General features: G+C 35.5%; 54 protein-coding genes (1 of these 54 cut by a window edge). 33 read left to right on the forward strand and 21 right to left on the reverse strand.

Features of this window, described 5'->3' with window-relative positions; all coding sequences use genetic code 11:
* The 5 genes from M2373_RS04315 to M2373_RS04335 all read left to right on the forward strand — a co-directional run.
* Positions 1-451, forward strand: the final stretch of a protein-coding gene (locus M2373_RS04315) for a DUF5686 family protein (RefSeq protein ID WP_259107922.1). Its footprint begins 2,006 nt before the window's first position; 451 of the gene's 2,457 nt are visible here — the last part of the coding sequence; the start codon falls outside the window, past its left edge; the stop codon is at positions 449-451.
* A gap of 145 nt (positions 452-596) precedes the next feature.
* A complete protein-coding gene (locus M2373_RS04320; RefSeq protein WP_259107925.1) occupies positions 597-2,801 on the forward strand; it encodes a hypothetical protein in 2,205 nt (734 codons plus the stop codon).
* A gap of 25 nt (positions 2,802-2,826) precedes the next feature.
* Positions 2,827-3,063, forward strand: coding sequence for a hypothetical protein (locus M2373_RS04325; protein WP_259107933.1), 237 nt, complete (start codon positions 2,827-2,829; stop codon positions 3,061-3,063).
* Positions 3,064-3,069: 6 nt separating this feature from the next.
* The gene (locus M2373_RS04330; RefSeq protein ID WP_259107936.1) at positions 3,070-4,539 is read left to right on the forward strand and encodes a M20/M25/M40 family metallo-hydrolase; all 1,470 of its coding nucleotides are present in this window, start codon (positions 3,070-3,072) and stop codon (positions 4,537-4,539) included.
* Positions 4,540-5,260: 721 nt separating this feature from the next.
* The gene (locus tag M2373_RS04335) at positions 5,261-5,569 is read left to right on the forward strand and encodes a GIY-YIG nuclease family protein (protein WP_259107938.1); all 309 of its coding nucleotides are present in this window, start codon (positions 5,261-5,263) and stop codon (positions 5,567-5,569) included.
* 432 nt (positions 5,570-6,001) lie between these two features.
* Here M2373_RS04335 and M2373_RS04340 read toward each other — a convergent pair whose 3' ends face one another.
* From M2373_RS04340 to folP, 3 genes are all read right to left on the reverse strand, one after another.
* Complete coding sequence (locus M2373_RS04340) at positions 6,002-7,903, reverse strand: hypothetical protein (protein ID WP_259107940.1); 1,902 nt, start codon at positions 7,901-7,903, stop codon at positions 6,002-6,004.
* 10 nt (positions 7,904-7,913) lie between these two features.
* Positions 7,914-9,269, reverse strand: a complete 1,356-nt coding sequence (locus M2373_RS04345; protein WP_259107942.1) for a glycerophosphodiester phosphodiesterase family protein — start codon at positions 9,267-9,269, stop codon at positions 7,914-7,916.
* 407 nt (positions 9,270-9,676) lie between these two features.
* Positions 9,677-10,444, reverse strand: coding sequence for a dihydropteroate synthase (gene folP / locus M2373_RS04350; RefSeq protein ID WP_259108890.1), 768 nt, complete (start codon positions 10,442-10,444; stop codon positions 9,677-9,679).
* Positions 10,445-10,766: 322 nt separating this feature from the next.
* On the opposite strand from folP, the gene M2373_RS04355 reads away from it, so the two are divergent.
* The 6 genes from M2373_RS04355 (at position 10,767) to M2373_RS04380 (ending at position 14,760) form a co-directional block, all read left to right on the forward strand.
* Positions 10,767-11,333 carry a DUF1599 domain-containing protein gene (locus M2373_RS04355; protein WP_259107944.1) on the forward strand — a complete coding sequence of 189 codons (567 nt, stop codon included), beginning with the start codon at positions 10,767-10,769 and terminating at the stop codon, positions 11,331-11,333.
* A gap of 1 nt (position 11,334) precedes the next feature.
* The gene (locus tag M2373_RS04360) at positions 11,335-12,447 is read left to right on the forward strand and encodes a BT_3928 family protein (protein ID WP_259107946.1); all 1,113 of its coding nucleotides are present in this window, start codon (positions 11,335-11,337) and stop codon (positions 12,445-12,447) included.
* A gap of 60 nt (positions 12,448-12,507) precedes the next feature.
* Complete coding sequence (locus M2373_RS04365) at positions 12,508-12,858, forward strand: TerB family tellurite resistance protein (RefSeq protein ID WP_259107948.1); 351 nt, start codon at positions 12,508-12,510, stop codon at positions 12,856-12,858.
* Between the two features lie 58 nt (positions 12,859-12,916).
* The gene (locus M2373_RS04370; protein WP_259107950.1) at positions 12,917-13,321 is read left to right on the forward strand and encodes a hypothetical protein; all 405 of its coding nucleotides are present in this window, start codon (positions 12,917-12,919) and stop codon (positions 13,319-13,321) included.
* Positions 13,322-13,336: 15 nt separating this feature from the next.
* Positions 13,337-14,095 carry a triose-phosphate isomerase gene (gene tpiA / locus M2373_RS04375; RefSeq protein WP_259107953.1) on the forward strand — a complete coding sequence of 253 codons (759 nt, stop codon included), beginning with the start codon at positions 13,337-13,339 and terminating at the stop codon, positions 14,093-14,095.
* Positions 14,096-14,175: 80 nt separating this feature from the next.
* Positions 14,176-14,760: a hypothetical protein gene (locus M2373_RS04380; RefSeq protein WP_259107956.1), complete on the forward strand. Its 585-nt coding sequence runs from the start codon at positions 14,176-14,178 to the stop codon at positions 14,758-14,760.
* A gap of 54 nt (positions 14,761-14,814) precedes the next feature.
* Here the strand turns inward: M2373_RS04380 and M2373_RS04385 are convergent, their stop codons facing one another.
* From M2373_RS04385 to dnaG, 3 genes are all read right to left on the reverse strand, one after another.
* The gene (locus M2373_RS04385; RefSeq protein ID WP_259107959.1) at positions 14,815-16,077 is read right to left on the reverse strand and encodes an esterase-like activity of phytase family protein; all 1,263 of its coding nucleotides are present in this window, start codon (positions 16,075-16,077) and stop codon (positions 14,815-14,817) included.
* Between the two features lie 250 nt (positions 16,078-16,327).
* Positions 16,328-17,017: an ATP-dependent Clp endopeptidase proteolytic subunit ClpP gene (gene clpP / locus M2373_RS04390; protein ID WP_259107961.1), complete on the reverse strand. Its 690-nt coding sequence runs from the start codon at positions 17,015-17,017 to the stop codon at positions 16,328-16,330.
* 54 nt (positions 17,018-17,071) lie between these two features.
* Positions 17,072-19,054 carry a DNA primase gene (dnaG, locus tag M2373_RS04395; RefSeq protein ID WP_259107964.1) on the reverse strand — a complete coding sequence of 661 codons (1,983 nt, stop codon included), beginning with the start codon at positions 19,052-19,054 and terminating at the stop codon, positions 17,072-17,074.
* A gap of 324 nt (positions 19,055-19,378) precedes the next feature.
* Between dnaG and M2373_RS04400 the strand changes: the two genes are divergently transcribed.
* The 10 genes from M2373_RS04400 (at position 19,379) to M2373_RS04445 (ending at position 29,337) form a co-directional block, all read left to right on the forward strand.
* Positions 19,379-21,139: a T9SS type A sorting domain-containing protein gene (locus M2373_RS04400; protein WP_259107965.1), complete on the forward strand. Its 1,761-nt coding sequence runs from the start codon at positions 19,379-19,381 to the stop codon at positions 21,137-21,139.
* Between the two features lie 159 nt (positions 21,140-21,298).
* Positions 21,299-21,706, forward strand: a complete 408-nt coding sequence (gene tsaE / locus M2373_RS04405; RefSeq protein WP_259107968.1) for a tRNA (adenosine(37)-N6)-threonylcarbamoyltransferase complex ATPase subunit type 1 TsaE — start codon at positions 21,299-21,301, stop codon at positions 21,704-21,706.
* Positions 21,707-21,774: 68 nt separating this feature from the next.
* A complete protein-coding gene (locus M2373_RS04410; RefSeq protein WP_259107971.1) occupies positions 21,775-22,968 on the forward strand; it encodes an alanine dehydrogenase in 1,194 nt (397 codons plus the stop codon).
* The gene (locus tag M2373_RS04415) at positions 22,968-23,339 is read left to right on the forward strand and encodes a hypothetical protein (RefSeq protein ID WP_259107973.1); all 372 of its coding nucleotides are present in this window, start codon (positions 22,968-22,970) and stop codon (positions 23,337-23,339) included. Before M2373_RS04410 ends, M2373_RS04415 begins: the two co-directional genes overlap by 1 nt.
* A gap of 171 nt (positions 23,340-23,510) precedes the next feature.
* Positions 23,511-24,281, forward strand: a complete 771-nt coding sequence (locus M2373_RS04420) for a sensor histidine kinase (RefSeq protein WP_259107975.1) — start codon at positions 23,511-23,513, stop codon at positions 24,279-24,281.
* On the forward strand, positions 24,259-24,969 hold the full coding sequence (locus M2373_RS04425; RefSeq protein WP_259107978.1) for a LytTR family DNA-binding domain-containing protein: 711 nt from the start codon (positions 24,259-24,261) through the stop codon (positions 24,967-24,969). Before M2373_RS04420 ends, M2373_RS04425 begins: the two co-directional genes overlap by 23 nt.
* A gap of 110 nt (positions 24,970-25,079) precedes the next feature.
* Positions 25,080-25,469, forward strand: coding sequence for a hypothetical protein (locus tag M2373_RS04430; protein ID WP_259107980.1), 390 nt, complete (start codon positions 25,080-25,082; stop codon positions 25,467-25,469).
* Between the two features lie 96 nt (positions 25,470-25,565).
* The gene (locus tag M2373_RS04435) at positions 25,566-27,854 is read left to right on the forward strand and encodes a cation:proton antiporter (protein WP_259107982.1); all 2,289 of its coding nucleotides are present in this window, start codon (positions 25,566-25,568) and stop codon (positions 27,852-27,854) included.
* 270 nt (positions 27,855-28,124) lie between these two features.
* Positions 28,125-28,970 (forward strand): prephenate dehydrogenase, encoded by an 846-nt coding sequence (locus tag M2373_RS04440; protein ID WP_259107986.1) that lies wholly within the window; start codon positions 28,125-28,127, stop codon positions 28,968-28,970.
* A gap of 46 nt (positions 28,971-29,016) precedes the next feature.
* A complete protein-coding gene (locus M2373_RS04445) occupies positions 29,017-29,337 on the forward strand; it encodes a hypothetical protein (RefSeq protein WP_259107988.1) in 321 nt (106 codons plus the stop codon).
* Between the two features lie 143 nt (positions 29,338-29,480).
* On the opposite strand, the gene M2373_RS04450 is transcribed toward M2373_RS04445, so the two are convergent.
* The 9 genes from M2373_RS04450 to M2373_RS04490 form a co-directional block, all read right to left on the reverse strand.
* A complete protein-coding gene (locus M2373_RS04450; RefSeq protein ID WP_259107990.1) occupies positions 29,481-30,899 on the reverse strand; it encodes an L-serine ammonia-lyase in 1,419 nt (472 codons plus the stop codon).
* A gap of 156 nt (positions 30,900-31,055) precedes the next feature.
* Positions 31,056-32,402: an ammonium transporter gene (locus tag M2373_RS04455; RefSeq protein ID WP_259107993.1), complete on the reverse strand. Its 1,347-nt coding sequence runs from the start codon at positions 32,400-32,402 to the stop codon at positions 31,056-31,058.
* A gap of 108 nt (positions 32,403-32,510) precedes the next feature.
* The gene (locus M2373_RS04460; protein WP_259107995.1) at positions 32,511-33,152 is read right to left on the reverse strand and encodes an alpha/beta hydrolase; all 642 of its coding nucleotides are present in this window, start codon (positions 33,150-33,152) and stop codon (positions 32,511-32,513) included.
* A 78-nt stretch (positions 33,153-33,230) separates the two neighbouring features.
* Positions 33,231-33,935, reverse strand: coding sequence for a hypothetical protein (locus M2373_RS04465; RefSeq protein WP_259107997.1), 705 nt, complete (start codon positions 33,933-33,935; stop codon positions 33,231-33,233).
* A gap of 376 nt (positions 33,936-34,311) precedes the next feature.
* Positions 34,312-35,091 carry a hypothetical protein gene (locus M2373_RS04470; protein WP_259107999.1) on the reverse strand — a complete coding sequence of 260 codons (780 nt, stop codon included), beginning with the start codon at positions 35,089-35,091 and terminating at the stop codon, positions 34,312-34,314.
* A 269-nt stretch (positions 35,092-35,360) separates the two neighbouring features.
* Positions 35,361-35,987, reverse strand: a complete 627-nt coding sequence (locus tag M2373_RS04475; RefSeq protein WP_259108001.1) for a YceI family protein — start codon at positions 35,985-35,987, stop codon at positions 35,361-35,363.
* Positions 35,988-36,065: 78 nt separating this feature from the next.
* Positions 36,066-36,632: a YceI family protein gene (locus tag M2373_RS04480; protein WP_259108002.1), complete on the reverse strand. Its 567-nt coding sequence runs from the start codon at positions 36,630-36,632 to the stop codon at positions 36,066-36,068.
* Positions 36,633-36,779: 147 nt separating this feature from the next.
* Positions 36,780-37,829 (reverse strand): glucokinase, encoded by a 1,050-nt coding sequence (locus M2373_RS04485; RefSeq protein WP_259108003.1) that lies wholly within the window; start codon positions 37,827-37,829, stop codon positions 36,780-36,782.
* A 114-nt stretch (positions 37,830-37,943) separates the two neighbouring features.
* Positions 37,944-38,507: a hypothetical protein gene (locus M2373_RS04490; protein WP_259108004.1), complete on the reverse strand. Its 564-nt coding sequence runs from the start codon at positions 38,505-38,507 to the stop codon at positions 37,944-37,946.
* Between the two features lie 288 nt (positions 38,508-38,795).
* Here M2373_RS04490 and M2373_RS04495 point away from each other — a divergent pair, with 288 nt between their 5' ends.
* Positions 38,796-40,175, forward strand: coding sequence for a DUF1800 family protein (locus M2373_RS04495; RefSeq protein WP_259108005.1), 1,380 nt, complete (start codon positions 38,796-38,798; stop codon positions 40,173-40,175).
* Between the two features lie 80 nt (positions 40,176-40,255).
* Complete coding sequence (locus tag M2373_RS04500; RefSeq protein ID WP_259108007.1) at positions 40,256-41,440, forward strand: DUF1501 domain-containing protein; 1,185 nt, start codon at positions 40,256-40,258, stop codon at positions 41,438-41,440.
* 98 nt (positions 41,441-41,538) lie between these two features.
* Here M2373_RS04500 and M2373_RS04505 read toward each other — a convergent pair whose 3' ends face one another.
* From M2373_RS04505 to M2373_RS04515, 3 genes are all read right to left on the reverse strand, one after another.
* Entirely contained in the window at positions 41,539-41,670 is a 132-nt protein-coding gene (locus tag M2373_RS04505; RefSeq protein WP_259108009.1) for a hypothetical protein, read from the reverse strand.
* Positions 41,671-41,868: 198 nt separating this feature from the next.
* Positions 41,869-42,888, reverse strand: coding sequence for a YafY family protein (locus M2373_RS04510; RefSeq protein ID WP_259108011.1), 1,020 nt, complete (start codon positions 42,886-42,888; stop codon positions 41,869-41,871).
* 252 nt (positions 42,889-43,140) lie between these two features.
* Entirely contained in the window at positions 43,141-43,473 is a 333-nt protein-coding gene (locus tag M2373_RS04515) for a HopJ type III effector protein (protein ID WP_259108016.1), read from the reverse strand.
* A gap of 99 nt (positions 43,474-43,572) precedes the next feature.
* Here M2373_RS04515 and M2373_RS04520 point away from each other — a divergent pair, with 99 nt between their 5' ends.
* Together M2373_RS04520 and M2373_RS04525 are read left to right on the forward strand one after the other, a co-directional pair.
* The gene (locus M2373_RS04520; RefSeq protein WP_259108019.1) at positions 43,573-44,955 is read left to right on the forward strand and encodes an RtcB family protein; all 1,383 of its coding nucleotides are present in this window, start codon (positions 43,573-43,575) and stop codon (positions 44,953-44,955) included.
* 342 nt (positions 44,956-45,297) lie between these two features.
* Positions 45,298-46,506: a hypothetical protein gene (locus M2373_RS04525; protein WP_259108022.1), complete on the forward strand. Its 1,209-nt coding sequence runs from the start codon at positions 45,298-45,300 to the stop codon at positions 46,504-46,506.
* 229 nt (positions 46,507-46,735) lie between these two features.
* Here the strand turns inward: M2373_RS04525 and cobC are convergent, their stop codons facing one another.
* The 3 genes from cobC to cobT are packed head-to-tail and all read right to left on the reverse strand — an operon-like array spanning position 46,736 to position 49,061.
* A complete protein-coding gene (cobC, locus tag M2373_RS04530; protein ID WP_259108025.1) occupies positions 46,736-47,290 on the reverse strand; it encodes an alpha-ribazole phosphatase family protein in 555 nt (184 codons plus the stop codon).
* Entirely contained in the window at positions 47,275-48,057 is a 783-nt protein-coding gene (locus tag M2373_RS04535; protein ID WP_259108028.1) for an adenosylcobinamide-GDP ribazoletransferase, read from the reverse strand. Before M2373_RS04535 ends, cobC begins: the two co-directional genes overlap by 16 nt.
* Positions 48,057-49,061, reverse strand: coding sequence for a nicotinate-nucleotide--dimethylbenzimidazole phosphoribosyltransferase (gene cobT / locus M2373_RS04540; protein ID WP_259108030.1), 1,005 nt, complete (start codon positions 49,059-49,061; stop codon positions 48,057-48,059). The genes M2373_RS04535 and cobT overlap by 1 nt, the downstream gene beginning before the upstream one ends.
* Positions 49,062-49,320: 259 nt before the next feature.
* On the opposite strand from cobT, the gene M2373_RS04545 reads away from it, so the two are divergent.
* From M2373_RS04545 to M2373_RS04580, 8 genes are all read left to right on the forward strand, one after another.
* Positions 49,321-50,070, forward strand: coding sequence for a nucleotidyltransferase domain-containing protein (locus M2373_RS04545; RefSeq protein ID WP_259108032.1), 750 nt, complete (start codon positions 49,321-49,323; stop codon positions 50,068-50,070).
* A 1-nt stretch (position 50,071) separates the two neighbouring features.
* Complete coding sequence (locus tag M2373_RS04550) at positions 50,072-50,716, forward strand: hypothetical protein (RefSeq protein ID WP_259108034.1); 645 nt, start codon at positions 50,072-50,074, stop codon at positions 50,714-50,716.
* On the forward strand, positions 50,713-51,444 hold the full coding sequence (locus tag M2373_RS04555) for an ATP-grasp domain-containing protein (protein WP_259108036.1): 732 nt from the start codon (positions 50,713-50,715) through the stop codon (positions 51,442-51,444). The genes M2373_RS04550 and M2373_RS04555 overlap by 4 nt, the downstream gene beginning before the upstream one ends.
* 43 nt (positions 51,445-51,487) lie before the next feature.
* Positions 51,488-52,198 (forward strand): hypothetical protein, encoded by a 711-nt coding sequence (locus M2373_RS04560; protein WP_259108038.1) that lies wholly within the window; start codon positions 51,488-51,490, stop codon positions 52,196-52,198.
* A 66-nt stretch (positions 52,199-52,264) separates the two neighbouring features.
* Positions 52,265-53,116, forward strand: a complete 852-nt coding sequence (locus tag M2373_RS04565) for a hypothetical protein (protein WP_259108040.1) — start codon at positions 52,265-52,267, stop codon at positions 53,114-53,116.
* A 2-nt stretch (positions 53,117-53,118) separates the two neighbouring features.
* Entirely contained in the window at positions 53,119-54,174 is a 1,056-nt protein-coding gene (locus M2373_RS04570; RefSeq protein ID WP_259108042.1) for a nucleotidyltransferase domain-containing protein, read from the forward strand.
* A gap of 174 nt (positions 54,175-54,348) precedes the next feature.
* Complete coding sequence (locus M2373_RS04575) at positions 54,349-56,064, forward strand: WG repeat-containing protein (RefSeq protein WP_259108045.1); 1,716 nt, start codon at positions 54,349-54,351, stop codon at positions 56,062-56,064.
* A 3-nt stretch (positions 56,065-56,067) separates the two neighbouring features.
* Positions 56,068-57,612: a toxin-antitoxin system YwqK family antitoxin gene (locus M2373_RS04580; RefSeq protein WP_259108049.1), complete on the forward strand. Its 1,545-nt coding sequence runs from the start codon at positions 56,068-56,070 to the stop codon at positions 57,610-57,612.
* Positions 57,613-57,671: the final 59 nt, after the last annotated feature.

The raw sequence follows: 57,671 nt of genomic DNA on the forward strand, positions 1-57,671 counted from the left end.
TTTTGGTGGAATTTCTTCCGGAAACGCTCCGATTTGGAAGAATTTTGAAATTGCAGGGCAAAGTGATGCGAATGTAGATAAATGGTATTCTAATATCACCACGCCTTCCAATTTAGGATTTACAACGATGCCTTCGGGAACTTTCTTCGTTGATAAATTTGTGGCATTTAAGGTTTCGCAATCGCTTCCTTTCAGATTTAAATTTTTAGGTGATCGATATTCCAGCATCGAACTCGAATATCAATCTGCAATCGGAAATATGAAAAACAGGACAGATCATCAATTCCAATTTCAGGTTTTGGATCATTATTATCAGGAAGCAGGATTTATTTGGAACAGATTTTTGGGAACAAGTTTAGGAGTCGGATTTTCTTACAGATTAGGCTATTATCAAACTTCGCAGTTTAAAGATAATTTCGGAATAAAATTCAGGTTAAATCTTTTAAATTAAAATAAATGTTTTCTAAAGCTCTCAATTTTTTTTGGAGCTTTTCCTTTATATTGAAAGATAATTCCAATTAATCTCCTTCATTAATATCAATTAACAAAACTTTTCTGTACCGATAAATATTACTAATTTTGGCGTAGTTTTTTAAATGAAAAAGGCCTTATTATTTTTATTTTTCTTGATGTATGTTTTTGGTTTCTCACAATCGAAAGTTACAAGCATTGAGGCTGTTGTCATAGAAGATAAAAGTGATCCAAGAGCCCTTGAAATCTTGAAAAAAGTCAATCAGTTATTCCGAGAAAATTCGCCTAAAACCCTCCACTCCTATTCCTATAAATCATACGAAAAAATATCTTTAGACATTGATGAAGACAGCATTTCGCAGTTCAATCAGTTTTTTGAAGACAAAACTATTTTTAAAAAAAAGAGAGAAAAAGATTCTTTAAATAATATCTCGGCGCGACAAATTTTTTCCAAAAGCAAACTGTTCCTGTGGGAAAGAGCTCAGGAGTTTTTATACTCAAAAAAATATGGCGAAAAGATCAATATTCTCGACAACAGAATTTCCGGTCTCAAGCAGCCTATTTATGAGATGATCGCCATGCAGCAAAGCAACAGAGACAAGCTTCCCAACCAACTCAAGCAGGAAAACAGAGGATTGTACCGTTTTTTCCTGACCGACACAATTGAACTGGACGGAAGAAAAAATTTCGTCATCCGTTTCCGTGAAGTTAATTACCGAAAACAGGATAAAAAAAGAAAATACAACGGTGCCATTTATATTGATACCGAAACCTACGGAATCAAGAAAATCGAAAACTTCAGCAAAGTAAAAAACGACGGTATCATCACCAGTACCTGGATATTTTACAATAACAAATGGTTTCTTTCCAATGAAACTGTAAAACTGAGAATGAGCAGAATGGCAATGGAGGAAGATCCGAAAGAAAATCCGGAAACCGAAGGTCATAAAAAAGATAAAAAGAGCTTCGGAACCTACGCTTTCCTGACTTCAAAATACTTCGATTTTCAGTCACCCATTGAAGAAGGCCGTGATTCCTTTAAAGGCTATACTTTTTCTGTAAAAAATGCTGACGGAAAAACACTTGATCAGTACAGAACCGATCCCCTCACAGAAAGAGAAAGAAATACATATACCACAATAGACAGCCTTGGAAAAATCTATAATATCGATAATAAAGCCCGTGTTTTAACAGGATTAATCAACGGACAGATCCGGACGGGAATTGTTGATTTTGCCGTAGATGAAATTGTAAACTTCAACTCGTACGAAGGCTTCAGAGTCGGTTTAAAGGCTAAGCTGAATGAAACATTCAATCCTTATTTTTCTCCGGATTATTACTTCGCATACGGATTTAAGGATGATAAATGGAAATACGGAATCGGACTGGATATAAAAACCACTCTCGATAAAAACTCTTTTTTCAGAGTTGACTACTATAATGATGTAATGGCTTCCGGAGAGTTCTACCGAAGACTCTGGAACTTCAAAATGAGAATGTCAAATTATGGGAATAACATTAATAACGACAGATATTATCACATCCGGGGTGCCTCCGTATCATATCTGAATGATGTCACAAACGGATTGACACTGGTATTCGCAGCCAGAAGAAATTTTGAAGAAGCGATGTTCGATTATCAGTTCAGGGAGAGAGGTGCTGCGTTTGAAAATTTCAATACCCTTTTCACCTTAAAATATTCTCCAAATTCCACGAATATTATGACTCCTCAGGGAAAATCTCTGATCGATCAGAAATACCCGGAGCTTTATTTTAACTATGAACAGAGTTATAAAGTTTTTGGCGGTGATTTCAATTATACGCGTTTTGATGCTCTATTTGTTCACAATTTCAAGACCATGCTGGGAACTACAGGATTCAGATTATACGGAGGAATGGTTTTCGGTGACGCTCCTATATGGAAAAATTTCACCATGAACGGGCTTGCTTCACCAAGTAAAGATTTTAATTTCAACCTTACTTCATTCCTTGGTTTTGCAACCCTGGAAGGTGGTAAATACTATAATGATAAGTTTGTAGCCTATTATTTCACCCATAAGCTTCCTTTCTATTTTAAGAGTTTCGGAAAAAATGTTTCAAGCTTTGATTTTGTACTGAGAGGAACGATAGGTGATATGAAGCATCCGGAATACCATCAGTTCAGATACCGCAAACTCGATCATCTTTATCAGGAAGTAGGTCTGGAGTGGAATAATTTCCTTTCGACTTATTTTAATTTAGGGTTATTTTACAGGGTCGGATACTATACCACTCCGAATTTTAAGCAGAACTTTGCCATTCAGTTTAAGCTGAAGCTGCTGGAGTTTTAATATGAGTAATTAAAAATAATAAATAATGAAATCGATACAAATACAGGCAGATCAGTTTTTTGAGCTTTTAAAACTAAAAGACACTTCGATGTGGGAGATTTTTGCTCAGATGATTGACGGCGAAGAGAAAGAAATTATCTTTTTAGATAAAGAAGACAAGATTCTTTTCAATTATATCTTACCTTCAAATCCTGAAAAACTGGAAGAAGACCGAAAAGAGTTTTCAAAACAGTTTGCGGATAAATTGACTAACCCTAATTAAATTTTCATGAAAAAGAAATATATCGCAGCTCTCATCGGAATATTTATTTTTGCGGTCGGAAATGCACAGTCGTACAAAAAACCACTGGTTTCCGCGATCAAAGAAACAGATCTCAGAAAGGACATGTACGAAATGGCGGCTGACCAGTTTTGGGGTCGTGAAGCCGGAACACTGGATGAGCTTAAAGTATCCATGTGGCTTGCCGATAAAGCCAAGGAAGCAGGAATGACACCTGCCGGAGATAACGGAACTTTCTTTCAGTATTTTGATATGTACAGACATCAGGTGATTCCCCAGAGTACGTTGAAAATCGGAAATCAGCAGCTTAAAATATGGAAAGACTTTCTGGTAGCCGAGCCTGTAAATGCCAATCTGGAGGCTGATATTATCTACGCAGGAAACGCAGAACCTGATGAACTGTCCAAATTAAATATTAAAGGAAAAATACTTGCCATAAACGCTTCCGATAAGAATATCGACAGAGAGATGACGCTCTTTGTAAGGAGATATCCCGGATTTGTAAGAACAAAATATTATAACAAAGCTTTGGAACTCGGAGCCAAAGGTATTATTTTTATTACCGATGATACTTCCGATAAAAGCTGGGTTGAGGTACTTCCGCAAATGACAAGAGGAAGCTATGGTGTAGAAGGCTTAAGAGAAAAGGTAACGGATAATATTCCTGTTTTGTGGATCAAGAGAGAAAATGCAGCCTGGGTAAAAAACAATCCTGCCGCTTCCCTTCACCTCATCACAGAGACCTATAAATACCCGTCCGTAAATGTAATCGGAAAAATAGAAGGTACAGATCCCAAGCTCAGGAATGAATATGTATTATTAAGCGGACATCAGGATCACGACGGTATCAGACATCCTGTAAAAAATGATACCATTTACAACGGAGCGGATGATAATACAAGCACCTGTGTAGCAATGCTGGCTATGGCAAGAGCTTACAAAAAACAACCCGGCAAGAGAAGCATCCTGTTTGTTTTTCATGGTGCTGAAGAAAGAGGTTTGTTAGGTTCGAGATGGCATGCTGCTCACCCTGTAGTTCCGAAAGAAAATATTGTTGCCGTTTTAAACGGAGATATGATCGGAAGAAATGATAATAATGAAGCCGCTCTTTTAGGAGGAAATGCGCCCCATAAAAACTCTGAAGAACTGGTAAAAATGGCTGAAGATGCCAATAATGAGAGTACTAAATTCACGTATCTTAAAGATTGGGACTCTCCGAACCATGCTGAATACTTCTACTTCCGAAGTGACCATCTTCCGTATGCAAAAGCCGGAATTCCTGCGATATTTTTCACCAGCGTACTACACGATCAATACCACACGCCACAGGATGAGTCTGAAAACATCAATTATAAAAAGCTCTATAAAATGACCGAATGGATGTACAGAACTTCATGGAAAGTAGCCAACGAAACTGCACGTCCGAAAGTCATTTCTAATTTTACTCTGGAAAGATAGATAGGTTGGCTTTATCGTGATAATGTGTATTACGATTAACTTTCTAATTTACAATCCACCATCACAACTCTGTCATGCTGAGGCTCTCGAAACATTCATGAGAAAAAGGACTGATGATAAATCTATTCCGTAAGCTCAACAACCCTTCGAGTGCCTCAGGGTGACAACGCGAATTATGACCGTTATTGTGATAATGTGAATTATGACTATCCTTTTTAATTTACAAACCATCATCGAAACTCTGTCATGCTGAGGCTCTCGAAGCATTCATGAGAAAAAAAGTGATGATAAATCTACTCCGTAAGCTCAACAACCCTTCGAGTACCTCAGGGTGACAGCGCGAATACTAGCTGTTATAATGATAATGCGAATTATGACTACCCTTTTTAATTTACAACTCGTCATTATAACTCTGTCATGCTGAGGCTCTCGAAGCATCCGTAAAAAAAGAACTGATGATTAATCTATTCCGTAAGCTCAACAACCCTTCGAGTACCTCAGGGTGACAGCGCGAATACTAGCTGTTATAATGATAATGTGAATTATGACTATCCTTTTTAATTTACAAACTACCATCACAACTCTGTCATGCTGAGGCTCTCGAAGCATCCGTGAGAAAAAGAAGTGACGATAAATCTATTCCGTAAGCTCAACGACCCTTCGAGAGCCTCAGGGTGACAGTTTTAATTAATTTTAATAGATTTGTGAAAACTCACAAATAATGAATCAATATTATGTTTACATATTGAAATGTTCCGATAATTCCTATTATACCGGCGTTACAAATCATCTTAATCTAAGATTTCAACAACATCAGCAAGGCTCTGAACCGTCATCATACACTTTCCAGCGCAGACCCGTGGAATTGGTTTTCCATACTGAATTCAATGAGATTGAACAGGCTATCGCTTTTGAAAAGCAAGTGAAAGGATGGAGCAGGAAGAAGAAAGAAGCCATCATCAATGATCAATGGGAAAAACTACCTGATCTTTCTAAAAGGAAAAAGGACTCTTCGGCAGGCTCAGAGTAATTGCTATATTTCAATTTACAAACCATCATCGAAACTCTGTCATGCTGAGGCTCTAGAAGCATCCGTGAGGAAAAGGACTGATGATAAATCCTTTTCGTAAGCTCAACAACCCTTCGAGTGCCTCAGGGTGACAGCGCGAATACTAGCTGTTATAATGATAATGTGAATTATGACTATCCTTTTTAATTTACAAACCATCATCGAAACTCTGTCATGCTGAGGCTCTCGAAGCATCCGTGAGAAAAAAAACTGATGATAAATCCTTTTCGTAAGCTCAACAACCCTTCGAGTGCCTCAGGGTGACAATTCTAATTTAAGAATAAAAAGGGTAAGAAAGGGCAGCAACCAATCGCTTAATTCCTTTCTTATGTACACAAATTCAGTCTGTCGGAAATTCCAACAGACTGATAATAAGGTTAAGATTAAAAAAAATTATTCTACTTTATGAATACTCCAAAGAAGTTTATCGGGTATAGAACCATCTGCATTTAATGCATTATTTTGGTAATTTTGTTCTATATCCGGTTGCCCATTTGCTCTGGCTCCTATAAACAATCCGTTAAAAATATTGTTGTTCCTAAAACTAGTATTTTGGTGCATAATGTACAAAGGCTTTCCGTTGACATCATCCTTTACATACATCCAATGAAATCCACAACCATAAGTAATATCTTTTTTCATTAGAGCATTTCCCTCATAAGCATTTCCACAGTTGTTATAAAAGCTCAATGCCCCACTGTCTCCTGGTTCATTAAACTCATAAGAATACACTCTAAAACCTGTAAAGGCTGCCTGAGAAGTTTGAGTCATTATCCTGCCATAGTAATCACTCCATCCAACACCCATAAACTCAGGAAGAGCACTTGACTTTGCGCTGATGTATTCACCCTCCGGTTTAAAAGCATGATTACGGAGATTTACGAGACCGGCATGTTTTCTTCCCGATCCTCTGTCAATCTTAAAAGCAGCAGTAACAGTAAAAAGCTCAAAAACATGATCTGCTTCATTATAGAATGCTAAATACGGAATTCCTCCACTCATATAAGTAGCAAGGTACTTTTGAGAATAATCATTAAATAATCTGAATTGTCCAGATTTATTCTCATTAGAAAACACATTAAACATTACGGAAGGATCACTGACATCCCTTTTATACTGAAGAGGATCATAAGTATCATCCACAGAACCAGTTCTCATATAAGCATATGAGCTACTGCTAGGATGCATAACTCCTCCCATTTTAGCATTGATAAATTTGTAATTCTGAAAGGAAGAACTAGATCTCTTAATAACCATAAAACGATCTGTCGAAAAAGGATAACTTTTACTAAGATAATCCAGGACAATAAATTCCTCATTAATAGGTACACCTGTATCCTGCTTAGACTGTAATGTCCAATAATAATTAGAATAATTATTTTGGCCAACATCTCTTTTCCCACTAATTGCATAAGAGACTCCTTCATATAAAGGAGATTGTAAGTAATAGTTGTTCAATACTTCCTGGGGAGATAGCACTTTAGCAGCATAATTACCTTTTTGAAAAAACATCAGATCATCCACTCCACTTGCTTTAACATCATTACTCCCCGGCCATCCGCCCCATAAAACCAGGGCATTTCCGTTAGGACTTATTTTTTCAAAAGGATAAGCATAAAATGAACGGCAGTACAATCTTCCACCCGGTCTCGAGAAATATATTTTTGTTCGTTTTCCATTAGCCGTATCTTCTGAAGTAATACAGAAGAACAGGTATCCTGCAGTTTCAACTCCCGGATTCGAACCATCACCCGAACCATAATTTATCGGGTAATCCACTTTAATAACAGGAACCAATCGATTCCCACCATCTTTATGAGGGCGATTGGCATAGATCACTATTTGCTTATTTTCGATCTTCGCTATCATCTGAATACCACCGTGTTCTGTTTCCCGTATCGAAAAAAGAATTCCGTTTTTAGTTCCATTATATACTTCTTCTGAATATCGGGCCCAGAATGACATATTAACGACTTTGTTAGAGATCATTTCATGAAACTGCCCAAAAGGTGTTTCCACATACCCATTATCTCCGTTCATAGCAAGTGCTTCGCCGTTGTTTTCAAACCGATCCGGAGCCGAAGCTTCATAGGCAGAAATCATTTTTAATTTGTCAGAAGGACTTTTATTGATAAACTCATTCAAGAGATCCCCACTTCTCATAGGGTAATAATGACTTGGAATAACAGATATTAATTTCTGATCCAAATTATCAAAAAAAACTTCCTGCGCGTGATAAAGACTGTTACTTATTGCAAACAGGATGAGTAATATTGTTTTTATATATGTTTTCATAATTTTGTTATTAGTTGGTAGATCTTTTTCCAATTAAGCTTAAATAGGTTGCCAATGTTTCGGGATCATCTGTAATAATATATCCGTTGGCACCTCTTGTATAATTATTAAAACCTCGTGGATCCAGAAGGTAATTCCAGTCACCCCGCGAGTCATCACCGTCGTTACAGCATTGGTTGACATTGACATTCCCCATATAGCGTCCTTTATAATTATCCGGGTAGGTATTGAAAACATGTACCCTTACCGTCCCTTTGATTCTTATCTGGGTAACAACATCCAAAAGTTTTGGCGCATCGGCATTTTTACGATATCCCAGTTCATAACCTTTTGCTAAAGGCGGACTGCTGTTTTCCCATTCGTTATATGCACCCATAGGATCGCCAGTATGTCCGGGATTGGCCATTCCGATCATGGGAAAGAAAATAACTTTAGATTTCATTTCAGCCGGCAATGGATTATAATACTGGTTGCTATAATCAAGAGGGTTAATACTGGCTGTTTTAAAAATAACACAGTCAAACGCATCTTCCTCCTTCACAATGTCCCAGGTTGCTCTGAAAACATTCATGTCCCCAATGTCAAGATTGATTAAAGAACTGGTGGAATTTTTAAAATACCTGAGAACATCTCTGAATTTAGGCACTTTTCTGTCGGTATATTCAAAATCAGCATTTCTCAATGTAAGGGTACTTACCTGATCCCATGTATAATAGTCATAATTGCCATATTTTTTCTGATCAGCAGACGATCCGCCGACTCCCGGAAATTTATCCAGAAAATCAGTTGTTCTCTGCAGATAATCATCATGCATCACATATACCTCTCCATCAGAAGATTTTTTTATATCTAACTCGACAATATCCGCTCTGTTTCCCGACACAACAGCCTCAATCCCATCCTGGGAGTTTTCAGGCTCCAGACCACCGTTATATTGCGCACGGTGTGAGGCAGTAATGATAAAATCAGGCATATACTTAGCCTCAGTAAGTGCTCTGATAAGCTGAGGTCTCGTTAATGCAGCGGTTGTCATTTTAGAATTTGAAGCTGAGGTCTGAGCATTACCAATCTGTAGCTGGTCATTACTCTGATTGGAAGTCGGTTTTGATACCGCTTGTTCTTTAGGGTTTTCTTTTAAGTCTGAATGGTTCTGAGTACTTATCCCTGAAGCACTTTCCATAGGTTTCGGCCGTTCATCCGGCTTCCCCAGCGGCTCTGATTTTGGGAGATTATCCGTTTTTTCAGGATGCTCTTTAGCCGGCGGAGACAGCGTGTCCTGTGCAGACTGTGGTCTTTCCTTTACCTGACCGTGTATATGCGAAATACACGTTACAAAAAGGATTGAAACTAAAAGTAGTTTTTTCATAATTGTACATATTTGATGATTAATACATCTCAAATATATATAAATTAAACCCTCATATTCTCATTAAAAAAAGACAAAAATAAAAATAAACACAATAATATTTAAATATTATTAATAATTACACAAAAATGATGATATTATTGAATTAATATCATTTAACACAATAATAAATCAATATAAAACTGTTAATCTTCACAAAAAAGTGAAATAAATAACATTTTAATTAAAATCCAACTGATAATAATGTAAAAACATCCATTTTATTCAAACTAAAGTGATTTATATATAAAATCCACTGTTCGAATAGATATGCTTTTTTTGGTTTTGAGGATTCAAAACCAAAAAAAGATGAAAAGTTCTCCCTTCATCTTATTATCAACTGCTGAAATTTGAATATTTATAAAATTTTATTCAAGATAAAAGCCTTCAATTGTTTTTTTGGCTTCGGCAACATCATGTACTCTTAAGATTTTTGCTCCTTGTTTCAAAACTTTTGTGTGCAATTTCTGCGTTTCTTCGGTTATGTCCAATGGGGATTTCCCGAGTGGTTTATAGATAAATGATTTTCTTGAAATACCGATTAACAAAGGAAATCTTCCAAAGCCTAAAAACTCAACCTCATCAATCATTTTCATTTGATCTTCTACCGTTTTCCCGAATCCAAAACCGGGATCAAGAATAATATCATGAACCCCTTTTTTTAAAAGCTCATTGGTCTTTTCAGAAAAATAGCGGTTCACAGAAAGGGTGATATCTGTAAAGTTTATTTTGTCGTGCATCGTTTCATAAGAAGGATTCACATGCATTAAGATATAAGGAAGCCTGGTTTCTGCAGCTGCATCAAACATATTTTTATCATACTGCCCGCCAGAAATATCATTGATAATATCCATCCCTTCATTATATCCAAATTTTACGGTTTCTGCATAAAAAGTATCCACTGAAATCAATGTTTCCGGAAATTCTTTCCTGATATTCGAAATCATAGATCCTATCCTTCTTATTTCTTCATCAGCAGTCAAAAATTCGGCATTCGGGCGGGTAGACTGAGGACCGATATCAATAATCTCTGCACCTTCTTTCAAAAGTTTTTCAGCCTGATCCAGAGCCGCTTTTTCATTGTTAAACTTTCCACCATCAGAAAAAGAATCAGGAGTAAGATTCAGAATTCCCATAATTTTTGGTTCAGATAAATCTACCAGTCTTCCGTTGCAGTTGATTGAATAGGAATGAGAATTGACATTTGAAAGTAGAGGATTCGTTTTGGACATTCGAAATTAGTATTTACGTTTTGCAAAATTAGTAATTGATAAATAAATTGATCCAGTTTTGTACCGACAATATTGAAAACATTAAATACTCAACATCCCTTTCGTCCTGAACCCTCACTTTTAAACTCTCCGAACCTGAAATTCTCTGAATTTATCAACCAAAACCACTGTTTTTAAACCTAAAAACTAAAACCTATTTTGTATATTTGAAAGTTTAAGAGAATTTATGTCAAAAACATCAGTACAGTTCGAGAAAATTATCAGTGAGTGCCGTGAATTATTCAGCAAAAAGCTACAGGATTACGGTCCTGCATGGCGGGTTTTAAGACCTAGTTCTATTACAGATCAGATTTACATTAAGGTCAACAGAATCCGTACGCTGCAGATGACTGATAAAAAAATGGTGGATGAGAGTGAAGAAGGCGAATTCATCGCTGTGGTGAACTACTCTATTATCGGACTGATTCAGCTTGAGAAAGGATTTTCCAATGATTTTAACGAAAATAAAGAGGAAATCATGAAGCTTTATGATCAATATTCTCATGAAGCCAAAGCACTGATGGAAAGGAAAAACCACGACTACGGTGAAGCCTGGAGAGATATGAGAATTTCTTCGATCACCGATCTTATTTATCAGAAAGTCTTGCGAACCAAACAAATTGAAGATAACCAAGGGGTTACCATTGTATCGGAAGGTCTGGATGCCAACTATTTTGATATGCTCAACTATGCCGTTTTCTGCTTAATAAAATTCTCAGAAAAAGAAAACAATTCACATTCCAAAACTAATTAATATGATCAAAGGTTTATTACGTTTCGTTATTGCTGTTATATTCATCCTTTCCGGTTTTGTGAAAGCTGTGGATCTGGTCGGTTTTTCATTCAAAATGGAAGAATATTTTTCGCCTCCGGTTTTCAATATGCCGTTTCTGGAAAAATTTGCACTTCTTTTTTCAATCATCGTAGTGGTTTTGGAGCTCGTGCTGGGATTTATGCTTTTGATAAAGCTGAAGCTTAAATTTACTCTTTCAGCATTAATTGCACTTTGTATATTCTTTGGTTTCCTTACGTTTTATTCGGCCTATTACAATGTGGTAACAGATTGTGGATGTTTTGGAGATGCCATTAAATTTACCCCTTGGCAGAGCTTTGTGAAAGATGTGGTACTGTTGATTGGATTAATCGCTGTATTCATCCTTTACAGAAATGATTTTAAGAAGAAAGATGCCTATACTTTTGACAGCAGAAAAAATTCTTCGGATAAGTTTAAATATTTCGTTTTGGGACTGTTCTCTCTGGGAATGATTTATATTATGGCCCAAGGGATTATGCATGAACCGATGATTGATTTCCGTGATTATAAAATAGGAACCGATTTAAGAGCCGAAAAAGCTAAAATCAATAAAAATCCGTCTGAATATAAAACGTTTTATTCTCTTAAAAATCAGAAAACAGGAGAAGTAAAAAAAGTAAATCAGGATGATTATATCAAAAAAACAGAATACTGGGCAGAAGGTTCTCCATGGAAAATCGAAGACGGAAAAAATGAATCTGTATTAGTAAAAGAAGGTTATAAATCTGAAATTGTAAAATTCAAAATTGAAGATCCTACCGGTCTTGAAGCTACCAATGAAGTGATCAACGCACCAAAAGCCATTCTCGTATTTTCATATCATCCGAAAGATATTTCGCCTGAGCTGCTTCAACAGGTTGAGGCCAAAGTAAAAGCTGAAAAACCGAATGTCGTATATGGCGTTTCTACAGATCCCAATACTTTTAAAACCATTAAAAATATGATGATGGACGGGACTGCCATAAAAACCATCGCAAGAAGTAACCCTTTCGTTTTAGTTTTACAAAACGGAAAAATTGTGAATAAGCAACCTGCAAAAGACTATGTAAAATAGGGAATTACCTGCTTAATCCTGATCAAGAAACAAAAACTTTAAACACTAAACATCTCAACAATGCAAAAATCAAATAAATCAATTGCCGGTTATCACTTATTAATGATCCTTTCTTCCGTAGACGGAGAATTTGTACCTGAAGAAGGAATGGTTATTCAACAATATCTTGCAGATGAATTTCCTTTTAAAATGGATTTGGACAACGAACTTGAAACCATCGCTCTGCTTCAGCCGGAAGAATGGAAGGGACATTTTGAATTCCACGCTAACTGTTTCCATGATGACTCTACGGAAGAAGAGCGTGTAAGTTTTGCTCAGTTTGCCAAAACACTGATAAAAGCTGATAATAAAGTGACTGATGAAGAGCACAATTACTATAAGCACTTGAAGAGTCTTTGGAATCTGGGCTAAGATAAAAAAACAAAAAAATTAAGGAATCTAAAAACACAAAGAATTACAAAATAGACTAATGAAACAGTTTTTTATTTTATCACTCCTATTAATGGGAATAGGGATAACAGCTCAAGAAAAAGAATACGACAAAAAAATCATAGGTTGCTATAAAGGCTCCGAACAAAACCAACAGATTGACGGGCTTTCCAAATACTGGGTTTCGTGCCGGTTAGAAAAAGGAAAAAGCATTTTGATGTTTGTTGCTATCGATAAAGATGGCAGCGTACGCCAGGAAACTGAAAATGGCCAATGGTGGACGAAAGATGGCAAATACTATGAACTTCACAATTATGATAACGTTACAGATGTATACAATTATGAAGTTTTAGGCAGTGGTGATGTCAAGTTTCAGTCGATAGAATTATTAGGTAAAAAAGACAATACCTACACCTTTATTGATACTAAAATAGAAGAAGATTAAATAAATCAAAAAATTATGAGAAGAAAAATCGTTGCAGGAAACTGGAAAATGAACAAAAATGTAATTGATGCTCAACAATTGATGATTCAGTTACTAAGCTATAAAAACAATAATGCAACCAACTGTGAGGTTTGGATCGCTCCCCCATCTTTATATCTGATGATGGCTAAAGACATCTTCGAAAAAGACGAAATCGGAGTATTTTCACAGGATATGAGCGAACACGAAAGCGGAGCTTATACTGGTGAACTTTCTGCAGATATGCTGGAATCTATTGACGCAACAGGATCTCTTATCGGACATTCTGAAAGAAGACAATATCACGGTGAAACAGATTCTCACTGCAACAGAAAAGTAAAACTGGCTTTAGATAAAGGATTGATCCCTGTTTACTGTAATGGTGAAACATTGGAACAGAGAAAAGCAGGACAGCATTTTGATGTAGTGAAAAATCAGACTGAAGTTGCTCTTTTCACGCTTTCTGCAGAAGAAATCAAAAAAGTAGTTATCGCTTATGAACCTGTTTGGGCTATCGGAACCGGAGAAACGGCCACTCCTGAGCAGGCTCAGGAAATCCACGCTCATATCAGAAGCATTATTGCTGCAAAATACGGACAGGAAGTTGCTGATGAGGTTTCTATCCTTTACGGAGGTTCTGTAAAACCGGACAATGCAAAAGAAATTTTCTCTCAGCCTGACATCGACGGAGGTCTGATTGGCGGAGCTGCTTTGAAACTTGAAGATTTCTCTAAAATTATTGAAGGTTTTAACTAAAAAGAATTTTCTTAAACAATATATAACGTGCTCACAGGCACGTTATTTTTTTATATTTACAAAAACTAATTTCTATTGAAATGAAAAAACTAATCATCTCATTTTGTTTTTTATTGTTTACAGTAGGTTTTGCGCAAAATTCTAATTTTAAACAAGACTACAATTCTCTGATAACCTATCTTGAAAAAGAAAACTGGACAGAATCTGAGCAGCTCTCTCAAAAGCTTTTACAATTGGCTGAAGCAGCTCCCAATATGCAAAATGAAAAGATGGTCTTAAGATATATGTACTTATATTCAAACGTAGGACTATTGAACGAAAATAAGATCTCAAAAGAGGAAGCTTTAAAGAAAGTTCAGTTTTTACAGGGAAAAGAAATGATAATGCCATCCCACCCGTTTAAACAAAACTGTTATAATAATTGCACCAGCCTTAAAGATGATGATAAAAACACCTTTTTCACAGGAGTTAACAATAAAAAAATTACTCAAATTTTAAGTTTTGAGTATGTCCATATCCCTAATGGTATAAAAGAAAGCGCAGAGGAACTGGAAGGGAAAATCATCCGCCTGAAAGGAATACTAAAGGAAATAACCGTTGAAGGAAATCTGCTTCCAAGATATAAACTGAGATTTTCAGAAGGTGAATATAAAGTTCGAAACTGAAAATAAATAAAAACTACGGCATCGGAGATGCCGCAGTTTTCGTTAAAAATCTAATTATTGAATATCGACTATGTACATAGTACCTTTATCCTGTTTTCCGGTTTTAGGAAGAATTTTTGTCTTCGGGTTTCCGTTTCCGTCGTCAGCCACTCCAAAATCATCATCATTGAAAACCGCAAGTTTATTATTTCCTAAATAAACGATCCCTTCAAATTTATCATGCTCATACCCTAGTTTTGCCACCAGATCAACTGCCAAAGTTTTTGTAACAGCTTTGTATCCTGCCGCAGTAATTTCGTTCCATGTAGACTGCTCAAGAGTTTTCCCGTTGATTTTCAATCCGTCAACAGCTGACAGATCCGTCCCGGAAACATCAGAAGCTCCGGAAAGACTGATTCTGTAGACTTTTTTAAGTCCGCCAAGAGAACCGAAGTTCCCATCTCTTTCGATCACTAAAAATTCGGTATTGCTGATAGGTGTTATATCACAAACAGAATCCGAAGCTCCTCCATCCTGTTTATATAAATATTGTTTTGTTTGTCCTGTTGCCAGATCAAAAGTTACAATTCTCGTTAATGTTGTATTGGTAGCCAAGGCTTTTGTAGGAACATACATCGTAGACTGCATCGTCCCCACGAGCATTTTCCCGTCCGGGGTCATACACATTCCTTCCATTCCCCTATTGGGTCTTCTCTTTGCAAAAACAGCAGGCAGTTTTCTGGTTCCCGTATTTACTCCAATCGGGCTTATTCTTTCCAATTCAACACCTTCGGCATTATAATGTACGATATGAGGTCCATATTCATCAGAAACCCAAAAAGTTCCGTCTGCCGCAGCAACAATACTTTCGCTGTCGAGTCCGTAATTATCCGTTCCTAAAACACTTCCGTCAGCTGCATATGCAGTTTCACCCGTACTTCCCATCCCTACAGGGTTTGGAAGGCCTGTGATCGGCTGACCTGAAGGGTTTTTAAGTTTAATATATTTAATCACTTCAATATTCCCTTCGGCATTTATTTTAAAATGCATAATAGTCGGGGTAAAACTCGGAACAAGGATTTTTATTCCATTCTGATACGCAACATTGGGACCGCGGTCTGTAATCACATAAAATTCACCTTTTTGAGTGGGATGAGCCGTTGCTCCGGACCCGAAGCCTCCGTTAATAACATTTACTCCGTTCAAAGTCATTAAAGTAGAAAAAGGAAATTCCTGGGGAAGCTTGGAATAATTAATATCCTGGTTATTTACGTTATCATCATTATTACAAGCAGTCAAAGCTATGAAAGCAAGTATAGGTAATAAGATTTTTTTCATATTCACTTTTATGGCTGCGAAAGTAAATATTGAATGTAAACTGATCTTGAATAGAATATTAATTTTAAAACAAATAGAGAAAAGCCAGAAATACAGAAACCTGAAGTTTTTAGATCATTGAGAATAAATTATCTGCCTATGTCGAAATAACCAATCGTTTAATAATAGTATTTTCAAAGATCAATTTACTTTTTCTACACAAAAAACGCGCCAAAATTGACGCGTTCTGTTTTATCTTTTAAATAGACAATTATTTTTTGTCTTTGTTCGCTCTCTGTAAAACTTCATCTACCATTCCGAAATCCTTAGCTTCCGTCGAAGTCATCCAATAATCTCTGTCAGACGCTTTCTCTACCCATTCGTATGTTTGTCCTGAATGTTCAGAAATAATGTCATACAATTCTTTTTTAAGCTTCAGCATCTCTCTCAGGTTGATCTCCATATCTGAAGCTACCCCCTGCGCACCTCCTGAAGGCTGGTGAATCATTACTCTGGAGTGCTTAAGTGCAGAACGTTTTCCTTTTTCACCTGCTACAAGCAATACAGCTCCCATAGAAGCAGCAATACCAGTACAGATTGTTGCTACATCCGGCTTAATGATCTGCATCGTGTCATAGATTCCTAAACCTGCATAAACACTTCCACCCGGAGAGTTGATATAAATCTGAATGTCTTTTGAAGGATCAGCACTTTCCAGAAATAAAAGCTGAGCCGTTACAATATTAGCCACCTGATCATCAATTCCCGTTCCCAGGAAAATGATTCTATCCATCATCAGACGGGAGAAAACGTCCATCTGAGCAACGTTTAATCTTCTTTCTTCCATGATGTACGGTGTAAGATTTGTTGGACCATACATTCCCATATACTGATCGGTCGCCAAACCGCTATTTCCTAAATGCTTTACAGAGAAATCTCTGAATTCTTTTTTAATGTCCATATTTCTATTGTGTATTATTTAATTTTTACAAAGTTTAAATTACAACTTTTATTCCTAAAATTTTATAGGACTTTTTGTCACAGGTGACCAGCCTAATTTTTCGATCAGCTGTATAGAAAACTGATTAAGCATCATGATTTTCTTAATTGATTCAAAATATTTTTCAGTATTGGTGTCACGGTATTCTTCAAGCTCCGCCGTTACCTTTTTAATCATAAAATGAATATAGTAATATTTGTGTATCAATATATTAGACTCTACTTCTTCATCAATATGATCTCCAAGAATAGGCGGATAAATATTTCGGGTAGACCAGTTGCTCAGCTCATCAGGAATCATGAGTGCATCAGCCACTTTTGAAGTAATATCCTGATCCATTAAAGTAATGAAAAAATTTCCGGCACGCAGCTCATCATGTTCTATGCCTTCTTTAATATCCTGAATGATTTTTTTGTTCGTTTCTATCTGGAATTCATACTGTTCATCTTCAAAATGATGCAGAATTTCCTCAATAACAGTAATTTCATAGGCTTCATTCTTCTCATTTTTTCTTTGCAGAACCATGTCACCGAACATCAGCATTGTATCGATCAGTTTATTTTCCTGATGAAGAATATTAAACTGTACAGAATCTATTTCAAGCTCCGGCTGTTTCGGAACAACTTCTAATTTGGCAGGTTTATTATTTTCTTTTTGCTGCTGGATATGCTGATTTTGATTTTGGGTAATCTGTTTCTGAACATCAAGCTCATTAAACAGACTCTGCTCAGACAGCCCGAATTTATTCGAAACTTCTTTTAAATAAACCTCCCTTTTCAGAGCATTCTGTACAAAACCGACAGATTTTACGATATCCCTTATCGCTTCAGCCTTTTTTATAGGATCGTTTCCAACCTCTTTAAGAAGAATTTCAGCTTTAAAATCAATAAAATCCATCGCTTCATTTTCGATGAATTTTTCCACATAATCCTGCGGATGTTTTCTGGCAAAAGAATCCGGGTCATCACCATCGGGAAATAGCATGACACGAATGTTCATTCCTTCCGTCAATAACATATCGATACTTCGGAAACTGGCTTTAATACCGGCATTATCACCATCAAAAAGGATGGTAACGTTTTCGGTAAGCCTTTTGATAAGCTTAATCTGCTCCGTCGTTAAGGAAGTCCCCGAACTCGCCACTACATTTTCGATTCCTGACATATGAAGTGAGATCACATCCATATAGCCCTCTACCAAAAGACAGATATTTTTTCTCGAAATCGCCTGCTTGCTTTGGTTTAACCCATAAAGAACATTCGACTTGTGATAAATTTCAGTCTCAGGGGAATTCAGGTATTTTGCAGTCTTAACATTATTCCTTAAAATTCTTGCTCCAAACCCCAATACCCTTCCCGAAAAACTGTGAATCGGAAAAATTACCCTTTCCCGAAAACGGTCGATTCCGTTCGGAGCATTTTCAGGAAAAATAGAAAGTCCGGATTTTTCCAAAATTTCTTTTGAATATCCTTTATCTATAGCAAACTCTGTAAAAGCATTTTTCTTTTCAGGAGAATAACCTAGCTGAAACTTTTTGATGATGTCATCCCGAAGTTCACGTTCTTTAAAATAAGACAAACCAATAGATTTCCCCTCTTCCGCTTCCCAAAGAAAATTCTGAAAATAATCATTCGCTACTTCATGAATTTTATACAGCAATTCTTTTTCAGACTGCGCATTTTTTGCTTCTTCTGAAAACTCACGCTGATCTTCCTCAATTTCAATTCCGTATTTTTTGGCAGCATGGCGAAGTGCTTCCGGATACGTAAAGTTTTCGATTTCCATTAAAAAAGAAATGGCAGTCCCACCCTTTCCGGTTGAAAAATCTTTCCAGATCTGCTTACTTGGTGACACGATAAAACTTGGAGATTTTTCATCGTGAAACGGGCTCAGCCCTTTATAATTCGACCCTGCTCTCTTCAGCTGCACATATTCTCCGACAATCTCTTCTACGCGGATTGTTGAGAATATCTTATCAATGGTCTGTTTGGAAATCATGCTGTAAAAATAAGAAAATAAGTCTTTTTTATTCCTAAAATAAACTCCTAAAATATCCTATGGTTTATAAAATAATTATTTATCTGGTTCAGTTAAATTATCTATCCCGATGTATCATGAAATCAATAAAAATGATAATACAATAGAAGTCAGCTATTTATATATAATAAACGAAACCAATGTCAACTTGTTTGATTTTTTAGTATAAAATTTAAATATATCTTCACTATAAAATAACAATAAACAGTTATGACTACTTATTAACCAATAAAAACAAACATTAAATAAAAATACAAAAACTTATTAAATAAAAAAAATAAAAAGATGAAAAAAACGGCAGTATTATTAAAAAAATGGGCATTAGCATTGACTTTGTTCGGTATCACGTACAGTATAAATGCCCAAGAGAAAACGCAGCATTCATTAAAAACAATCAATGAATTCAGTAAAGAGCTACAATCACAACTGGATCATAAAATAGGAGAAAAAAGTAAAATAAAACTTTTTGTATCTGATAAGGAAGCATTTGATTCAAGTATTAATTACTTAAATACTGACACAAGCGGAAATATGCATATTGAAGGGGAAATACCAGAAAAAGTGTCAGGCAGCTTCAGTATAACCATCAATAAAGAGCAAATCGCAGGACATATTCTTTTTCCTCATGATAAAAAAGCATATTCTTATTTTTCTGACAACAAAGGAAATGCCTTCATTAAAGAAGTTGATATCAATAAAATCATCTGTATAGACCTTCCAAAACCTCAAACTTCTTTAATAGAAGAAAAATTACATCACACAGGAAAAGCTGCCGTAATCAACACCTCCAATCTGCAAAGCCTGTCCGGAGCTGCAGGATGTATTTTATTGGATTTTAACGGACATACTATTCCTGCGGGCAGCGGCTGGAATGGCGGAAATGCCTTTACTGCAGTCTCTTCCGGTATGGCAGATGATCAAATATTAGAAGCATGGGAAATCGCAGCAGAAGATTTCAGACCTTTTAATATCAATGTAACCACCAATGAAAATGTTTTTAACAGCTATCCTGTAAACAAGAGAACAAGATGCATCATCACTCCCACAGATATTGCAGCCCCCGGAAATGCAGGTATCGCTCTCATCAACAGTTTTTCGGGAAACGATCTTCCATGTTGGGTTTTCACATCAACAGCCGGTACCTGTGGAAAAATTGTCGGAGAAATCGCTTCTCATGAATCCGGACATACATTAGGATTGCATCATGACGGAAAAAGCCAGGAAGTTTATTATACAGGTCACGGACAATGGGCCCCCATTATGGGAGCCGGGTATTATAAAATGGTAACCCAATGGAGCAAAGCAGAATATTCTAACGGCACCAACCATGAAGACGATCTCAGCATCATCAGTAATGCCGTAGGCGGTTTAGGCTATAGAAATGATAATGCAGGAGACACTTTTGCCACTGCAACTCCATTAATCATCACCAACAGCCAGCTTCTTGAAACCCAAAACAATGGAGTTATAGAAAAAACCAATGATATCGACATGTTTTATTTTGATATCCAGGGAGGAAATATTTCACTCACCGTAAAAGCAGCGCCGAGACACAGCAATCTTTTATTAAAAGTAACTTTATACAACAATCAAAATACAATATTAAACACCTTTATGGCATCAAGTACCGATCTCAGTCTCCCGATTACCATCCACAAATACCTGAGCTCCGGCAGATATTACCTTGCCGTTACAGGTGTTGGAGAAGGTAGTCCAGACTCCGGATTTACCAGCTATGCATCACTTGGATATTATGACATTTCCGGAACAATCAATAATCCCAAATCAGGAAAAACTCCGGTACATGAAGAAATAAAAGTGTACCCCAATCCTGTCAAAGATGAACTTACGATACAATTAGGTTCAAGTAATGAGAAATACCAGATCAGTATTCTGAATTTTCAGGGACAAAAAGTATACACCTCAATTTCATCAGAAAAAAAAGTTGTCATCCCTTTTCATGATCAACACCAGGGAATATATCTCGTTATCTTAAAAAACATGCTCACCAATGAAGAAAAAACATTTAAAATACTTAAAAAATAAAATTAATCCCTAAGCTGTTTTCCAATCCTGAAGACAGCTTTTTTGTTTAATCTTTTTTCTTCAAGACTATTTATCTTATTTTTGAACATAAAAAAAACAGGGTAAAATTATTTTTCAAATAAAAGTTATCCTTAAGAAACTTACTAAACTGACTTGACAATGGAGTTTACAATACATAAAATCGAAGACTGGCAGGAAATAGTTAACCAAATTATTCCTCAATTAAAACACAATATATTTCTTTTAAAAGGAAATCTGGGCGCCGGAAAAACAACTTTCACTCAGTTTCTGTTAAAAAATATCGGAAGCACGGACGAAGTAAACTCTCCAACCTACTCTATTGTTAATGAATACAATACACCGAAAGGAAAAATATATCATTTTGATTTATACCGTTTAAAGAACATTGAAGAAGTCTACGATATCGGCATTGAAGAATATCTTGACAACGCTTTCCTTTGCATCATTGAATGGCCCGAAGTGTATGAAGATGAACTGTACGGACTTAACTACCACACCATGAGCATCAACAATACCGGAGACAACAGAGAAATTTTATTCGACTAAATATTATGTATCTTTGCTAATGAATTCAATTGTAAAATAATTATCTGTAAGACATAATTTAATTAAGGATGAGTACTACAAATATTTTTACTCCTTTCACTGAAGAAGAATTAATGCCGAAAGAAGAAAAGCTGGAAGTAATAAGAAAAGGAAAACAGTTCAGTATAGGCGTTCCCAAAGAAACCTGCCTAAATGAAAGAAGAACCTGCATAACACCTGATGCCGTTCAGGTTTTGGTACAGCACGGTCATGAGATCATCATAGAATCCGGAGCGGGACAAGGTTCGTTTTTTACAGATTTACAATATTCTGAATCTGGAGCAAAAATCACAAAAGATCCCAAAGAAGCTTTTGGACAGGATTTAATATTAAAAATCAATCCTCCCACAGAAGAAGAAATTGAATTTATGAAACCTAACAGTTACTTGGTTTCAGCACTTCAGATCAATTTAAGGGATAAGGATTATTTCTTAAAACTAGCGGAGCGAAAAGTTAATGCCATTGCTTTTGAATTTATTGTAGATCAATACAAACAATTGGCTTTAGTAAGGCTTATAGGAGAAATCGCAGGTACAGTTTCTATCTTATATGCTTCTGAATTATTAGCTCTGTCAAACGGCTTAATGCTTGGAGGAATTACAGGAGTAAGACCTGCCGAAGTAGTAATTCTGGGCGCAGGCATCGTTGGTGAATTTGCAACAAAAGCAGCCATTGGTCTGGGCGCCAGCGTAAGAGTTTTTGACAATTCACTTTCAAAATTAAGAAGACTTCACACCCTTGTTGACAGCAGGGTTCCGACATCCATCATCGATCCGAAAGAGTTAAGCAAAGCTTTAAGACGTGCCGATGTTGTGATCGGCGCACTTCCAAGATTGAATATGACCCCTATCGTAACCGAAGAAATGGTTATGAAAATGAAAAAAGGCAGTGTCATCATCGATATTACCATCGACAACGGAAAAGTGATCGAAACTTCTGAACTTACAACCATGGAAGACCCTTATATTATCAAACATGGTGTTATCCACTGTGGACTTCCAAATCTTACCTCAAGAATGCCGAGAACAACCACAAAGGCCATCTCAAATTTCTTCCTTTCCTATATTTTAAATTACGATGAAGAAGGCGGTTTCGAAAACATGTTGGTTCGCAAAAATGATATGAAACAGAGTCTTTACATGTATAAAGGCAGACACACGAAAAAAATCATCTGCGACCGTTTCGGGCTTACTTATCACGATATCAATCTTTTAATTTTCTAATGAAAAAACTGAAATTCTTTTTTATCGGTCTCATTCCGGGACTTGCTATTGTATTTTTTGTATTGAATAAAAAAGGGGCAAGCTGCAGTGGCTATCTTCCCAACAGTCGTGTGATTGCAGAAACCCTTTCTAAAGAATTTAAATATTCTGAAGAATTTAAAGGAGAAATGACAGCATTGAAGATCGATGAAAAATTCCTTAAAGACAGTATTATTACCAATGGAAAAGTAGATTTCGACAAAAGTCATGCACAGAAAAAACCTTGTCCTGATTATCTTTTAGTTTATCCTAAAGAAAATCCTACATACGAAATTACATTTGAAAAATGTGAGGAAACGACAACGTTGAATTCTTTGAAGAAATTGAAATAAATAACTTTACACCAAAAAATCTGTTTGCTTCGCGAAGCATTTATGCCTTTGCTACCCTTGAAATTAGAGTTATCTTTATTAAAACTTTGCGTTTAAATAAAAAAAGATGCTTCGACATGCTCAACATGACATTTTGCTAATACTATAGAAAGAAATAAAACATTTAAATCAATGGAAGGCAATTACTACATGATTCATGATTATCTGATATTCACTGGAGTATTTGCTATTTTCTTTTTTCTTACGGTAAGCATTTATTTATTCAGCCAGAATCAGAAATTTAAGATCCGAAATGCCAAACTTTCAGAAGCCAATAAAATAATAGAACAAAGATTAAATGAAGTTCAGCTCGAACACATCGGAACAAAGCTGAACCCACATTTATTTAAAAACATTTTAAACTCTGTTCAGTCGCATGCCTATCAGACATACATGTCACTGGACAAGCTTGCCAATGTTTTAGACTATATTTTATACGAAAGCAATAATAAATTTGTAAGCCCGAAAGAAGAATTAAACTTTGCATTAAGTCTTATCGAAATCAATAAGATCAAAATTAATCCGCTCTTTGATTTTAGAATTAAATCTAAAATTGATAAATCCGACGCGGTATATGAGGAAAAAGTTTTTGCACCTTTAATTTCTGTTGATTTAATTGAGAATGCCTTTAAGCACACTGATTTTTTAGCCCAGGATTCATTTATAGCGATCCATATGGAACTTGAGAACGGTATTTTCACCATGAAAGTCAGCAATAAAGCTTCTTTAAAAAATGTGCTGGAAAAAGAAAAAAGTGGTTTCGGAAGCCAGTCTTTAGACCAAAGGCTGAAAATGATCTACAACAATTACTATTCGCTTCAAAAAAACTCAAAAAACGGTATCTTCACAGCAGAATTAACAATCAATTTAGGAGAATTTTATGATAAAATGCGTTATTCTTGACGATGAATTACTGGCTATCAGCTACTTAAAACTTCTATGCGAGCAGATTGACCATGTAGAGGTTGTAAAAGCATTCAATGATCCTAAAATATTTTTAAATGAAATAGACAGCCTTGACTGCAACCTTTGCATCTTAGATATTGAAATGCCGGGAATGACCGGATTACAGGTCGCAGAATTGATTTCCGATTCAAAAAAAATCATTTTCACCACTGCTTACAAAGAATACGCCGCTGAAGCTTTCGATTTAAACGTTGTCGATTACGTAAGGAAACCCATTAAAAAAGAACGGCTGATCCAGGCATTTGAAAAAGCCAAACAATTGGTACAGACTCCACAAAAGAAAGATTTTATCGAATGGAATACCAATATCGGAAAAACTGTTATTTTCACTGAACAGATTGCCTATATTAAAACCTCCGAAATAGACAGTCGCGATAAAGACATTATCCTCAATGACGGAACGACCATCGTATTAAAAAATCTAAGCTTTAAAAATCTTCTGGAAATGCTTCCTTCAAAAGATTTTGCTCAGGTCAATAAAAAAGAAATCATTGCATTATCTTCTATCAAAGTTTTTTCAACAAACGAAATTATTACTACAATTTCAATAGAAGGAGAGAATTTTTTAAAGCTACAAATCGGAGAAACTTATAAAAATTCATTAATGGAAATGTTTGGAAAGTAGATTTTTCAAAGGTTTTTGGTTTCATTACAAAATTTAACAGCTTTATTACATCCTCCCATTTTAAAACATTTGGACGGCTTACTTTTGCCCTCTGATTAAATGATTTTATAATGAAAAAACTTCTTTATGCCTGTGGAATTCTCATATCCTGTTTTTGTTTTGCCCAGCAATCAGAAACCAGCATCAAAGCTTCATTTTTTGACGGAATTGCTGTAGCCGGATATGTAGACCATGGAGCTTTCATCAATTTTACAGGTCCAAACGTGAGCCTTAAAAATAAAGATTTGAAATTTATTCTGGGAATGCTCCCTTCGTTACGAATAAAAGAGGACAAATCTGAGGGGACAAAAAACAGTGCCATTACTCCAAATCTGGGAGCAGGCCTTACGGTCGTTTACAAAAAATTAGCCGTACAGATTCCTGTATATTACAACACTAAAACTTCAGCTCAAAACGGAGCCTGGAAAATGGGAATCGGGCTTGGATATTCTTTCAGATAGGTTTTCATTACATTATTTGTAATGCTTATTACATTTTAAAAGTAAAAACAATTATCTTAATTATATTCTTATCAACTTTGCAAAAATTTAGGAATCATGAATTTGGGGAAATATAAAAATATTATTTTTTACGTCTGTACAATTGCATTTTTTTCATGTCTGATGTATTGGTTTTTTGTAGAAGGAAAAACATTGGAAATTGGAGAAAATATCGCTCCGAGTAAAGCAACAGGCTCTACCATGTGGGAGAATTTCACAGACTCATTCTTAACGAACCTTCACCATCCGCTGGCTCTTCTTCTGGCTCAGATCGTTACGATCATTATGGTGGCAAAACTTTTCGGATGGATCTGCGTAAAACTGAAACAACCTTCTGTAATCGGTGAAATGATTGCTGGTATCGTTTTGGGACCTTCCCTTTTTGGGTTGTACTTCCCGGAGCTTTCGGCATTTATTTTTCCGAAAGAATCATTGGGTAATTTACAGTTTCTAAGCCAGATTGGTTTGATCCTGTTTATGTATATCGTAGGAATGGAACTCGACCTGAGTGTTTTGAGAAAAAAAGCTCATGATGCTGTAGTAATAAGCCATGCAAGTATCATTATCCCATTTGCACTGGGAGTTGGGTTATCCTATTTTATCTATAAAGAATTTGCTCCTGAGGGAATCCAGTTCACTTCGTTTGCGTTATTTATAGCCATTGCCATGAGCATTACCGCTTTTCCTGTTTTGGCGAGAATCGTTCAGGAGCGAAACCTTCATAAAACAAAAATAGGAACCGTTGTGATTACCTGTGCCGCTGCGGATGACATTACAGCATGGTGTATTCTGGCCGCAGTTATTGCCATTGTAAAAGCAGGGTCATTCTCAGGATCAATATTTGTTATTTTAATGGCGATTTTATATGTTTTTATTATGATAAAAGCAGTAAGACCGTTTCTTAACAGGATCGCAGAATCACAAAAAGGAAAAGGCTTCATCAGCAAAGCATTAGTAGCCGTATTTTTCTTAATTCTGATCATCTCTTCTTACGCAACAGAAGTGATCGGAATTCATGCGCTTTTTGGAGCATTCATGGCGGGTGCTATTATGCCTGAAAATGTAAAATTCAGAAACCTTTTTGTAGAAAAAGTAGAAGATGTGGCACTGGTTCTTCTCCTTCCTCTTTTCTTTGTATTTACAGGATTGAGAACACAGATCGGATTACTGAACGATCCACATCTATGGAAAATAGGAGGCTTCATTATTCTGACAGCAGTTGTAGGAAAATTTGCAGGAAGTGCATTAACCGCGAGATTCCTGAAGATCAGCTGGAAAGACAGTCTCACCATTGGTGCATTAATGAATACCAGAGGACTTACCGAACTTATTGTCCTGAATATCGGGTATGATCTGGGAGTTTTAGGCCCGGAATTATTTGCAATGCTTGTCATCATGGCGTTATTTACCACCTTCATGACAGGACCTTGTCTTGATCTTATCAACTATCTTTTTAAAGGTAAAAAATCAATGATAGAAGACGAAGAAAATGAGGAGAATGATGCAAAATACAGGGTTCTTTTGTCTTTTGAAACTCCGGAAGCCGGAAGTACATTATTAAAGTTAGCTGATAATCTAACTCATAAAATGAACGGAAATAAAAGCGTAACTGCCATGAACATTGCTCCTGTAGATGAGCTTCACGCCTTTGATATTGATGATTTTGAAAAAGAGCAGTTTAAAGACGTAATCGAAACATCACACGAACTAAAACTGGAAGTTACCACTCTTTTCAAGGCGTCAACAGACGTTGAAAATGATCTTACCAATATCACAAACAAAGGAAACTACGATCTTCTTCTGATCATGCTTGGAAAATCAATGTATGAGGGAAGCTTACTCGGAAGACTGTTAGGATTTACCACAAAAATTATCAATCCTGAAAAATTATTAAATACCGTGAAAGGAAAAGGAAATATTTTCAACAATTCCCCTTTTGACGATATCACTCTTCAGGTTTTAGAAAAAGCGAATATTCCTGTTGGAATTTTGGTTGAAAAAGAATTTCAGTCTGCGGACAGAGTTTTTGTTCCGATCTTTAATTTAAGTGATTTTTATCTTCTTGAATATGCAAAAAGACTGATCAACAACAACAATTCTCAAATCATTATTCTTGATGTTGCAGGACAGATCAGAAGCAATATTGAGGTAAAGGAACTCATCAGAAGTATCGAACAAGTCGCACCCAACCACATCACTTTATATAACGAGAAGAAAATAGAGAAGGAATTTCTGAATTCCCAGGATCTTATGTTAATCAGCAGCAAGAGCTGGAAAAACCTGATAGATACAAAGAGCCTTTGGCTTTCGGATATCCCGTCTACATTGATCATCTCAAATCCATAAAATTTGTTTTTAGAATGTGAATGCGTGAATATTGCTGAGTAAATAAATGGTTAAATTAAATTGATAGGTTAATTGACTTGCACAGCAAAATTCACCATTCCTTTTTTTAATTCAATTAAAAAATATTTCTTACCTTCGCATTGTGATTACAAACAACGGAACATATTATTATAGAATTTTAACCTCAGATTTGGGATAGAGATTCTTATGTATATAAACTAAACCTCGTCCTAGGACGGGGTTTTTTGATTTAAAAAAGCAGTAAAAAAAATGAAAATAAGTATAATTGGAGTAGGTTTGATCGGAGGTTCAATAGCATTAAAATTAAGGGAAAATGGTATTGCCGATTTTATTTACGGAATTGATAACAGTGATAAGTACCTTAATGAAGCATTAGATCTTAAAATAATCGATGCTAAAGTCGATCTGGAATACGGAATCAAAAATTCTGATTTGATTATTCTTGCTATCCCTGTAGACTCTGCAAGAAAAACCCTTCCAGATATCCTTGATTTAATATCTGAAAATCAAACAGTAATGGATGCCGGATCTACAAAAGCAGGAATCGTAAAGGCAGTTGAAAATCATCCAAAACGCTCACGATTCGTTGCTTTTCACCCGATGTGGGGAACGGAAAATAACGGTCCGAAATCTGCTGTTTCAGAAAGCTTTTCCGGGAAAGCCGGCGTTATCTGCAATAAAGAGGATTCTGCTCCGGATGCCTTACAACTGGTTGAAAAAATTGTTGAAACTCTGGGAATGCATTTAATTTATATGAATGCCGAAGACCACGACGTTCACACTGCTTATATTTCACATATTTCACATATTACATCCTATGCTTTAGCCAATACTGTTTTGGAAAAAGAGCGTGAAGAAGAAACTATTTTTCAACTGGCAAGTTCGGGATTTTCGAGCACTGTCCGTCTTGCAAAATCCCATCCCGAAATGTGGGTTCCGATTTTCAAACAGAATAAAGAAAACGTTCTGGATGTATTAAACGAACATATTTCACAGTTAAGAAAATTCAAAGCCGCTTTGGAAAAAGAGAATTTTGAATATCTTGGGGAGTTGATTTCTAATGCGAATAAGATTAGAGGGATTTTGGATAAGTAAAATTATTGTCTTAAGAAAGTTTTAGATAAAATTTAAATTATTAAATGTGGCAAAAGTAATAACTGTTCCAAAAAATAAAGAAACAGAAATTGCATTAGATTATAATTTAGCATCTCCTGAGCAAATTGTAGAACTCAACTTAACAAATATCCAGCTTGAAAAATTGTGGAATGATGGCATCTTTCATTTAATTAATAAAGTATCAAACAGCAATATAGATGATTTTGAAGATGAACACATTACAAATTTAAATGACATTTATAATACATTGAATGAATTAAAGAAAAATCCAAATTGTTCTGGAGATATTATTGAAATGTTTGAACTGGCTTTATCATATAAAACTAGTATCCATTTTTGTTTCTAATTATTAATATAAACTTAAACATCATATTTGTCATTCTTGACGAAGGAAGAATCCAAAGCTTTTTATTTGAAAATAATCGAGTGCTTATTAACAAAAAAGATCCCGAAAATCGAGATCTTTATATTATAAAATTCATTATTACATTAACACTCAGGAACATTGACTGCAATTGCCAATCCACCTTCAGAAGTTTCTTTAAATCGATCATTCATAGAAAGCGCGGTTTCCCACATGGTCTGAATAACTTCATCCAGGGTTACTTTTGCTTTTGCAGGATCGCTTTCAAGAGCAATATTGGCAGCAGTGATTGCTTTTATCGCACCCATCGTATTTCTTTCAATACAGGGAATCTGCACCAAGCCTCTGATCGGATCACACGTTAAGCCCAAATGGTGTTCCATCGCAATTTCGGCGGCCATTAAAACCTGTCCGACACTTCCGCCAAGAATTTCAGTAAGACCGGCAGCAGCCATTGCAGATGAAACTCCTACTTCCGCCTGACAGCCTCCCATTGCTGCAGAAATCGTCGCATTTTTCTTAAATAAAGTTCCGATTTCTCCGGCAACCAACAAAAATCTTGCAATATCATCTTCACTGGTAAAATCCGTGAAGGCCTGAGAGTACATTAAGACAGCAGGAATTACTCCGCTTGCTCCATTGGTAGGCGCTGTAATAATTCTTCCGAAGCTTGCATTTTCTTCATTAACAGCCAGTGCAAAACAGGCAATCCATTTATTAATATTGGTAAAATTTTCTTCGGCATCTACTACCTGCTGAAACCATTCATCTTTATTTTTATAAATCTGTTCTCCTAAAAGCTTACGGTTCATTCCGGCTGCTCTTCGGGTAACATTCAAACCTCCGGGCAAAATCCCTTCTTTATTTACCCCTTTATAAATACATTCTTTGATCTGTTGCCAGATATAAAGCGCTTCCTGTCTTGTTTCTTCCTGAGTTCTCCAGCTTTCTTCATTAATTAAAATTAAATCCGACATTTTTTTAAATCCTAATTTTTCGCAATATTTTGCAATATCTGACGATTTATGACAAGGATATAAAGTACGAACACACTGCTTTTCGATAGAATTTTTTTCCTGGCTTTTGATAAAACCTCCGCCTACAGAATAAAAATCCTGAACAAGCTCGGTACCATTTTCAAAAACGGCTTTAAAAATCATTCCGTTGGGATGAAAATCAAGAGACTTTTGCATATTCAACACCAAATGATGTCCGTAAATAAAAGGAATTTCCTTTTCGCCACCCAAATTAAGAATCTGCGTACTTTTTATTTTTTCTATTTTCTCATCAATCTTTGTTGTATCAATGGTTTTAAAATCTTCACCATTCAGGCCAAGCATTCCGGCAATATCAGTACCATGCCCGATCCCCGTTTTAGCGAGTGAGCCGAAGAATTCGAGAAAAACTTCTTTCACCTCAGCGATTGATCTTTCTCTTTTTATAATTCTGATAAATGCAGACGCTGCATTCCAGGGGCCCATTGTATGCGAACTGGAAGGACCTATTCCTACTTTAATAATCTCAAAAACCGATATTGACTCCATATAAATGATTAATCACATTTCCATTAACAAAGATACATGATAAATCTAATAAATTTTGGATGACTTTCGACCCAGACCGGTAATTTTCATTCAATATAAATAACAATACAAATCTCTTCTTAACACTACTTATTCCGTCCAATTTATTTTAAAATGTTACCATTTGAGACTTTCGCCGTGCTGAGAAAGATCCAGACCTTCATTTTCAGAATCTTCAGAAACCCTCAAAGTAATTAAAGAGTCTGTGATTTTATATAGAACAAGAGAACCAAAGAAAGCAAATAATGATACCAGAATCAAAGCCACCATGTGATGGGCAAACACCTCAATACCTCCGTGAAGAAGGCTCGCATTTTCTCCATGGGCAAAAATTGCCGTTAAAATCATTCCCATAATCCCACCCACTCCATGGCATGCAAAGACATCCAACGTATCATCAATTCTCTTTAAAGCTTTCCAGTTAACCATAAGATTTGAGACAATTGCTGAAATAAATCCAATAAAAAGGCTCTCTGAAATTGAAACAAAGCCGCATCCCGGTGTAATAGCCACCAATCCTACTACTGCACCAATGCAGGCTCCCAAAGCCGAAACTTTTCTCTTATTGATACGGTCAAAAAATATATAGGTCATCATCGCTGATGCAGAAGCAATGGTAGTTGTTCCGAAAGCTGTAGCTGCTGTTGCATTGGCACTTAATGCTGAACCTGCATTAAATCCGAACCATCCAAACCAAAGCATACCGGTTCCTAAAAGAACATACGGAATATTTGAGGGTTCATGATGAGGATTTTTTCTGTTTCCAAGTACCAGAGCCCCCGCCAAAGCAGCAAAACCGGCACTCATATGAACAACTGTACCTCCCGCAAAATCTTTTACTCCGAAATATTTATTCAGAAGCCCATCCGGATGCCATACCATATGACAAAGCGGTGCATAAATGCATAGACTGAAAAGTACCATAAACAGAAGATAAGAGATAAAACGGACTCTTTCCGCAAACGAACCGGTAATTAAGGCCGGCGTTATCACTGCAAATTTCATCTGAAACAAGGCAAAAAGTATAAAAGGAATTGTAGAAGCCATCGCTTTGTGCGGCAACACACTTACTCTACTGAAAAACGGATAACTTAACGGATTTCCGATGATTCCGTAATGCTCACCATCTATTGTAAAACCGATAGAATCTCCAAAAGACAAAGAAAAACCTACGACTACCCACAGTATTGATATGACTCCAAGCGCTATAAAACTTTGCAGCATGGTTGAAATAACATTTTTCTTACCCACCATTCCACCATAAAAGAATGATAACCCCGGAGTCATCAAAAGCACCAAACCTGCTGCTGCCAGAATCCAGGCAACATCAGCACCTACAATTTTATCTTCCGGTAAAAAATCTCCGGTATTCGGAAAATCTGCAATAGGACTCCAAAACAGTCCGCCAACCGCAACGAGCGTAATGATAACAAACGAAACGATCCATTTCAAACCTACAGTCATATAAATTTATGTTTAACCTCGTCAAAATTAAACATAAATTTTATAAAAACATTAAACTTTTAAAACAACCCCTATATTTTTAATATTAAATTAAAAAAATTAATATTTTCAAACAAGTACCTCCCTTAAAATTTTAGACACTTCTTTATATTTTATGGCAGGAAAAAGGTGGGTACCCCCTTTAATAATATAATTAGGTTTTGAATTTCTGATAGGAAAAACAATATCCCGATCTCCTAAAATCTGCACCACACCAGGAGTCTCTTCAAACTTCCAGTCAGAGATTTTTTCAATAGACCATTTCAGATAATAAGGATCTTTTACTCTGAAATACTGTAAAACCCTGGGGTTTTGAGGATCAAAAAACTTTCTGACCACCGAATACACATTTGTTGTCCTATCGTTAAAAAAGCTTACCGGTAAAAGCTTTGGAATTCTTGTAATTTCTCCCGCCCGGATAAGCCGTGATTTTTCTCTGTCTGATTTAATACTTCCCAGAATAACTACTTTCTGAGCCGGTTTTAATTTATTAATCTCCTGAACCATAATCCCACCAAAAGAATAACCCAAAAGGTAAAAAGGTTCGGCTATATTAATTTTTTCCGCCATTCTTTCTACATATTTTGGAAAACTTTCATTTTGTTCGGGTATCAGCCAATCGATAAAAACGATTTCGTGAGCCTCCGGAAATTCCAATCTTTCCAGTACTTTAAAATCCGCACCAAGGCCACTTACAACATAAATTTTCATAAGACTAAAATAAGAAAAAGCCAAATTCCGTCAAAGTTAAAAAACACTAACTATCTATTGAATGGTTATCTGATTCGTTTAATTGGAGACCTTATAAACAGAAAATGAAGTATTGGTATTTGACCCCAACACACTCAGATTCAAAACACTCGACCCCGAAAGACCGAAATACAGCTTATCACCCGCCTGCAGCGTATAAAGAGAGTTTATGACAGATTCAGATACCGTAAGCGCTACAATTCCGAGATTAATACCACTAAATTGTCGGGTATCTAAGGTTGCAAAAGCACCTCCTGAATTTTTTATAATTCCAATTCCTGGATTTCCCGTCAGAACAGAAGACTGCAGCCCATTTCCATAACGGAAATAAAAACTGACCGCATATACTCCAGAAGAAGGGACAACATAAGAATAATCATTCTCTGAAAACAAAGTAGAAATTCCTAAGCGCTTATCCGTAAGGGTAAAATTGATCTGTTTCCAATTTCCAAATAAAGAAAGAGCAAGCAAAGTAATCCCTCCGTTTTTTGCTGCCGAATAAACCGAACTATTTGTATTAGCCGCTGACAACAATACCTGCGGATCTACTTCCGCAACTTCAAAACTACCCTGATTAACAGCCATTATCTGATAACCCGGTAATGCTAAAACCTGCGGCACCTCTCTGATTTTTAAATTCCCGTTAACATCAAGTGTAGCCGTAGGATTTGTGGTGTTTATTCCGACTTGTGCCCTTATTCCAACAAGGGAAGCAAAAGCCAGAACAATAATGAATTTTTGCATAACTGTGTATTTTGTTTTTAATAATTATTTAAAACACTATACACCTGCATCATATTAAGTAAGCTGAAATATACAAAAACATTCCTAATAAACACCTAACAACCTGAAAAACCAATCATTAAAACAATTCTAAAAATCGTGATTTAAAAACAAAAATCAATAGCACTCATTTAAAAACTAATCCACATTAAAATTATAAACCGAAATAACTGATGCTATTTATAAACGAGCATTTTATTTTATCGTAAAATCATCATTTAATTATAAATCCACTTCATGCAATAGAGTTGAAGACCATTCTGAAAAAACAAAAAAACCTCTAGCGAGGTTTAATTCATAATTTCAAGAAGCTGTACGTTTCTCTATCTGACAAAACTTAATTCTTCTGAAATGAAATCCTTGTGATACTGTCTACACTCAGAGAATTCATCGTATCCGAAGCTACCCATTCCAAAACATAACCCGTTCCCGTTCCCACAGGAGCTGGAAGACTTGCCACATCTGCAATTGTCGTAAGATTATACACCAGACTTCCGCTTGTTTTGCTGGAAGGGATCACTCCACTCATTTCTGAAATAAAACCGGAAGTAGGGTTTCTTAAAATTAACCTGACATCCTGACTATAAATATTAGCACTTTTAGTATAATTAACTATAACCCTCCACTGATGCACCTGTCCTTTTACAGCATTTTCCAAAAACCGATTTCCTGCATATACCTTAGAATCAAAATTTGCAGAATTATCAGGCCAGCTTGTCGTAGGAGGCGTCGCATACACCAAAGGCAGATTATAAGTAATCTGTTTCACAGTATTTGCTGAAACATTTGTCCAACTGGGCTTATTTCCGGCTCCGTTTCCTCCTGCATTAATCTTCACCACTCCCTCGTTTGATTTAGTCTGTTCTTTGCTGTAAACCAAAGTACTCCAATTGGCTCCATCATAATACCTTATGGTTTTATTTGTAGAATCATAAGCCAGCATACCCTCTACCGGAGAACTGATACTTTGAGGATTAGGCAGCCGGGGAATAACCATCCCTGATGTTGTAGAATATACATCCAAAGCACCTTGTGGGCTTGTCGTATTGATTCCGACCTGAGCCCCCACTTCTGTTACCACCAACATTGAGAAAGTAGCAATAATCTGTTTTTTCATAACGTGTATTTTGTTTTGATTATTAAACAACATACACCTTTCATAATATTAAGTAAAGCAAATATCTTAAATTAAATTAAAATCAGCAATAAAAACAGATTACATTTAACAATAATAAAACATAATCAATTTATAATTTAATAAAAAATAATTTATTTCATAAAAATAAGGCTATATGCAAATAAGTAGCTTTAAAAAATCAGAAATAATGAATAAAAAAATGAGTAACCATTAAGTTACTCATTCATATATCAATAAATCTTTGTTGATTATTTTTTCTTTACCGGAGCTCTGTTCTCGTTATCGAGTTTTTCCGTAGAAATCTTGAATTGGAAGTCCATTTCATTTTTAATGAAATAATCTTTCAGAGAAGACTGATAGAATACTTTAAAATCTCTTCTGTTTAATGAGAATTTTGCCGACTCTATAACAACTGTAAACTGTGTGATATATACATTTGCAGGGAAAGAAATTGTTTTTCTTGTTCCTTTGATCGTAATATCACCATAAATCGTTGAGTTGTACTCACTGTTTGCCAATGGGATAATTTTCGTTAAGTGAAATTTCGCAAGCGGAAATTTTTTCACCTCAAAGAAGTTGGTACTTTTAAGATCATTCGTCAGCTTCAGTTGATCCTCATCAGAAACGTCTCCAGCCAGGATTGTTTTCATATCAATAACGAATTCACCGTCTACTAAAACTGTTTTGTCAAAGTTAAATTTTCCACTTTTCAGTTTTACTGTCCCGGAATGTGATGACGCTACAGTTTTTACCACTTTATATCCCCACCATCTGATGTCCGATGAAGTCACCTTTACCACTTTATCTCCTTTCTTTTGAGCAAAAACAAATGATATGCTTACACACATCATAGCAAACAATAGTAATCTTTTCATTCTTTTTTATTTACAATTCAACAAAAATAAAAAAAAGTGTAGAACTTCTACACTTTTAACAATCTTTTTTTGATTAAATTATTTTGCAGTTACTTTTACAAGCATATCGATATCATCTTTCACAAAAACATCCTGCATTGTAGACTTGTATGCTACGTCAAATTTCTGTCTGTCGAAAGAGAATTTATTAGACACTAAGCTTACCACTCCTTTGCTGTAAGAAATTTTCGCAGGGAAAGAAATAACGTTAGTTTTTCCTTTTACAGTAAGATTTCCTGTTACAAGGCTGTTGTAGATTTTATCGTTATTTTTCTTTACAGAAGTAATTTTAAAGCTTGCTGTAGGGAATTTTTCAACTTCGAAGAAATCTCCGTTTTTAAGGTGACCGTTTAGTTTCCCCTGGTATTCTCCGGATAAGTCAGTTGAGTTGATAGAAGTCATATCCAAAACGAAAGAACCTCCAACCAATTGATTTCCTTTCATGATCATATCTCCAGACTTTACCTTTACCGTTCCATCGTGAGAACTAGCTTCAGATTTTGCCACTTTGTATCCCCACCAGTGAACGTCAGATGCTACTACTTTTTTTGACTGACCGAAAGCTAAACCACCAGCTAAAACTGCTAGTAAAAATATTTTTTTCATTGTATAAAGTTATTTACCTTGTTTATTTAACAGTGCAAATGTAGCCAACTTAATTGATAGATTTCATTGATGTATATCAATAAAAGTAATAATTTTCATGAATAATATCATCCAATAAAAAACTCCGAATTTCTTCGGAGTTTTTGTTTATTCTTGATAATAAGCGGTATAAAGCGATACACCGTTTAATGCTGTCTGATTTTGCTTTATCAGGTAGATCGGAATGTTTCTCAACATCTCTTCCATCTTATCACTGATTTTATATTTTTCGTAGAACTTATCCTTATTGATATAATCACTGATCGTCTGCGGAATATCTCCTGAAATAAGAAGACCTCCTGTAGCTTTCAGTTTTAACGTTAAATTATTAGCTTCTCTTGCTAAAAATTCAAGGAACGTGTCTAAGGCAATTTTACAGATTAATACATCATCTTCCACTGCTGCTTTATAGATCTCCTGAACAAAATTTCCATTGGCTAATCTCTCAGACAGCCATTCCGGCTCAGGATGTCTTTTCACGTCTCTTAAAAATCTGTAGATATTAAACAAACCTGTTTTAGAAAGTACATTCTCCCAGCTTACAATTCCGTAAATATTATTAAGGAACTGATAAAACTCAACTTCAACGTTCGTTCTCGGAGAAAACTCTGAATGCCCTCCTTCCGTTGCAAATGGTCTTAAATATTTTCCGTCAAAGAAATATCCTGCTTCTCCCAATCCGTTTCCCGGAGCCAGAATCGCCACATTTCCTTTTTCAAGATGACCACTTGTATAAATAGGATCAAGATCTGCATCTTCCAGAAGCCCCATGCCATATGCAGATGCTTCAAGATCATTAATCATCTCTACTTTTTCAAATCCGAAATCTCTTGTAAATACCTCTACATCAAAACTCCAGCCTATTCTTGCAGGATGACTTTTTCCATTAATTACAGGACCGGGAACTGCTATTCCCAATCTTTTTACATTTTCCAAACCGTTATCCTGGATAAACTTCTTTAAGATTTCTGAAAAAGAAGAATATTCTTTTGTAGGATAATTATTTTGGATCTTTATCTCAAGACCTTCGTTACTGGAAATAAAATAACCTAAGGTTGTAATATCCTCGCGAAGGTTTGCCCCAATGATAGATACATTATCATTATTACTGTTTTTTACTCCCGGTAAATAAAGCGGAAATTTTGGATTCAATATCATAACCTCAAATTTTATCAAATATAATAATACTTTTCGTAAATTCTATAGGGAAGAAAAAAACCTTTCCAATTTTCTGAAAAGGTTTGGCTAATAATTGTTTATATTTAAATCTAACTACTTTCCTAATGGAATATTGTAAGAGAATCCTACCCCAAGGTTACCCACATTGTAGTCTTGGTTTGGTAAATCTCCCTTGTCTCCTACAAATACTTTTTGATACTGCACAAAGAAATTCCAGTCTCTGTTGTGATATCCGATCTCAGGCTTGATGTAGAAACCTCCGTCCGGTCTGTCAAGACTAGAGTTTGAAGCTACTTTCGCATCCCCTACCAAGAAACCATATCCTAAATCTGTTCCGAAATAGAAACCGGTTTGTTTTGGATAAATTCTGATTAAAGCTCCTACAGGTACCACTCCAACATCATTGTTATTATATCCGTTATTGCTTTTTCCGAAATAATGGGTATATCCTGTTGCAATACCTAAACCAAATCCAGGAGTGATAAGGTTCTGATAAGCTACATCTACTCCAACAGCAGCAGAAGTATTATCTGAAGGTACGGCTAATCCAACATTAGCACCTACCTTGATCATATTATTCATCTGTGAGTTTTGAGCACTTAGTACACCCGCCGTCATAATACCTGCAAGTAGAATTGCTTGTTTTAACATTTTCATAACTCTAATTTTAAATTTTACTAACCAGGAAGATGTAAAAATCGTGCCAATAAAGGCTTTAATTTCTATTTTAACACTCATAAAACATTCAAATAAATGTGAATCAATCAATTAAATTTAGTTAAAATTAAATGAGTGTTTAAATAAAATAATCAATCTATCTTTATAATTCATATTTCTATCGTACCGAAAAAATTTCTGAAAAACATAAAAAGTAATATTAACAAATCTTAACCGTTATAATTTTAACCTTTCTTCACCAAAAACATCAAAAAATAAAATATTCTTATGGCTGGTCCATCTTTACTTAACAATAAGCATCTTCTCTGGCGCGCAGGCTTTGGAGCAGGAATCAATCAATTTGAAAGCCTGAAAAATAAAGACATTGCCATTTTAATGAAAGAGCTGTTTACAGAAGAAAATTTTACAGAAGTCAATTATGAAACTCCTGACGTGGAAACGGTCGACTATATGAATGATAAATCTCCTGCTGAAAAGAAAAAAGAAATCCAGAGAATCAACCGTCAGCAAAACGAAGAGCTCAATCTTAATTTTCTTGATAAAATGGTCAACAGCAAAGAGCAGTTAAGAGAAAAAATGGCATTTTTCTGGCACGGACATTTTGCTTCAAGGGTTCAAAACCCAAAATTCAACCGACAGATTTTAAATGTTATCCGAAAAAATGCACTGGGAAGTTTCAAAGACCTTTTATTTGAAGTCAGCCAGGCTCCTGCCATGTTGAATTTTTTGAATAATCAACAAAATAAAAAAGATCATCCCAATGAAAATTTTGCCCGTGAAGTCATGGAATTATTTACCATGGGAAGGGGACATTATACTGAGAAAGATATCAGAGAAGGCGCAAGAGCTTTTACAGGATGGGGTTATGACAAAGAAGGAAATTTTACAGAAAGAATAAAACTTCATGATGGGGGACCAAAAAATTTTCTTGGAAAAACAGGTAATTTCACAGGCACAGATGCTTTGAATATTATTCTTGAACAAAAAGCCACTTCTCAATTTATTACCACTAAAATTTACAAATTCTTTGTTAACGAAAAGGTTGATGACACAATTATAAATAAGCTGAGTGAGGAGTTTTATCAATCCGGTTATGATATCAAAAAGCTCATGACGGGAATATTTTCCAGTTCGTGGTTTTATGACAGAAAAAATATCGGAAACAGAATAAAATCTCCCATAGAGCTCATGGCGGGAATGATGAGAACACTTCCTATGAATATTCAAAACCCTGAAAACCTCATCGTTTATCAGAAACTCTTAGGACAAATGCTTTTATATCCTCCGAATGTAGCAGGCTGGCCCAACGGAAAATCATGGATCGACAGCTCAACATTAATGCTGCGACTTCAGATTCCTCAGATATGGTCGGGTTTGCGCCCACTCGATTATCGTCCGAAAGAAGATGACGATCTCGATATGGGATTAAAAAATAATACGAATACGATTAATAAAAGTTTTAAAAATCCCAACATCACTATTGACTGGTCCCGTATAGAGAATATTTTTAACGGAAAAAAGGTTGAAGATTATTTAATCCAAAACACCACCTCTCTGGATATGAGTTCTGTGAAAAATTTCTCCGACAACAGCATTAAAATGAATGTAATCAATTTAATGTCGACTCCGGAATACCAACTGATGTAATTTGTTAAATGAGCTTAGCCACAAGGCTTATGACAAACCAGAAACTAACCCATGGATCCTAACACCTAAAATCTAGCTTTATGTTAATCAAAAGAAGAGAATTTCTAAAAATAAGTTCACTAGCCACAGCTTCTCTGATGATGCCCAATTTTCTGAAAGCAATGACTTTTGACGAAGCACTGGAACCGAATCAGAAAATCCTGGTTGTCCTTCAGTTTACAGGTGGAAATGACGGACTGAATACGATTATTCCTACAAAAAATGATATTTATTTTAGAGAAAGAAATAAAATTGCCATCACAAACTCCCTGCAACTGAATGATGAAGCGGGAATCAATCCCTCTCTCTCCTATTTTAAAGAACTGTATGACAACGGAGAGCTATCTGTCATGAATAATGTCGGTTACCCGAATCCTGATAAATCACACTTCCGAAGTATGGATATCTGGCATTCGGCAAGTAAAAGTGACGAATATCTGGAAACAGGCTGGCTGGGAAGGTTTTTAGATGAAGAATGTTACCGTTGCGAACATCCTACGCAGGCATTGGAAGTTGATGATATGCTGAGTTTAGCCTTAAAAGGTGAAAACAATAAAGCATTCGCCTTCAAAGATCCTAAAAGACTGTACCAAACCAGTCAGGAAAAATACTTCAAGTCGTTGTATGACCATCATCACGATGATGAAACTGTATCTTATCTATATCAGACTTTGGGATCTACCATCAATAATGCTGACTACATTTTTGAAAAAAGCAAAGCTAAAAAAACCGAGCAAACCTATCCGAATTCTCAGCTCGGAAAAGACTTTAAAACAGTTTCCTCTTTGATAAAATCTGACATCAATACGCGTGTTTATTATCTTTCTGTCGGAAGTTTCGATACCCATGTCAATCAAAATGAGAGACAGCAAAAATTATTCGGAGACATCAATGAAGCCGTAAAATCTTTTGTCGCAGATATGAAGGCAAACGGGCTTTTTGAGAATATTTTGCTAATGACTTTTTCGGAGTTCGGTCGTAGAGTTGCACAAAATGCCAGCAACGGAACCGATCATGGAACGGCCAACCAAATGTTTTTTATCAGCGGAGGTTTAAAAAAGAAAGGACTTCTGAATACTCTTCCTGATTTGACTCACCTGAACGAAGGGGATTTAATTTATACCGAAGATTTCCGGAAAGTTTATGCTACAATCCTTAAAAACTGGCTGAAAGCAGATTCTTCAAAGGTACTGGGCTGGAAAAATGGCATTTATGATTTTGTTTAGTTTTGAATATTTAAAATGCTTAAAAAAAATAAAAAGAGACTGTTTAGCGAAAAACAGTCTCTTTTCTATAATTTTAAATTCTAACTACTTTTAATTTTTTACATTGACGCAGGAAGTTGCTTATCTCCATCTACCTTTTTATCAAGTTTTTCAGAAATTTTTCTGACAACGAATTCGATTACCAAAGGTGCTACAATTGCTATGACTGCTTTTAATATTCTTGATTTCATACTATTTATTTTTCTTAATAATTACAATTTTCAAGCCATTATCTCAATCAGTTATTTTAAAATTTTAATTTTCTGTCGTTGAAAAATCAAAAGGCTAAAATTTTTTTTGACATAAAACCATATTCATATCGATAAACAAAAGCATTTCATTAAAAATTAAACTATAATCCCATTCGGTTTACATCCAAAAAGATCAATTTATTCTTCATCATCTATCATCAGATTATCATAATTTTGAGAGCCCGCCTTAAACTTTTCCTGAAGCCTTAATCTTAATCTTCTTGGCTTATGTACAATAAGACTTTCCCCAAACCCCAGCAAAAGTCTTTCTAATTCATAATTCAGCTGAACACAAATCTTAAACATTGTTCCTTCTGACGTCTCACTGACGATTTCCTGGCTATTATGGAGAGGTTTGGTTTTCACATATGGAGCATTATGAGAATCCACAAAAAAAACAATATTTCTTGGAGCCATTGTAGGAGAAACCGTTACCCCCACAATATCTTTAAAATATTCATCACCATCGAGATTCATATCAACATAAGTAATTTTTTCCTCGGTCTGAATACTCTCCATTCTGTCTAAAGCCAGATTATAGACATACTGTTTATTTGAGCAGATTAAAAACCAGCGGTTATTAAATTCCTTCAACAATTGAGGGTGAACCACATAAGAATCTGATGATCTGGCTTTAAAACTTTTATACGTGATATTTAAAACTTTCTTATGTAAAATTGCATCGTACAGAATATCAATATGTTCCAGACCTTTCAACTGCTCATTTTTATCAAGATGAATAATTGATTTCTGACTGGTAGCATGGATAGAATCTTCCAGCTTCTGGATGACCCCGTTCATTTCTTTAAACATGGAGAAATCTTTAAACTGTTTTAAAATCTGTACCGCATTATTCATCGCTTTCAGGTCACTTTCATTTACAGAAATATTATGAATGCTGTAATCAGGATCACTGTAACGGTAGTATTTTCTTTCGTAAACCTCAATCGGAGCTTCATAGCCAAATTTTTCACTTCGCATATTCTGCAAATCAAGCTGTACCGTACGTTTGCTTACGAAAGATTCTTTGCCTTCAAATTCGAATAATGCTTCGGAACATTCGTCGATCAGATCTTCTAAAGTATATTGTCTGTACTTGTTTTTAAGACATTTATCCAATGTTTTATATCGGATTAAAGCGTTTTTGTTCGATGACATGATTTTTTGATTTTTATTGGGGCGTGTCCCTCCGTTTTCCAGCTGCAAACCTTCTTTTCACTTCGGGCCGGGCTGCTTCAGGCTCCACTTTGTTCCGGTCTCGTCTCAGGACGAGACTCCTCCTTTCAGTCGGACCTTCCGCATCCCTCACGCAGAAAATTGATTTCCTGTTTACCGATTTTTGTCATTCCGTAGAAATCTTAGCATATACAAGATGGCTTCGAGCCTTCATTTCTCGCAATGACCTGAATATTATTTCTTACTCAAAGCCTCTCCTTCGAAAGAAATTCCTTCCCAACCGGACTCTATAAAGTTTCTGATATTCTGATGGTCTGTTCCTTCAGGATTTTTTAATACATCTTCTCTGTAAAAATCTCCGAAAAGGTTTAGTGTATTCTCTTTAGACAAGCCATTTAGTTTTGCAAAACTGAACACTTTACATGAGCCATTATTCTGATCTGCTTCATTCATGGTATTTCCGTTCGTGAATTTTGTGGGTGTAAAATTGTAGTTTTCATCTATATAAGCTATTACCTCTTTAAACTGGATCGTTTCCGGTGAATTTTTCAGCTGTTCTACTAACATATTTTTAAAATTTTATCAAAAATAATTAAAAAAAGCTTATCTACGCAAAAACATTGCATACTTATATCATTACTTTGCATCAACAAAATGAAAGAACACATGGAATTTAATGGAAACAACTTAATCGAATTAGGATATAGATCAGCGAAATGGTTTAAAGAAGCCCTTGCGCATATCAATGAAAATAAATTAGATGATACTCAAATCAGAGAATATTTAGAACAGTTTAAACAGCCCGAACTGATTCCGCTTCATGAAACGGCAAAAGATTTTGTTATCAACATCAGAGCTGAGCATGAAAGTGAAAATGATAATGTGGAAAAAGTAATTAATACCATGAAAGTATTAATGAAAACGCCAACCTTAATTGAAGGAGCCATTATGCCGGATGCCTGTCCGACAGGTCCTGAAGGTCAAATTCCTGTGGGAGGAGTTGTGGTGGCTAAAAATGCTATTCACCCCGGATTTCATAGTGCCGATATCTGCTGTTCGGTGATGCTGACAGATTTTGGAAATGCCAACCCTAAAGATGTTTTGGATGCAGCCCATTCTATCACCCATTTCGGATACGGAGGAAGACCGAGAAGTGAGCAAATGGAGATGTCTCAGGAGCTGATAGGAGCTTTCAGAGAAAATGACTTCCTGAATGATGAAAAACTGATCAGTATTGCCCGTTCACATATGGGAACACAGGGTGACGGGAACCATTTCCTATTTGTCGGAATTTCAAAAAACACAGGAAATACCATGATGGTGACCCACCATGGATCAAGAGCTCCGGGAGCCGCTTTGTATGATAAAGGAATGAAGGTTGCTAATAGATTCAGACTGGAAAACTCACCTGAAACATTGAGAGAAAACGCCTGGATTCCATATGAATCTGAAGAAGGAAAATCATATTGGGAAGCCCTGCAGTTGATCAGAACATGGACAAAAGAAAACCATACTTCGATTCACGATGCCGTTTTAAACAAATTGAAAATCGAAAAGCAGGATAGATACTGGAACGAACATAATTTCGTTTTCAAAGATGGCGATTTATTTTATCATGCTAAAGGTGCAACACCACTGGATGATAAATTTATGCCTGATATTACAGGTCCAAGATTGATTCCGTTGAATATGTCGGAGCCGGTTTTAATTGTTCAGGGAAAGACAAATGAGAGAAATCTTGGTTTTGCCCCACACGGAGCAGGAAGAAATTTCAGCAGAACACAACATAAAAAATCTTTGGCTCATAAGACGATTGAAGAAGTTTTTGAAGAAGAAACCAAAGGATTAGATATCCGTTTCTTCTCCAATGAAATTGATATTTCTGAACTTCCGACTGCTTATAAAAATGCTAAAAATGTACGTGCTCAAATCGAAGAATATGGACTCTGTGAAGTTCTGGATGAGGTGATGCCTTACGGATGTATTATGGCGGGTGACGTTCAGAAAAATGCACCCTGGAAGAGAAAGAAAAAATTCAGAAATGCTTAGTTTTCGGAATCTATTCAAAAATGCCATTTTAGAATTTAGAATAAGGTCTAAGACCCATAAAAATTAATACCCCACCTTGCAGGTTTCACACTGTGAGGTTTTTTGTTGATAAAAATAAAGACTAATTTCGGAATAAGAGTTTTTGTTGGAAAGTGAAAATGATAACACTAAAATAACTTCCAGCCTCCTTCTTCGCGCTTCCAGCCAATTAAATCTTAATTTCCTTATTTTAGTTTTTGAGGTCTCTGTATTTCAAAAGATTAAACCAGGATATCATCTTTTTACTTATATTTGCAGCCGTTTAATTTTAAATAAACTTAATAACTAAAAAAAACAATCATTATGAAAAAATTATTATTTCTTTTTCTTGCTGTTTTTGCCATCTATTCTTGTTCTTCAGGTAGCGACAGTGGCAGCGAGTACAATCCGGGTAACCAGTCGAATGTAAGTGCAAAAGTAGTTACTTCAGCTCCGACCTTTACTCAGGGTGAGATCAAATTTAACGGAAATGTGGTTTCTACAGGATCAGGATACTATTCCAGAGGATTTTGCTGGGGTCTGAACATTAATCCAACCCTGAATAACGGGCAGTCGGTTTCTGAAAGCACCAATACTGTAGGCAGTTATTTCCTGACAAAATCTTTTTCGTATGATTTTTCAACCTCTACCACTTATTATGTAAGAGCATATGTTGTGATGAGCAACGGAGAAGTAGCTTACGGAGACAATGTTACTTTCACCACACCTTCGAAACTGATGTTAAATCCTAAAACAACCAAAGCAATCTATACCACTTCGGCTACCCTGAATGCAGAGATTGCAGTATATTATCTGGATTCTATTACGCCTGATGAAAAAGGATTTTGCTATAGAACAAGTGCCGGTGTGGATATTACCAATGGTCAAAAAGTATTTAATACGGTTCCCAATTATTTCACTCCCAATTTAGAGTTGGAAGTGACTTCATTACTTCCCAATACCACGTACTACGTAAAAGTATATACCAAAGAAGGTTCAAAAGTATACTATTCAGATGAATACACTTTCAAAACAGCTGGGGCAATCGGAGCTTCAGGAGGTTATATCTTTTATGATAAAGGAGAATTTACAGACGGATGGAGATATATGGAAGCGGCACCAGCCAACTTAATGTATAACGGTTCCAACAAAATCAGATGGGGATGCACCGGTACTATGGTCAACCAGACTCAGTCTGTCATGGGATCAGGTCCTGCCAATACCACGAGAATTATGTCTCAGTGTTCAGAAGCCAACTGTGCTGCAAGATTGTGTAAAAACTATACCATCAATGGGTTAAACGACTGGTTCTTACCATCAGAAGAAGAGCTGATGGCATTTTATAAGAGTTCTAAAAACGTTTATAATATTGCTACCAACCCATGGAATGATGTATCTGACAAATATTTCTGGAGTTCTACAGAAGGTCCTAACTCTAACGATGCCAGAATTTTAGACGGATTCGCCGGTTATATGTGGAGTTATACCAAAAGTTACAATATGGTAAGAGTAAGACCATTCAGAAGATTCTAATTATTTCAGTATATATAGAACAAAAACCGCTTTTCAGCGGTTTTTTTTGCTTTCTATTTTAGTTCTTTTTTTTAACGCAAAATTCTATGTTACAGAATAATTATATTTAAGAAATAAAGGAGAATCAACTGTGTTGATGTGATGAAGCAGTAGTTGAAGCTTAGCTATACTCATTTATCTGCTTTAGCTTTTATACGCTCCGAATTACGCTTATACATTCGCAATACGTTTATATATTTAAATTTTTAACCGACACCAGATCATTCTTAATCTCAATTACCGTTTTTTTACCATAGCCAATCTGAATACTGAACATATTCTCCAAAGGAAACTGTAAAACTGACTGAAGAATCAAACGGATGACCCCTGCATGGGTAATCATCAAAACTTTCCTCATGTTTTCTGCAGTAATCAGTTCATTCCAGGATGCTGCAACCCGGGTTTGCATCTCCAACAGATTTTCACCGTTTTTTGTTTTTACATTAATAAAATCCTGATACCAGGGATTGATTTCCTCTTCAGGAATATCCGACCATTTTTTAAGTTCCCAGTCTCCGAAATTCATTTCCCTGACTCTTTCATCAGTTTTATAATTCAACTGAAAATATTTCGCCAGCAACTGACAGCGCTGAGACGGACTTGAAATAATGAGATCGAAATCTTTATCTATTGAAATCGATTTAAAATCCTCATGATTATTCTTTCTCAGTGGCATTTCCGCAAAACCATAACATAGATTATCCGGATTTTCTACGGCTGTATGGCGAATCAGATGAATTTCCATGCGATGATTGTTCCTAAATAAAATAAAACTTCACTCACTTGCTGAACCGTTCCCAAACAATCTCCGGTATATCCTCCGATATGCTTTTTAAAGTACCATCCCAAATATATTTTTCCGATATATGAGACCATAAAAGCGAAAATCAGCCGCCAGTCAGGAATTAAAGAAAAAGCAACCAAAACAGCAATAAAACTTATTAGTAAGGATTCTCCGTCCAAAGCCTTGTTCGCCAGCGGTTTCGACTTGCTGACATCAATATCCGTAACGTACTGATGCGTATAAATCATTGTTCCCGCAATAAACCGGCTTGAAGTATGCGCTAAAACGATAATCGCCAGCGTTTTTATGATCTCTGCATTTCCCAGGTCCTTAAGACTGAAAAACTTTAAAGCAAACAATAAAATAATCCCAATTGCTCCATATGCTCCAACCCGGCTGTCTTTCATAATGGTCATGATTTTTTCTTTGCCATAACCACCGCCAAAGCTGTCACAGACATCTGTAAAACCATCTTCATGAAAAGCCCCCGTTAATAATACATTTGAAATCATCATTAAAACAATGGCAATTTCAAGATTAAAAAGCTTAAATGAAAGATAAAAAACCACCGCATTGATCAAACCGACCACCAATCCTACCCATGAAAAATATTTTTGGGATTTGTTCATGATCTCATTCGAATACGGAACCTTAAATGGAACCGGAATTCTGGTGAAAAACATCATAGCCGTCATAAAATAAACCCACTCATTCTTCAGAATCTTCATTATTCTTTATTTGAAACGTTGGCATCTTCAAAACTTGACATCTCATTCAGGAAATTAACTGCACTTTGGATAATCGGATAGGCCAATGCACAGCCTGTTCCCTCTCCCACCCTTAAATTGAGATTTAAAAGAGCTTTCTGATTCAATAGTTCCAGTAATTTAATGTGCGCATATTCATCACTGACATGACAAAAAATACAGTTATTGAAAATTTCAGGATTTTTTTTCCAGACCACAGAAACGGCCATCGTGGCAATAAATCCGTCAACCATAATCAGCATATTCTGCTGATAAGCTTCTTCCATAGCTCCGATCATCTGCGCAATTTCCAGTCCTCCGAAGGTTTGGGCAATTTCATCAGCTGTTTTAAGATCAGAGTGTTTTTCAATAGCCTTTGATAGAATATTGATTTTATTTTGGAGCTGAGCGTCATTCAGACCTGTTCCACGTCCGACACAGTCAGCAATGGAAATATGAAACAACTGGCTCATCATTAAGGAAGAAGCAGATGTATTTCCGATTCCCATTTCACCAAAACCAATGATATTTGAACCTTCTTCAGCAATTTCTTTAACAACTGATTTTCCGTTTTCCAGCGCCTTAAGATACTCTTTGGGAGTCATTGCCGGCTCGTCTAAAATATTCCTGCTTGATTTTCTGACTTTTTTATCAACCAAATCCAGTCCTTCCGGAAAGTCAAAATTAACTCCAGCATCTACGATTTTTATATTGACAGCATTCTGCTTACAAAATACATTGATTGCGGCTCCACCACCCAAAAAGTTCATCACCATCTGATACGTAACTTCCTGCGGATAAGCACTTACTCCCGCTGTTGCAATTCCATGATCCGCTGCAAAAACAACCATGTAGGGTTTAATTAATTTTGGAGAAATTGTCTGCTGAACCATCCCTATTTTATGAGCCAGATTCTCTAAAAACCCAAGAGCTCCTAATGGCTTTGTTTTGAAATCAATTCTGTGTTGTAATTCGTCTGCTAACATTGATGTAGTGGAAATTTTCGTCTTTTATTATGTTAAATAATTAAATGCAAATTACTAAATTCTATGTATTAAACGCGTATTTAATTTTTCATTTATTTTCTTTTGTCTTAACACAAAAGAAATAAAAAGTCAGGACTTGGAAATTTCCGCTAAAAATCTAACACCCTCAAGCTCTCCGGCTCAAAAATTATTAAACCCAAACCACAACGTAAAAACATTGCGCAGATCCCTTTTTATTTTGCATTATAAATTAAAAACAATGACACCAAAAATATTAGAAAAATTAAAAGAAGTTGAAGAAAGCCGCGGTATAGAGATACTTCTCGCCGTAGAATCAGGAAGCCGGGCATGGGGATTTGCCTCTCCTGACAGTGACTACGATATCCGTTTTATATACCGACATGAAAAAGACTGGTATCTTTCGCCGTGGGATAAAGATGAAACGATAGAATTTATGACCGAAGATGATCTAGATGGCTCCGGCTGGGATCTTCGGAAGACTTTCCATCTTTTGCACAAATCAAATGCTGCCTTGCTGAGTTGGTTTTACTCACCGATCGTCTATCTGAAAAATGACAGGTTTTATGACCTTTTCAAACCTCTTGCTGATGAATGTTTTTCTCCGATAGCGGTTTCTTATCATTATCTGAGCATGAGCAAAAAATATCTGGAAGCCTGCAGAAGCGATGAAGTAAAACTGAAATCCTATTTCTACTGTCTTCGAACAACTTTAACCGGAAAATGGATCCTGGAAAGAGGAACTGTTCCTCCTGTCTTATTCAGTGAATTGCTGGTTTTGGTAGATGATTATACCAAAACGAAAATAGACAATTTGATAGCATTAAAAGCCACCAAAGGAGAATCTTATTACCATCCGAATGATTGGGAATTGTTTGGTTTTTTAGAGAAAATGATATTAGATAATGAAGAAAGAGCGAAGAGTTTAAAGGGTGGAAATACTGATAAAGGTGAAATGGAGAAGGTTTTTAGAGAAATATTAGCTCTATAAAATGAAACCATTATCCGAAAGAGCTTTACAGTTCGTCGAAAAAACAGGCAGAAACAAAGAATATGAAATAGACTCAGATGTTTTAGAAAAACATTTAAGATTTTATCACCTCCGAAATTCTTCCGAAATCTTGAGGTTTCAAGAAAAATTTTCAGGTTTAAATATTCAGAATATTGTTATTTATATTTTTACACCTAAACAAATAAAAGAAAATAAAGGCGTTAATAATTATCTATGGAAGGGACAGACTTTGTTTTCCATAAACGATAGTTTATATATTGCAGAAAATGGAGAAATTGCATTGAGAGATTGTGGTTATGATTCTAAAGACTTTTATTTCTATTTTGAAAGTTTTGAAACGTTTATAGAACAACAGGCTTTTTTTGAAGAATACCGATATTACACGCAATTGCCAGGTCTTGGAAATGAATTAATTGATAATATTGATTCACTTTCAGATTATTTCTCGGAGTATAAATTGATCACCGAATGCTCTGATAGGTATCATCGCATTTGGATCAATGAAGTACATTTAATTCATGCCAGGTTATATCCTGAAGGATGGAGTCTTTTTATTGATAGCCTTTCTGAAAATGAACGTCATAAATTAATAGAAAAATTAAAAGCAGAAAAAATAATCGAATGAAAAATATAGTCGCCTTGTCACCCATGTACACGGAGGACAGCAACAATCTGAAAAAAGCATCAATCAATTCGCCTTACGAGTTGAATCGCTTTAATGCAAAATGGAACGTTCCAGAAGAATTTCGTGAAGATGTAATTGCAGTATATGGCGAAGATATTTATGCGGAAATCGTTGCGGAACAATGTAATCTAACCCTGACAAAACCTGAAGATGACTGGCTTTCCAAGATTTCGGAGGATTTTGTAAAACGTAAAATTCGTTACGGGCATTTGAAAGAGTTTGTTGATGAAGAAAATATATTCATTAAGTGTTCTGATTTTAAAAGCTTTAAAGCCGGAGTTTTTGACAAAGTCACCCATATCAAAGGCTTTGACACATTGGATTTGGAAAGTATGGTCTTCACTTCAGAAGTTGTAAAATGGGAGCTTGAAGTAAGATGTTTTGTAATAAACGATGAAATAAAAACACATTCTTCTTATTGGCGAAACGATCTTTTCGACACCGCTCTGCTTTCTGAAAGAGAGCAAAAAGATCTATTTGAGTTTTTCAACAATTTCATGAAGCAGTATTCTGAAACACTTCCCAAAGCTATTGTTCTTGATTTTGGAATTATCAAAGGAAAGGGCTGGGCTTTGATTGAAGCGAATCCGGCTTGGTGTTCGGGTTTGTATGCCTGTGACGCGGAGAAAGCGTTGGAAGTGATTGTAGGGAGTTGTATGAAAAATTAAAGTATTTTTGAAAGAGATTTTAATGAAATCAATTTAAATTCAGATGAATTATAAAATCATATATAACGAAGAAAAGCTACACAAATTTATTGAATGGCTTCCTGATTTATTACCAAACGAACAATATTATGTAACACTTCTGGCAAGAAAGAAATACAATTCAAAAACCGGCTTAAAAGCTGATAAAGCACAGTTAAAGCGTTTTACCTCAACAAAAGATAGACTTTTGCAGAAAATCAGACAGCTTGAACTTCCTTTAGGTTTGTATGAATCTGGAAATACTATTATTTCCCAAGATAATTTGGCTATTTACATTAGTCCAAATCCACGGGACCTGCATAAATCATCTTTATTTTTACTGAAAGAAATTTCGGAAAAACTGATTAAAAATGATCATGCTATTAATCCTCATGCATTAGCTTTAAATATTATTCAAACCACAACTTCAAGGAAAATTTTCTTCGATCTGGATATTGATTTCAGAATTGATAATCATCAGAAAGCAATTGAAAAATTTAAATCAGATATTTCAGATTGTGTTAATTCTGATTGTCTTACTTTTATAAAAACGAATGGAGGGTTGCACTGCCTTATCAATGTATCTAATATTAAAAAAGAGCATCAGAAAAGTTGGTATTCAAAAATTTTGCAACTTACGTGTAACGAATATGAAGTAACAATGAATGGTGATAATGTTTTACCGATTGTGGGATGTATTCAGGGAATTGATTTTTCACCTTATTTTTTAGATTAAATTATTATGTGTACACCGAATACTGAATTACAATTCTGCACTTGTGTTGAAGGAGATATTTATGAAGTGAAAGATATTTATATCTGGACTTTGAACAACTATGTAGGTTCAAAAGAATCGATGATACGCGGAAAGATAATGCAATCAACCGAAGATTTTGAAAATGGAATTTCTGCAGAAAATATTCTATCAAAACTTAATAATGGAAATATTTTCGACTTTGATTATACTCCTCAAGAAAGAGACACATTAAGCATTAGCTTTAATGCAAAAAACAGGGCAGAATATAAATATTTCTCATTGATAGTGAGAGATGGAATTTGGCAGAATGGAAGAAATCCAGCTTTTGTAAGTATTCATAAGGAAATAGCACAAGGTGAGGTAAAAGTCATTTACAAAGAAGAAAATATATTCTTAAATCATTGTAAACATCTAAAACGAACTTACGGAATTGATATTCCAGAATTAATTAAAGTACGATGTGCCAATTTAAAAGATGATTCTCAAGATCCTATCTATTTAGCATTAATAAATTTCAAAGAATATAAAATATTTTATACACATGAATTTATAAAACATGTTGCCAAAACCTATTTCAAAACTTATCCTGATGAAAATTCTGAGAAATTGCAAATTATAATTGATCATGCACAAAATAAATTTTCATTATTGGAAAAGAAATTTATTTCGGAAACAGAAAACCTTGCTTTTCTTAACAGATGTTTTAAAGATTTAAATAATGATATAAAAAAATGCTTTACAATGGTTATTCCTGTTGGAGATGAAGAATATCTTTTTACAGATGGTTTCTTATCTGGAACAATCGGCTATAAAAGTAAGAGAAAGAATAGTTATTTTAAAAACCATTCTCAAAAATTAAAATTTGAAAGTTTTGAACTTTCTAAAAAGACTATTTAAAAATGACCATTCAAGACATAAAATCCCACAACCATATCCTCTTCGAATCCATCTCCGGAAGCCGCTCCTTCGGGCTCGCAACGGAAAGCTCCGACACCGATATTCGGGGAGTGTATTATATTCCAAAAGAAGATTTTTATGGTTTACATTATATTCCACAAATTTCCAATGAAACGAATGATATTACTTATTACGAGATTGGAAGATTTGTAGAGTTGCTGCAGAAAAACAATCCGAATATTCTGGAAGTTCTGGCAAGTCCGGAAGATTGCATTCAACATAAAAATCCGTTGATGGATTTGCTGAAGCCTGAAGATTTTTTGTCTAAACTATGCAAAGATACGTTTGCGGGTTATGCGATTTCACAGATCAAAAAAGCAAAAGGGCTCAACAAAAAGATCCTGAATCCGATTGATAAAGAAAGAAAATCAATTCTTGATTTTTGTTATATTTTACAGAATCAAGGTTCGATTCCGTTGAAAAAATGGCTTTCTGAAAATGGGAAAGTTCAGGAAAAATGCGGCCTGGTGAGTATTGACAACACCAAAGGAATGTTTGCGCTTTTCTACAACGAACCGGGAGATTTGAATTATAAAGGAATTATCCAAAACGAAGAAGCCAATCAGGTTTCGGTTTCATCCGTTCCGAAAGGTGAAAATTCTGTCGCTTATTTGTTTTGTAACCTGGATGCCTACTCAACATATTGTAAAGACTACCGCGAATATTGGAAGTGGGTTTCAGAGCGAAATGAAGACCGTTATAATGTCAATCAAAATCACGGACAAAATTATGACAGCAAAAATATGATGCACACGATTCGTCTTTTACAGTCGTGTGAGCAGATTTTTAAAACCAATTCGCTGAATATCCGAGTAGAAAACCGTGAAGAATTACTGGATATCAAAGCAGGAAACTGGTCGTATGAAGCGGTGATGAATAAAGCTGAAAGTTTAATCCAGTCGATTGAACATTATCACTCAAGATCTACCCTGCCCGATTTTCCGGATTTGGATAAAACAACCAAAACTCTGGTGAGTATCAGAGAAGAATTATATTAATCCGGGGAAGGAAGTGGGATGCCTGAAATGATGGAAATAATCATAACTCTTTCACATGACTGTTAAAAGCGATCAATCCAACAATAACATCATATTTCTTTTCCTTATTATTTTTCCATTTCTACCATACTCCCTTTTACTTAAAAAATTACTTATTTTTGCAAAAACTATAGAATGAAATTTATATTCTCAAAGAAAACGAGTCTTTTACCTATATTATTTTTGAGTCTCCACTTTTCCGCGCAGGAAATTTATATTCCGTACAGAGACGGAAAATTATGGGGCGTTTCCAATTATGAAGGAACGGAAATTATTGCCCCGAAATACGATTCCATCAGCTTTAATGTGCAGGATGATTATGACTTTAAACTGTTCCATACTTATAAGAACAAAAAAAGAGGAGTTATTCTCGATGGAAAGGAAATTCTTTTACCCGAATACAAAAACATTTTTGCAACCTATCGAGGTTATATCATCGGAGAAATGGATGATGAAAAAAAGCATCAGATGATCATTGATAAATCGGGGGCAAAAATTACAGAGCAGCCTGTCTTAAATATTTTAATGTCTGAACGTTTTGGCAACGAATATGCTGAAAATACTTACAATACACTTTTTCATTTCCTAAATGACAATATGAGAGAAGATCTTTTGGTATGGAATCCTAAAGAACAAAAATCGACTTTCATTTATAAAGATTATTACTCCATAGCTTTAAGAGACGATAAAAAATCCAGAAAACTGGATCTTGCTTTCAGAAAAAATGAAGCAGATCCATTAACGGAAGTTACATTAATTTCCGATGGGAAGAGCCTTGTTCCTTATGTTACCAAAAATAACAGGGAAATGATTGTAAAACGTATTCCGGAAAGATCATCACCTTATTACGGAGGATATCAGGAAGGTGTAAAAGCTCCGAGCTATACTTATCCCCAAACCTATTCAGAGCGGGGAACCTCTTACACTCCACCGCCTCCGCCACCTTCTACGGGAAAAATCAGTACTTTTGAAGTAAAGCCTGCTCAGTCCTCTTCAAATGTGACTGTAACAAAAATGCCGTCTTACGTAAATGTAAGCTATTCTCTGGAAAATGATATTCCTAAAATAATTTATAGTTATGGCTATCAGAAAGATGCTAAAAAAGTAACGAAAAGACTAAAGCTGCCGCGCAAAATAAAAGATCTTAAAGTAGAAAATTTTAAAGGTAACCGACCTGAGAGAAAAACTACTGATTCTATTTATACCTACAGCAATTATATCACGTATACGACCAAAAATAAAAAAGCGATTCTGATCACAGAAGATAAAGCAACGGAATTTGACAGTATCAAAATGTTGAACCCGAGCAGAGACTCAGGATATCAGGGCATTCTTTATCTCTTAGGTCAAAAGGATAAGAAAAACGGAAAAATGAAGTTTTCTTTTATGAATGGGAATCAGCATCAGTTTTCTGCAACAGAATTTGATGAACTGATCGTGAATGATGTATTCGGAAACTATGATTTCAGCTATTGGACTATCAAAAAAGACGGAAAATACGGAGTGATCAATCCTCAGGGAGAGATTATTTTACAGCCTGTATATGATGAAATTATCAATAAAAAAGTAGAATACGGCTACGGAAATTATCTGCGTCTTAAAAAAGACGGAAAATACGGATTTCTAACCCCTACAAGAGTAAAGCCAACTGCAGGGATCAATTTTATAGAGCCTGTTTATGAATATCGCATAAGAAATGTTTATATGCAGTATCCTTACTGGCAAAGTGTATTTTCTTCAACTTCCGGAAGAAACGGAAAAAACGGAACCTTAATCATTGCTTTGGAAGACGAAAAAGGAAATTTATTAGGATACGCAAACAAAAACGGTCAGCTTTACTTTAAAAACTAAACTATGAAATTCAGATATTACAGCATAGCACTTCTTTTAACCGGTATTTCTGTAACAGCACAATACCGTGGAGACAGAGATTATGATTCCGAAGTTTTAAACTATACCGTATTAAACAAGGACAAATCGAAATTATATGAAGATGCTTTTTTCAAAGAAATCGAATTTTCTCCTGAGGAATTTTATACGGACATCACAAAACTTGATAAGAATTATGATGTCATGGCATCACTTCCTCCAAAAGGACAGACCGCAGAACTGATAACCGTTATTTACGATGGTTTTAACAGTATTACGCCCTTTAAAAACAATGTCATTGACGGTGTAAAAAAGATCTATTATCCGGGAGGAATTACCTTTCAGGAAATTCCTTACAAAAACGGAAAAATTGAGGGAATTTACAAAGTCTACGACCAATCCGGAAAACTTTTGTCTGAAGTTCCGTATAAAAACAATCTTAAAAACGGTTTGAAAAAAGTTTATTTCAAAGATCCGAAAGACCGGTATGATGATAAAGAATACATTATTGAAGGAAACTATAAAAACGGAGGTCTTGTCGGTCCTATTACGATCATCAATGATAAGCTTAAAATAGTTTATCCCGGTGATTTTAAAAAAGGGAAAGTAGAACTTTTCTTCGAAGGTGTTTCTCTGGTTAATTACAATATCATCGACAGAGATGTGAGAAATGGAGAATATACGGCCTACAGCATCAGCAATACTGGTGATAAGGATTCAAAAGAACCTAAAAAACGTGTTAAAAGCTATTCTGCAACCTATTTTAATAATGAATTCAACGGTTATGTTGAAAAGTACAGTAAAGACGGTGAGCTTCTATCCAAAAATCTTTACAGCTACGGCAAGCCTGTAGGCACTCATAAAAGTTATTACGCACCAGGAAAAATAAGATCGGAATCTTATTATGACAATTCGGGAAATAAAACCGGAACCTGGAAAAACTACGGTACGGAAGGTGATATAATTGAAATCACTAACTATAAAGATGATAAAAAGGACGGGCTGAGTGAGCTGTATCAAAAGAATATTCTGAAACGTCAGGAGCTCTATCAAAACGATAAAAAAGTATCTACAAAAGTTTTTGATGAAGAGGGCAAACTTCAGGCGGAAGATGTATATGCAAATAATCAATATGTAAAAACCATCGGCTATTTCAAGGATGGCAAAACCCAGTATGTTCACTATTCAAATGCCGATAAAATATTTTATGACGTAAACGGTACTATTATTCATACCAACAAATTCAAAAACGGAAGACAGGTTGGTATTCATAAATCCATCAATTACGAAAAGGACAACAGCTATAAAATTTATTCTGAAACCGAATACAGTAATGAAGGTGTACGATTGAAATATACATGGTATGACGGTAAAGGTTCTGCTAGTGAATCACATTATAAAAATGATAAGCTGCACGGAAAATTAACCAAAACTTCTGCTGACGGAACAAAAACAGTCAGTTATTATTTTGAAGGAAAACCTGTTAAGGAAGAAGAATTCAAAAAACTGTCAGAAGAAACAAAAAAATAAATATTCTGAAACCATCGATGATTCGGTGGTTTTCTTTTTTTATGATCAATTATTTTCAG

Source organism: Chryseobacterium sp. JUb7 (assembly GCF_024806495.1).
Lineage (GTDB): Bacteria > Bacteroidota > Bacteroidia > Flavobacteriales > Weeksellaceae > Chryseobacterium.

What these genes read in the sequence shown, in the direction of transcription:
- M2373_RS04320 (WP_259107925.1), top strand. Translation starts at nt 597, where the DNA reads ATGAAAAAGGCCTTATTATTTTTATTTTTCTTGATGTATGTTTTTGGT.
- M2373_RS04325 (WP_259107933.1), top strand. Translation starts at nt 2,827, where the DNA reads ATGAAATCGATACAAATACAGGCAGATCAGTTTTTTGAGCTTTTAAAA.
- M2373_RS04330 (WP_259107936.1), top strand. Translation starts at nt 3,070, where the DNA reads ATGAAAAAGAAATATATCGCAGCTCTCATCGGAATATTTATTTTTGCG.
- M2373_RS04335 (WP_259107938.1), top strand. Translation starts at nt 5,261, where the DNA reads ATGAATCAATATTATGTTTACATATTGAAATGTTCCGATAATTCCTAT.
- M2373_RS04340 (WP_259107940.1), bottom strand. Translation starts at nt 7,903, where the DNA reads ATGAAAACATATATAAAAACAATATTACTCATCCTGTTTGCAATAAGT.
- M2373_RS04345 (WP_259107942.1), bottom strand. Translation starts at nt 9,269, where the DNA reads ATGAAAAAACTACTTTTAGTTTCAATCCTTTTTGTAACGTGTATTTCG.
- folP (WP_259108890.1), bottom strand. Translation starts at nt 10,444, where the DNA reads ATGGGAATTCTGAATCTTACTCCTGATTCTTTTTCTGATGGTGGAAAG.
- M2373_RS04355 (WP_259107944.1), top strand. Translation starts at nt 10,767, where the DNA reads ATGTCAAAAACATCAGTACAGTTCGAGAAAATTATCAGTGAGTGCCGT.
- M2373_RS04360 (WP_259107946.1), top strand. Translation starts at nt 11,335, where the DNA reads ATGATCAAAGGTTTATTACGTTTCGTTATTGCTGTTATATTCATCCTT.
- M2373_RS04365 (WP_259107948.1), top strand. Translation starts at nt 12,508, where the DNA reads ATGCAAAAATCAAATAAATCAATTGCCGGTTATCACTTATTAATGATC.
- M2373_RS04370 (WP_259107950.1), top strand. Translation starts at nt 12,917, where the DNA reads ATGAAACAGTTTTTTATTTTATCACTCCTATTAATGGGAATAGGGATA.
- tpiA (WP_259107953.1), top strand. Translation starts at nt 13,337, where the DNA reads ATGAGAAGAAAAATCGTTGCAGGAAACTGGAAAATGAACAAAAATGTA.
- M2373_RS04380 (WP_259107956.1), top strand. Translation starts at nt 14,176, where the DNA reads ATGAAAAAACTAATCATCTCATTTTGTTTTTTATTGTTTACAGTAGGT.
- M2373_RS04385 (WP_259107959.1), bottom strand. Translation starts at nt 16,077, where the DNA reads ATGAAAAAAATCTTATTACCTATACTTGCTTTCATAGCTTTGACTGCT.
- clpP (WP_259107961.1), bottom strand. Translation starts at nt 17,017, where the DNA reads ATGGACATTAAAAAAGAATTCAGAGATTTCTCTGTAAAGCATTTAGGA.
- dnaG (WP_259107964.1), bottom strand. Translation starts at nt 19,054, where the DNA reads ATGATTTCCAAACAGACCATTGATAAGATATTCTCAACAATCCGCGTA.
- M2373_RS04400 (WP_259107965.1), top strand. Translation starts at nt 19,379, where the DNA reads ATGAAAAAAACGGCAGTATTATTAAAAAAATGGGCATTAGCATTGACT.
- tsaE (WP_259107968.1), top strand. Translation starts at nt 21,299, where the DNA reads ATGGAGTTTACAATACATAAAATCGAAGACTGGCAGGAAATAGTTAAC.
- M2373_RS04410 (WP_259107971.1), top strand. Translation starts at nt 21,775, where the DNA reads ATGAGTACTACAAATATTTTTACTCCTTTCACTGAAGAAGAATTAATG.
- M2373_RS04415 (WP_259107973.1), top strand. Translation starts at nt 22,968, where the DNA reads ATGAAAAAACTGAAATTCTTTTTTATCGGTCTCATTCCGGGACTTGCT.
- M2373_RS04420 (WP_259107975.1), top strand. Translation starts at nt 23,511, where the DNA reads ATGGAAGGCAATTACTACATGATTCATGATTATCTGATATTCACTGGA.
- M2373_RS04425 (WP_259107978.1), top strand. Translation starts at nt 24,259, where the DNA reads ATGATAAAATGCGTTATTCTTGACGATGAATTACTGGCTATCAGCTAC.
- M2373_RS04430 (WP_259107980.1), top strand. Translation starts at nt 25,080, where the DNA reads ATGAAAAAACTTCTTTATGCCTGTGGAATTCTCATATCCTGTTTTTGT.
- M2373_RS04435 (WP_259107982.1), top strand. Translation starts at nt 25,566, where the DNA reads ATGAATTTGGGGAAATATAAAAATATTATTTTTTACGTCTGTACAATT.
- M2373_RS04440 (WP_259107986.1), top strand. Translation starts at nt 28,125, where the DNA reads ATGAAAATAAGTATAATTGGAGTAGGTTTGATCGGAGGTTCAATAGCA.
- M2373_RS04450 (WP_259107990.1), bottom strand. Translation starts at nt 30,899, where the DNA reads ATGGAGTCAATATCGGTTTTTGAGATTATTAAAGTAGGAATAGGTCCT.
- M2373_RS04455 (WP_259107993.1), bottom strand. Translation starts at nt 32,402, where the DNA reads ATGACTGTAGGTTTGAAATGGATCGTTTCGTTTGTTATCATTACGCTC.
- M2373_RS04460 (WP_259107995.1), bottom strand. Translation starts at nt 33,152, where the DNA reads ATGAAAATTTATGTTGTAAGTGGCCTTGGTGCGGATTTTAAAGTACTG.
- M2373_RS04465 (WP_259107997.1), bottom strand. Translation starts at nt 33,935, where the DNA reads ATGCAAAAATTCATTATTGTTCTGGCTTTTGCTTCCCTTGTTGGAATA.
- M2373_RS04470 (WP_259107999.1), bottom strand. Translation starts at nt 35,091, where the DNA reads ATGAAAAAACAGATTATTGCTACTTTCTCAATGTTGGTGGTAACAGAA.
- M2373_RS04475 (WP_259108001.1), bottom strand. Translation starts at nt 35,987, where the DNA reads ATGAAAAGATTACTATTGTTTGCTATGATGTGTGTAAGCATATCATTT.
- M2373_RS04480 (WP_259108002.1), bottom strand. Translation starts at nt 36,632, where the DNA reads ATGAAAAAAATATTTTTACTAGCAGTTTTAGCTGGTGGTTTAGCTTTC.
- M2373_RS04485 (WP_259108003.1), bottom strand. Translation starts at nt 37,829, where the DNA reads ATGATATTGAATCCAAAATTTCCGCTTTATTTACCGGGAGTAAAAAAC.
- M2373_RS04490 (WP_259108004.1), bottom strand. Translation starts at nt 38,507, where the DNA reads ATGAAAATGTTAAAACAAGCAATTCTACTTGCAGGTATTATGACGGCG.
- M2373_RS04495 (WP_259108005.1), top strand. Translation starts at nt 38,796, where the DNA reads ATGGCTGGTCCATCTTTACTTAACAATAAGCATCTTCTCTGGCGCGCA.
- M2373_RS04500 (WP_259108007.1), top strand. Translation starts at nt 40,256, where the DNA reads ATGTTAATCAAAAGAAGAGAATTTCTAAAAATAAGTTCACTAGCCACA.
- M2373_RS04505 (WP_259108009.1), bottom strand. Translation starts at nt 41,670, where the DNA reads ATGAAATCAAGAATATTAAAAGCAGTCATAGCAATTGTAGCACCTTTG.
- M2373_RS04510 (WP_259108011.1), bottom strand. Translation starts at nt 42,888, where the DNA reads ATGTCATCGAACAAAAACGCTTTAATCCGATATAAAACATTGGATAAA.
- M2373_RS04515 (WP_259108016.1), bottom strand. Translation starts at nt 43,473, where the DNA reads ATGTTAGTAGAACAGCTGAAAAATTCACCGGAAACGATCCAGTTTAAA.
- M2373_RS04520 (WP_259108019.1), top strand. Translation starts at nt 43,573, where the DNA reads ATGGAATTTAATGGAAACAACTTAATCGAATTAGGATATAGATCAGCG.
- M2373_RS04525 (WP_259108022.1), top strand. Translation starts at nt 45,298, where the DNA reads ATGAAAAAATTATTATTTCTTTTTCTTGCTGTTTTTGCCATCTATTCT.
- cobC (WP_259108025.1), bottom strand. Translation starts at nt 47,290, where the DNA reads ATGGAAATTCATCTGATTCGCCATACAGCCGTAGAAAATCCGGATAAT.
- M2373_RS04535 (WP_259108028.1), bottom strand. Translation starts at nt 48,057, where the DNA reads ATGAAGATTCTGAAGAATGAGTGGGTTTATTTTATGACGGCTATGATG.
- cobT (WP_259108030.1), bottom strand. Translation starts at nt 49,061, where the DNA reads ATGTTAGCAGACGAATTACAACACAGAATTGATTTCAAAACAAAGCCA.
- M2373_RS04545 (WP_259108032.1), top strand. Translation starts at nt 49,321, where the DNA reads ATGACACCAAAAATATTAGAAAAATTAAAAGAAGTTGAAGAAAGCCGC.
- M2373_RS04550 (WP_259108034.1), top strand. Translation starts at nt 50,072, where the DNA reads ATGAAACCATTATCCGAAAGAGCTTTACAGTTCGTCGAAAAAACAGGC.
- M2373_RS04555 (WP_259108036.1), top strand. Translation starts at nt 50,713, where the DNA reads ATGAAAAATATAGTCGCCTTGTCACCCATGTACACGGAGGACAGCAAC.
- M2373_RS04560 (WP_259108038.1), top strand. Translation starts at nt 51,488, where the DNA reads ATGAATTATAAAATCATATATAACGAAGAAAAGCTACACAAATTTATT.
- M2373_RS04570 (WP_259108042.1), top strand. Translation starts at nt 53,119, where the DNA reads ATGACCATTCAAGACATAAAATCCCACAACCATATCCTCTTCGAATCC.
- M2373_RS04575 (WP_259108045.1), top strand. Translation starts at nt 54,349, where the DNA reads ATGAAATTTATATTCTCAAAGAAAACGAGTCTTTTACCTATATTATTT.
- M2373_RS04580 (WP_259108049.1), top strand. Translation starts at nt 56,068, where the DNA reads ATGAAATTCAGATATTACAGCATAGCACTTCTTTTAACCGGTATTTCT.